The organism is Bacillota bacterium, assembly GCA_023511835.1.
Taxonomy (GTDB): domain Bacteria; phylum Bacillota; class Sulfobacillia; order JAIMAT01; family JAIMAT01; genus JAIMAT01.
Genome location: JAIMAT010000012.1, coordinates 1 through 40,505, shown reverse-complemented (window position 1 = coordinate 40,505; position 40,505 = coordinate 1). Strand labels below are relative to the sequence as shown.

The window sequence follows — 40,505 nt, the reverse complement described above, 5'->3', positions numbered from 1 at the left end:
TCTGCCGGCAGACGCCGAGCATGCCCTCGGCGATGTCGACGCCCACCACCTGCCCCTCCCGACCGGCGGCGCGCGCCGCCAGGAGAGCGAGCTCGCCCGTGCCGCAGCCCACGTCCAGCACGCGGTCGCCCGGCTGGATGGCGGCCAGGCGACGGAACGACCACTGCCAGTACCACCAGAGCCCCAGCGTCATCAGCCGGTTCATCTGGTCGTAGCGCGGCGCAATCCGGTCGAAGATGTCCTCCACGTAGGCCTGCTTGGCCGCGGGGGCGCCCGGCGCCCGGCTCAACCGGCCGTCACGCCGCTCCCCCTCGAAGCCAGCCATGCTCGCCATCCCTCCCGCAGTTCGTCGGGGCTGACGGTGGCGGCGCCCAGCTTGCGCACCACCAGGCCGGCGGCCACGTTGGCCACCTCCGCCGCCTCCACCGGGTCGAGACCGGCGGCCAGGCCCAGCGTCAGCGTGGCGATGACCGTGTCGCCGGCCCCGGTGACGTCGAAGACCTCCGCCACCTCCAGCGCCGGGATGTGGCGGACCGTCCGGGGCGTGAAGACCGTCATGCCCCGCTCGCCGCGGGTGACGACCAGCGTCTGGAGCTCCAGCGCCTCGCGCAGCGACTGCCCCGCCTCGCGGAGCACCGCCTCGTCGTCCAGCGGCCGGCCGGCCAGCGCCTCCGCCTCGGGCTGGTTGGGCGTGGCCGCCGTCAGGCCGCGGAAATCGGCCAGACGGTAGCGCGAGTCGGCCGTCACCGGGACGTCCAGTCGCGCGGCCACCTGCCGGACCCGCTCCACCAGCTCCGGGACGAGGAGCCCGTGGCCGTAGTCCGAGAGGAGGACGGCGTCGGCCCCCTCCAGCAGACGGGCCAGCCGGTCGACCAGCGGGCGCAGCTCGGCCGGCGGCGGCGGGGCGGGCGTCCGGTCGACGCGCAGCACCTGCTGGCGGAGCGCCTGCGGCCCGCCGGCCAGGATGCGCGTCTTGACCGCGGTGGGCCGTTCGGCGCTGACCAGCACGGAGTGGGTGTCGATCCCCTGCGCCGCCAGCAGGTCCAGGAGGTGGCGGCCGGCCGCGTCCGACCCCACCAGGCCGAGCAGGGTGACCGAGGCGCCCAGCGCGCGCACGCCCTGGGCGGCGTTGGCGGCGCCTCCCGGCCGGTACCACTCCTGCTGCTGCTCCACGATCATCACCGGCGCCTCGCGCGAGATGCGGCGCACCTCGCCGGCCAGGTAGTGGTCGGCGATCAGGTCGCCCACCACCACCACGCGGCAGGAGCGCCAGGCGCGCAGCACGGCCTCCAGCTCCTCGCTCGTCCGCACCGTCGTTCTCCTCTCCGCCAAGCCTTGCCAAGCCGTCCTGGTTCACGGGGCGCGGCGCTCGGCCAGCGGGCGTCCCGCCAGCGGTCGCAGGCTCAGGATGGTGGCCAGGCCGCCCAGCAACAGGCTCAGGTAGAAGGTGACCGAGCGCCAGAGGAGCACCAGCGGGCTGACCTGGTCGGGCGGGACCAGCCCCCGTACCAGATAGGCGAAGAGGAGCTCGGCGCCGCCGCTCCCTCCCGGCGTCGGGATGGCGGGCTGGACCAGGTTGAAGAGCAGCTGGACGGCCACCGGTGCATACCAGGTGAATCTTACACCCAGCCCCGCCATCAGCACGGGCAGGATGGCCAGGTAGGCGGCCCAGTAGAAGAGGCTGAGCAGGAGCGTGCCGAGGAGGGCAGACCAGCGCCGCGCCACCATCCAGCGCATGGCCAGGGTGAAGCGGCGCGCCTCGCGGCGCGCGACCCGCCGCCAGCGGGCGGCGCGGACCGGGCCCAGGAGGCGGAGAAGCGGGCGGCTTCCGCCCGCCCGGACCGCCAGACGCCCGAGCAGGTCGGGCCAGAGGAGGAGCGCCAGCAGCAGGGCGGCGACGCCGGCGAAAGCGCCTACCAGCGTGGCCAGGCTGGCGCGCAACCCCGAGGCCAGGTGGGCCACCGGCCCGGCCAGGATGAGGAGCGGCGCGGCCACCGCGAAGACCAGCGAGGTGAGCGCCGACTCCAGGAGGACCAGGGCGGAGGCGCGGCCGGCCGGCATGCCGTCCCGCACCAGCAGCGCCAGCAGCACCGGCAGCCCGCCCGAGCTGGCGGGGGTGACGTGGGAGACGAAGACGCTGCTCAGGTAGAAGGTCCAGGAGCGGCTGACGGCCAGCCGGTGGCCCATGGCCCGGGCCAGGACCGCGATGCGCCAGGCGCGCAGCCACCAGGCCAGCAGGATGAGCCCCACCGCCAGCCCGTACCAGCCGGGGTGCGCCTCGCTCACCGCCGCCAGCACCCGGCGGCCGCCGCCGGCCAGCACGAGGAGGACCACGCCGGCGACGCTCAGCGCCAGCGAGAGGAGCAGGCCCCGGCGCAGGGCGCGGGCGCTCACAGGCGGAGGGCGGAGGCGAGCGCCGCCTCGTAGGCGGCCAGCACCTGCTCGCTCGTCCTCCGCGCGGAGAAGGCCTCGGCGCGCCGCCTCGCCTCGCTGGCCAGGAGCGCGCGCAGGCGGGGGTCGTCCAGCAGGCGGAGGATGGCCGCCGCCAGCGCCTCGTCCGAATCCGGTGGCACGAGCAGCCCGTCCACGCCGTCGCGGACGGTGTCCCGGCTGGCGGGCGCGGCCACGGCCACCGGCGGCAGTCCGGCGCCCATGGCCTCGGCCAGTACCAGCCCCTGCGTCTCGCTACTGGAGGGGAAGGCGAGGCAGGTGGCGCCGTGGTAGGCGTGGCGCAGCTCCTCGGGCGCCAGCGTGCCCAGGAAGTGGACCCGCCCCGCCAGCGGCGGCCGCGCCGCCCAGGCCTCCAGGCGGCGCCGCTCCGTCCCGTCGCCCGCCAGCGCCAGGTGGGCGGCGGGCCGTGCCTCCGCCACCCGCTCGAAGGCGCGGAAGAGGAGGTCGAGGTTCTTCTCCTGTCCCAGGCGTCCGGCGTAAAGGACGATGCGCGCGGCCGGGTCGAGGCCGAGCCGGCGGCGGAGCCACTCCGGGTCGCCGGCGCCGAGCGCCTCCAGGTCGATGCCGCCCGGGATCACCCGCACCGGCGCCGTCACCCCCTGCTCGCGCAGCCAGCGGGCCAGCGAGGGCGAGGGGGCGATGACCTGGTCGGCGGAGTTGGCGTAGAAGGTGGCCCATTCGGCCACCACGCGTCGCGTCAGCGGGCCGTCGATGGGCGCGTAATGGGTGTAGAGGTCGTAGCGCGTATGGTAGGTGAAGACCAGCGGCAGGCCCAGCCGCCGCGCCGCCGCGGCCGCCACGCCGCCGGCGACGAAGGGCGAGTGGCTGTGGACCACCTCCACCTCCAGCCGGCGGAGCCGGCGCGTGATGCCGGGCGCCCAGGGGATGGGCACGTGGAAGTCGGGCTGGGTGGGCGCGGGCAGCGAGGGCAGCCGGATCACGTGCGCGGCCCGGTCCTCCTCGGGCGAGACGCCGGGGTAGTCGGGCGCGAAGACGGTCACCTCGTGGCCCATCCGCTCCAGCTCCCGCTTGAGCAGCAGGATGGAGCGGACCACACCGCTCACGTAGGGCGTGTAGCTGTCGCTGAACATGGCCACGCGCACCCCGCTCACCCCTTCAGCCCCCAGCGCTCCAGCTGCGCCTCCGCCTCCGCCAGAACCCTCTCCGGGGTGATGCGCAGCATACACTCCGCCGGTGCCTCTTCCTGGTAGCGGCGCGAGGCCAGGTACTCGCGCGCCCCGCCCATCCAGTGGATGCAGGGCGAGCACTCCAGTCCGGCGCGCAGCAGGCGGTGGCGCTCGCCGCGCGGCGCGAAGTTGCGCGGGTCGGTGGGGCCGAAGAGGGCCAGCGTCGGCGTCCCCACCGCCGCCGCCAGGTGGAGCGGCGACGAGTCGTTGCCCACGAAGAGGTCGACGCGGGCCAGAAGGGCGGCGGTGCGCAGAAGCCCCAGGCGGCCGGCCAGGTTGCAGCCGTCCTCGCGGCGGGCCAGGGCGGCCACGATCTCCTCGCCCGCCGCCGCGTCGTCGGCCCCGCCCACCACCACCAGGCGGGCGCCGCGCCGCTCCTCCAGCTCCCGCGCCAGGCGCGCGAAGGAGGCCGCCGGCCAGCGCTTCTGGGGGAAGAAGCGGCCGCCGGGGTGGAGCGCCACCAGCGGCCGGCCGGGCCGCCGGAAGCGGCGTTCGAAGCGGCGCGCCCAGCGCCGGTCGGCCGGGGAGGGATGGACGTCGGGCGTCGCCTCCTCCTCCGGCTCCGCCCCCGTCGCCCGCGCCACGGCCAGCGCGTAGTCGACGGCGTGGACGTCCCTCCGGTCCGGCGCGGGCAGGTTGTAGAAGAGGCCCAGGCTCTGGGCGCCGAAGCCGGTCCGCCAGCGCGCCCCGCTGAAGGCGGCCAGCCAGCTGCCCGCGTTGGAGAGGCCGACCGCCAGGTCGAAGCGCGCCTCCTGGCAGGTGACCAGCCAGTGCGCCAGGTCGAGCGGGCTCTCCGCCACCCAGAGTCGGTCGACGGCGGGATGGCCGCGGAGGAGCTCGGCGTTGGAGGCCCAGGCCAGGGCCGTCACCTCGGCCCGGGGAAAGCGCCGGCGCAGCGCGCGCAGCGCCGGCGTGGCGAAGAGCGTGTCGCCCAGCGGACAGAGGACGGGTACGAAGAGCGTCCGCACCTGGTCGGGCTGGGGCAGCGGCCGCGCCCGGAAGATCCACGAGGAGGGTCGGGGCGCGCGCCGCGCCTCCCTCCCCAGCGGCCAGGGACGACGATGGAGCCGTGCAGCGGGCAACTCTCCTCCCTCCTGGAACGATGGCGCCACCGGCCCGATTCTACCATCGCCCGCCGCGCGCCGCCCGCCGGCCCCGCTCGGCTCCCTCGCCCCGGCCCCCCGCCCGGGGGCTCAGGCGACTCGCTCCACCTCCGCGCCCAGGCTCCGGAGGCGCTCGTCCAGACGCTCGTAGCCGCGCTCCACGTGCTCGATGCCGGTCACCCAGGTGGTGCCCTGGGCGGCGAGCCCGGCCAGCACCAGCGAGGCGCCGCCGCGCAGGTCGTCCATGGCCTCCACCTCGGCGCCGGAGAGCGCCTCCACCCCGCGCACCACGGCCACGCGGCCGTCGACGGTGATGTCGGCGCCCATGCGGCGGAGCTCCTCGGCCACCTTGAAGCGGTTCTCGAAGATGGCCTCGGTGATGACGCTGGTCCCCTCGGCCAGCGTGGCCATCACCAGGAAGGGGCTCTGCAGGTCGGTGGGGAAGCCGGGATAGGGCGCCGTGCGCAGGTCTACCGCCCGCGGCCGGCGCGGCCCCCGGCAGCGGATCCAGCCTTCGCCGCTCTCCACCTCCGCCCCCGCCTCGCCCAGCTTGGCCAGGGCGGCGGCCAGGTGGTCGGCCCGCGCGCCCAGCAGGCGGACGTCGCCCCGCGTCATGGCCGCCGCCACCAGCAGCGTCCCCGCCTCGATCCGGTCCGGGATGACGCGGTGGGTGACGCCGCGGAGCGCCTCCACCCCGTGGACGGTGATCACGTCCGTCCCCGCCCCCTCGACGCGCGCCCCCATGCGCGTGAGAAAGGCGGCCAGGTCCTGGATCTCCGGCTCCTTGGCCACGTTGTACAGCCGGGTGACGCCCTCGGCCAGCGTCGCCGCCATCAGCGCGTTCTCCGTCGCCCCGACGCTGGGCTGGTCGAAGTGGACCTCGGCGCCGTGGAGCCGCTCCGCCACCGCCTCCACGTATCCGCCCTGCTCCACCACCTCGGCGCCCATGGCCTTGAGCGCCTGCAGGTGGTAGTTGATGGGCCGCGGCCCGATGGCGCAGCCGCCCGGGTAGGAGAAGCGGACCCGCCCGCAGCGCGCCAGGAGGGGGCCCGCCAGGAAGATGGAGGAGCGCATCATGCGCGTCAGCCCCTCGGGCAGCTCCCAGTCCCGCACCTCGGGCAGCTCCACCGCCAGCGAGCGGCGGCCGTCGACGCGCCCCACCTCCACCCGTGCGCCCAGCGCCTTGAGGATCTCGATCATCACCTGGATGTCGCGCAGGTCGGGGACGTCGACGACGACGCTCCGCTCGGGAGCCAGCACCGTCGCCGCCAGGATGGGCAGGGCGGCGTTCTTGGCGCCGCTCACCTCCAGCTCGCCCACCAGCGGGTGCCCCCCCTCAATCCGGAAGCGCGCCACCGCTCTCACCTCCACCCTCGTCCAGGCGCCGCTCCACCGCACCAGGCGGCGCGCCGAAGAGCCGGATCTCCGGGACGAGGGTGAGGCCGAAGCGCTGGCGCACCAGCCCCCGCGCGATGCGCATCAGCTCCAGGACGTCGGCCGCCGTCGCCCCGCCCGTGTTGACGATGAAGTTGGCGTGCAGGGGGGAGATCTGCGCCCCGCCCACCGAGAGCCCCTTGGCCCCCACCGCCTCGATGAGGCGCCCGGCGTAGTCGCCGGGCGGGTTGCGGAAGATGCTTCCCGCGTTGGGATACTCCAGCGGCTGCGTCTTCCTCCGCCGCGCCGCCGCCGCGCGCAGGAGCTCCGTACTCGCCTGCGGCGCCGGCTCCAGGTGCAGCCCCACCTCGGCCACCAGGCGGCCAGGCTCCCGCTGGAGGCGCGACGTCCGGTAGGCGAAGCCCATCTCCGCGGGCGTGAGCAGGCTCTCTTCGCCCGAGAGGTCGATGAGGCGGACCCAGGTCAGCCGGTCGGCGATGCTTCCCGAGGGGGTGCCGGCGTTCATGAAGACGGCGCCGCCTACCGTGCCCGGAATTCCCGCCAGCGGCTCGAGGCCGCCCAGCCCGCGCTCCAGCGAGAGCTGGACCAGGCGCCCCAGGGCGCAGCCCGAGCCGGCGGTCACCTCCGTGCCGGCGAAGGTGCAGTGGCGGTAGAGACGGCGCGTGGTAAGCACCACGCCCCGGACACCCTCGTCGGGGACCAGGACGTTCGACCCCTGCCCCAGGAAGTGCACATCGACGCCGTACTCCCTGCATAAAGAGAGAAGAGCGCGCAACCCCGTCTCCGTCTCCGGCTCCACAAAGAAATCGGCGGGACCGCCGATCCGCAGCGTCGTGTGACGCGCCAGCGGCTCGTCGGCCGCCACCCGGATCCCGCCTATCCTACGGATCTCTTCCGCGAAGGGTTCCGCCGCTCCCAACCGCCTTCTCCCCGATCAGCCGCCGCCGGAGTTCCGCTGCGACAGTATACACGTCGCCCGCTCCCAGGGTGAGGATGAGGTCTCCCGTGCGGCTGCCGGCGGCGGCCGCCCGCGCCGCCTCCTCCGCCCCGGCCACCAGCTCCGCCCGCCCGCCGGCCGCGCGTACCGCCTCCGCCACGCGCCCCGCGTCGGCGCCCTCCAGCGGCTCCTCGCCGGCCGCGTAGACCGGCATCACCCAGACGCGGTCGGCCAGCGCCAGCGCGGGGCCGAAGGCTTCCGCCAGGCGGAGGGTGCGGCTGTAGCGGTGGGGCTGGAAGACGACGAGAAGGCGGCCTCGCCCGGCCAGCTTCCTCGCCGCGCGCAGGACGGCCGCCACCTCCGCCGGGTGGTGGCCGTAGTCGTCGTAGAGGCGGCGGCCGGCCGCCGTGCCCAGCGGCTGGAGGCGGCGCTCCACCCCGGGGTAGCCGGCCACCAGGCGCCGGATCCGCTCCGGTTCCAGGCCGACCAGGGCGAGGACGCCGATGACCGCCAGCGCGTTCGCCACGTTGTGCAGGCCGTGGAGGCGGATCCGCCACACCCCCATGTCTCGGCCGTGCCAGCGCAGGCGAAAGGCCTCGCCGCGGGGCGTGGAACGCAGGTCGACGGCGCGCAGCTCGCCGGCGCCGAGGCCGTAGGTGACGATGCGGACCGGGGAGCGGAAGCGGGCCAGAAGCGGGTCGTCGGCCGCGAGCAGGGCCGCGCCGCCGGGGCGGACGCCGTCGACGAAGCGGCGGAAGGCGTCGGCCATGGGGCCCATGCCGCCGTAGCGCTCCAGGTGGTCGTCGTCCACGTTGGTGACCACGGCCAGCCAGGGGTGGAGGAGCTGGAAGCTGCCGTCCGACTCGTCGCTCTCGGCCACGAAGTAGTCGCCACGGCCGGGCAGGGCCGCCCGGCCCAGCCCGCCGAGGCGCGCGCCCACGTAGACCGCCGGCTCCAGGCCGGCCCGGAGGAGCGCCCAGCCGATCCAGCCCGCCGTCGTCGACTTGCCGTGGCTGCCGGCCACGGCGATGCCGCGGCGGCTGGGGTTGAAGAGCGCAGCCAGCCGCTCGCCGCGATACTCCACGCTCCGTCCGCGGCGGAGCGCTTCCTCCACCTCCGGGTGGTCGGGACGGACGGCGCGGGAGACCACGAGGCGCCCGGCCCGGGCGGCGTGCTCCGGCCGGTGGCGCGCCTCCACGGGCAGGCCCGCGGCCGCCAGCTCCTCCAGGGCCGGCGAGTCGCGCAGGTCGCAGCCGCTCACGCGCTCGCCGCGGGCGGCCAGCAGGAGCGCCAGCCCGTTCATCCCGCTCCCCCCGGCCCCGACCAGGTGCCAGCCCGCGCCGGCGCGGCTGCCTGCTTCCATCGGCTTCCCTTCTTCTCGGCCCGCGGCGGCCGCCCTCCGGCTCGTCCCCGGCGCGGCCCTCTTGCACAGTATGCGCCGGCCCGGCGGGACGCCCGCCGGCCGGGCGGCGCGGCTCGGATCGGTACCGGGAGCGGGTACCGCTGGCCTCAGGGAAGGAGGCGGAGGAGCCGCTCCGCCACCTCCCGGGCCGCGGCGGGTCGGCCCAGGCGTCGCGAGGCCAGCGCCATCGCCTCGAGGCGCGCGCGATCGGCCAGCAGCTCCTCCAGGCTCCGGCGCAGGAGGCCGGCCTCCAGCCGCTCCTCTTCCAGCACCAGGGCGGCGCCCCTCCGGGCCAGCGCCCTGGCGTTGGCCCGCTGGTGATCGTAGGCCACGTGGGGCGAGGGGATCAGCACGGCCGGAAGCCCGCGCGCCGTCAGCTCGGCCAGGCTGATGGCGCCGGCGCGGGCCACGGCCAGGTCGGCGGCGGCCAGGGCCAGCGGCATCTCGTCCAGGTAGGGGACGACGCGGTGAGTCGCTCCCTCCGCCGCCACGCCCGCGCGGGAGAGCCCGTCCACGAAGGCGGCGTGGTGGGCACGCCCCGTGGCCAGCAGGAGAAAGGCCGGCGGCTCGCCCGGAGGCCGCCGCGCCCAGCCCGTCACCAGCTCCACCAGGAGCCGGTTGACCGTCGCCGAGCCGCGGCTGCCCATGGCGCAGAGGACCACCGGTGCGCGCGGCGGCAGGTCCAGGCGGCGGCGGGCCGACTCGCGGTCCGCCTCCAGCACCTCCGCCCGCACCGGGTTGCCCGTCACCACGGTGCGGCCCCGCAGGTGACGGGCCGCCTCGGGGTAGCCCAGGTAGACCTCGCGCACCCAGGGGGCGAGCCACTGGTTCACCTTTCCCGGCACGGCGTTCTGCTCCTGGAGCGCCACCGGCAGGCGGAGGAGGAGGGCGGCGAGGAGCCAGGGCGCGGCCGCGTACCCGCCCGTGCCCAGCACCAGCTCCGGCCGTTCACGGCGAAGGTGCGCCAGCGCCTCCAGGAAGCCGCCGGCCATGCGCCAGCCGTTCCGCAGCAGCTCGCGCGGCCCCTTGCCCACCAGACCGCCCGCCGCCACGCCCAGGAAGCGATACCCGGCCTCGCCCGCCAGGCGCTCTTCCATGCCGCCGCGGGCGCCGGCGTAGAGGATCTCCGGCGCCGCGCCCAGCCGCTCGGACCCGAGCCGCTCCAGCTCACGGGCCACGGCCAGCGCCGGGTAGATGTGCCCGCCCGTGCCGCCCCCCGCGATCAGGATCCGGCGCGTGCGCCCGCCCGGCCGCGCGCCGGGACGGGGGCCGGGCCACCCGGCGACCGGTTCAGAGCCTGGCGTAGCGCGAGACATTGAGCAGGATCCCCACCGAGCTGAGCGAGAAGACGAGGCTGGAGCCGCCGAAGCTGACGAAGGGCAGCGGGATGCCGGTGATGGGCAGGACCGAGCCGACCACGCCGATGTTGACCACCGCCTGGACCAGGATGGCCGCCGTCACCCCCGCCGCCAGCAGCGCCCCGAAGCGGTCCGGCGCGTGCAGCGCCACGCGGAAGCCGCGCCAGGCCAGGACGGCGAAGAGGAGGATGACGGCCAGCGAGCCGACGAAGCCGAGCTCGTCGGCCAGGATGGTGAAGATGAAGTCGGTGTGCCGCTCCGGCACGTAGAAGTACTTCTGCAGGCCGTTCCCCAGCCCGCTGCCGAAGAGCGAGCCCTCGCCCAGGGCGTAGAGGCCCTGGGTGATGTGGTAGCCCGCCCCCAGCGGGTCGGCCTGGGGATCGAGAAAGGCGAGGAAGCGCTGCCGCCGGTAGCCCTCGCCGAAGATCAGATAGGCCAGGAGCGGCACGGCCGCCACCCCGGCCGCCAGCGCGTGCGAGGCGTAGATCCCCGCCACCACCAGCAGCGCGAAGGCGGTGCCGGCGATGGTGACCGCCGTCCCCAGGTCCGGCTCCATCATGATCAGCGCGCCCAGCACCGCGACGCCCGCCACCACCGGCAGCAGGCCGCGCACCACGTCCTTCGCCCCGCGCGGCGTGCGCGCGAGGAGGTGGGCGAAGAAGACGACGGCCGTCATCTTGGCCATCTCGGACGGCTGCAAGCTGAGACTGGAGAAGCCCAGCCAGCGGCGCGCGCCGTGCGACTCGATGCCCACGCCGGGCACCAGCACCAGCACCAGGGCGAGCAGGGTGGCGCTCATGAGCGGCGCCGCCCAGCGCCGCCATCGGGGGTAGTCGATCCGCGCCGCCACCGCCATGCCCGCGCCGCCCAGGAGGGCCCAGACCAGCTGCCGCTTGAAGAAGTAGTAGGCGTCGCCGTAGGTGACCAGCGCCTCGGGGGCGCTGGCGCTCAGCACCATCACCAGGCCGATGGCCAGGAGCAGCAGGACCGGCACCAGGATCCCGAAGTCGACCGGCGGCTGCCGCCCGCGCATCGCTACCAGCCTCCCGAGAGCCAGAGGGCGAAGAGACCCAGGGCGCTCCCCAAGAGGGAGAGCAGCATGAAGCGCCCCACCACCTCGTTCTCGCTCAGGCCGCCCAGCTCCAGGTGGTGATGGAGCGGGCTCATGCGCAGGACGCGCCGGCCCGTCAGCTGGAAGCTGGCCACCTGGACGATCACCGAGAGCGCCTCCAGCACGTAGACCCCGCCGATCAGCGGCAGGTAGAGCTCGGTCTTGGTCAGCACCGCCGCCGCCGCCAGGAGGCCTCCCACCGCCAGCGAGCCCGTGTCTCCCATGAAGATCCGCGCCGGATGCCGGTTGAAGACGAGGAAGCCCAGCAACCCCCCGAAGAGCGCCGCCAGGCTGACGGCCAAGCCGGCCTGGCCGGCGGCCACGGCGATCCATGCATATGCGGCCGCCACCGGCAGCGTGGTGGCGCTGAGCAGGCCGTCGAGCCCGTCGGTCAGGTTGACGGCGTTGCTGGCCGCCAGGACGATCAGCCAGACCAGCAGCGGGTAGAGCCGCCCCAGGTCGAGCCGCGCGCTGACGAAGGGGAGCTGGACCCAGCTGCCCAGCCCCTCGCGCTCCACCGTCCAGACCAGAAGCGCGGCCAGCACCGTCTGGCCGAGCAGCTTGTAGCGCGCCGGCAGCCCCAGCGATCGGCGGCGGGCCACCTTCAACTCGTCGTCCAGCCAGCCCAGGAGCCCGTGGCCTACGAAAAGGAGCAGGGCGGCGGCGACGGCGCTGCCGAAGGGCCCCCAGAGCAGCGTGGCCGCCACCGTGGCGGCGATGAAGGCCAGGCCGCCCATGGTGGGCGTCCCCGCCTTGGCCTGGTGGGCGGCCGGCCCCTCCGGCCGGATGGACTGGCCCACGCGCCGCCGCCGCAGGAGCGGCAAGAGGAGCGGCACCACCGCCACCGTGCCCGCGAGCCCCAGCCCGGCCGCCAGCGCCAGCGGCGCCCACCAGCCCGCCTGCCAGGTCTCAAGCGCCATGGCTGAGCGCCTCGACGACGCGTTCCAGCTCCAGCGCCCGCGAGCCCTTGACCAGCACGGTGTCGCCGGGGCGGACGCGCTCCCGCGCCAGCGCCGCCGCCTCCCCGGCGTCGGCGACCGCGATCGCCTCGGGCACCCCCGCCCGCCGGGCCGCCTCGGCCATGGTCTCCGCCCAGGCGCCCACCGCCACCAGGAGCGCCAGTCCATACGCCCCCGCCCGCTCGCCCGCCTCGCGATGGTAGCGCTCCGCCTCGGGACCCAGCTCCAGCATGTCGCCCAGGACGGCCCAGCGCCGCCCGGGAGCCCGCGCCAGGACCGCCAGGGCGGCTTCCAGCGAGGCGGGGCTGGAGTTGTAGCAGTCGTCGAGGACCGTCCAGGCGCCCGCGCGCAGGAGGCGGTTCCGGTGCCCGGTCAGCTCGGCCCTCGCCAGCCCGGCGGCCACCTCCTCCGGCTCCAGCCCGAAGAGGAGGCCGACGGCCGCGGCGGCTGTGGCGTCCCAGACCATGTGCTCGCCGGGGTGGGGCAGCTCGACCCGGACGCTCCGGCCGTCGGGCAGGCGGAGGAGGAAGCGGCTCCGCTCGGCGCCGGCCTCCACCTCCTGGCAGCGGACCTGGGCCGCCGGCGAGCGGCCGTACCAGAGCACGGGCGCCCGGCTGAGGGAGGCCATGAACGCCTGCCAGGGGTCATCGGCCGAGAGGACCGCCCGGCCCGAGGGCGGCAGCTCCTCCAGCAGCTCGCCCTTGGCCCGCGCGATGGCCTCCATGGAGCCCAGGAACTCCAGGTGGACCGGGGCGATGCGCGTCACCACCCCGGTCTCCGGCTCGGCGATGCGGGCCAGGGTGCGGATCTCCCCCGGCCCGCGCATGGCCAGTTCCAGGACGGCCGCCTCGTGGCCGGGTTCCAGACGGAGGAGCGTCAACGGCACGCCCACCTCGGTGTTGAAATTCCGCTCGGCGCGCAGCACGTGAAAGCGGGTGGCGAGGACGGCCGCCACCAGGTCGCGCGTGCTGGTCTTGCCCACGCTGCCGGTGACGGCCACCACCGGGCCGCCCCAGCGGCGGCGGTGGGCCCGCGCCAGCTCTTCCAGCGCCTGGCGGCTGTCCGTCACCTGGACCGCCGCGCGTCCCGGCGGCAGGGGGCCGGGATCGCGCCGGACCAACGCCACCGTGGCGCCCGCCCGCCAGGCCTGGGGCAGGAAGTCGTGGCCGTCGGCCCGGCTGCCGGGCAGGGCGACGAAGAGGTCGCCGGGCCGCAGCTCGCGGCTGTCCGCCGCGGCGCCCGTGGCCAGGGCGCCGGCGTCGCCCAGGAGGCGCGAGCCGGGAAGGAGCGCGGCCAGCTCGGCGGCGGTGTACCTCACGGGTGGTCGCCCCGCGGCCCGGCCACGGCGAAGCCCAGGTCGGCCAAGGCCGCCCGGGCCTCCTCCCGGTCGTCGAAGTGGATCGTCCGGTCGCGGAAGATCTGGTAGGTCTCGTGCCCCTTGCCTGCGATGAGCACCAGGTCGCCGGGGGCGGCGGCGGCGATGGCCTCGCGGATGGCCTGGCGGCGGTCGGCCCGGCGCAGGTAGGCGGCGCCGGTGCCGGCCAGGCCCTGCTCGATCTCGTCCAGGATGGCCTCCGGCTCCTCGCTGCGCGGGTTGTCGGAGGTGAGCACCACCAGGTCCGCCCAGCGGGCGGCGACGGCGCCCATCTGCGGGCGCTTGCCGCGGTCCCGGTCGCCGCCGGCGCCGAAGACGACGATGACGCGACCCCGGGCCAGCTCGCGCGCCGTCCGCAGGACGTTTTCCAGCCCGTCGGGGGTGTGCGCGTAGTCGACCACCACGGTGAAGGGCTGCGGCCCCTCGATGCGCTCGAAGCGTCCGGGCACCGCCGGCGCCTCCGCCAGCGCCGCCACGGCTTCCTCCAGCGGGACGCCGAGAAGGCAGGTCGCCCCCAGCGCCGCCAGGGCGTTGTAGACGTTGAAGCGGCCGGGAAGCGGCAGCCGCAGCTCGGCCCGCCCGAAGAGACCCTCCACGGCGACGCGCGTCGAGCCGCTCTCCATGGCCAGCACCCGGCCCCTCAGGTCGGCCGTCGCTTTCAGGCCGTAGCGCAGGACCGGCACCCGGGTCACCTCCGCCATGCGCCCGCTGACCGGGTCGTCGGCGTTGAGCACCGCCCCCTTGGGCCCCTCCTTGGGCGCTCCCCAGTAGCTCTGCCCCAGGGCGCGGAAGAGGAGCGCCTTGGCCTCGATGTAGTGTTCCAGGTCGCCGTGGAAGTCCAGGTGGTCCTGGGAGAGGTTGGTGAAGACGCCGACGTCGAACTCCACGGTCTCCACGCGGTGGAGGCTGAGGGCGTGGGAGGAGACCTCCATGGCCACCGCCCGGTCGCCCGCCTCCACCATGTCGCGCAGCATCCGCTGCAGGTCCGGGCTCTCCGGGGTGGTGTGCTCCACCGGAAGGCGCCGGGCGCCGACCACGTTGGTGACGGTGCCGATCAGTCCGGTGCCCAGGCGCCGCGAGAGGATCCCGTGGACGAGGAAGGTGGTGGTGGTCTTGCCGTTGGTCCCCGTCACGCCCACCACACGCAACGTCTTGGAGGGATGGCCGTAGAACTGGGCGGCCACCCAGGCCAGGGCGCGGCGGCTGTCGGCCACCAGGGCGACGGGGCGGCCGCCGGCGGCCACCGGCTGCTCGGCCAGCACCGCGCTCGCCCCGCGTGCCACCGCCTCCTGGACGTACAGGTGGCCGTTGGTCCGGAAGCCGGGGACGGCCACGAAGAGGTCGCCGGGACGGACGCGTCGCGAGTCGTAGGCGACGCCCGTCACCTCGGCCGAGGCGTCCCCGAGGATCTCACGCACGTCGCAGAGGGCCAGCGCTTCCGAAAGTCGCAAGACGTTCCCCCCAAGATCGCGGGATGAAAGACATCAAGGCGGGCCCGTCGCCCCGGGCTCCTGCGGCTGGGTCAGCCGGAGCCGCACCACCGTGCCCGGGTCGACCAGGCTGCCGGGCGCTGGCTGCTGGTCCGTGACCACGCCGTCGCCCTGGGCCTCCATGCGCAGCCCCACCGCGGCCAGCAGGTCGGCGGCGTCCCCCAGCAGGCGCCCTTGCAGGTCGGGCACCGTCACCTTCCCGGCGGCCGCGGGGCTGCCCGGAGCCGGGTCGGTGTAGGCGAAGACGGTGCTGCCGCGCGTCACCACGGCACCCTTGGCGGGCAGCTGGCGCAGCACCAGCGGTCCCGTACCGAGGAAGCGCAGCGCGACCCCGCTCTCCTGCGCGATCCCCTCGGCCGTCTTGCGATCCAGGTTGACGAGGTTGGGCACCACCGTCTCCTGCTCGGTCCCGCCCGGCGCGACGCCGTTCTGCGGGCTGGTGTCGGGCGGGATCTGCAGGTAGTTGAGCACCCGGACGGCGATGTCGTGGAAGACCGGGGCCGCGACCTGGCCGCCGTACGGGACCCCCTGCGGCTCATCCACCATTACGTAGATCAAAAGGCGGGGGCGATCAATGGGCACCAGGCCGATGAACGAGGCGATATTCTTGCCCGGCACCACGCGACCGCCGATCACTTTCTGCGAAGTGCCCGTCTTGCCGCCGATGCGGTAGCCGGGGATCTGCGCCTCCACGCCGGTTCCGGCCTGCACCACGCGCTCCATGAGCGCCCGCACCGTGGCCGCCGTCTGCGCGGAGATGACCTGGCCGGCGGGCTTCCAGTCGAAGCGCTTGACCACGCGACCCGAGGGCGAGAGCAGCGCCTTGGCCACGTGCGGCGTCACCAGGTGGCCGCCGTTGGCGATGGCGGCGATGGCCCGCGCCATGGCGATGGGCGTCACCGTCAGCGTCTGGCCGAAGGCCATCAGCGCCAGGTCCAGGTCGGTGGCGCGCGACTCGGGGGGCAGGATGCTGACCGCCTCGCCGGGCAGGTCGACGCCGGTGGTCCGGGTGAAGCCGAACTTCTGCAGGTACTGGTAGAAGAGCGGCTTGCCGATCTTCAGCCCCGTCTGGGCGAAGACCACGTTGGCCGAGTCCTGAAAGCCCTCGGCGAAGTTGGTCGCCCCCCGGCCGGCGCCGTTCCAGTTGGAGATGGTCTGCCCCAGGAGGCGGAAGCTGCCCGGGTCGTAGAAGGGCGTCTGGGGCGTCACCTTGCCGTTCTGGATGGCGATGGCGGCGGTGACGGGCTTGAAGACCGAGCCGGGCGGGTAGGTATTGTCGATGAGCAGGTCGCGGCTCAGCTGCTGCAACTGCTGGTTGGTGAGCGACTGCCAGTGGTTGGGGTCGAAGGTGGGCCGCTGCGCCATGGCCAGGATGGAGCCGTCGTTGGGGTCCATCACCAGCGCCCAGGCTCCCAGCGGGTGGAGGCGCTGGAAGACGCGCTCGATCTCCTGTTCGACGATGGCCTGGATGGTCCGATCGATGGTCAGCTCCAGGCTGAGGCCGTCCACCGGCGGCTGGTAGCGGGCGCCCGCCTGGGGAAGCGGCTGCGAGCGGGCGTCGAACTGGAGGCGGATGGCGCCTGGCTTCCCCTCGAGATCCTTGTTGTAGACGGCCTCGACGCCGTCCAGCCCCTGGTTGTCGATGCCGGTGAAGCCCAGCACGTTGGCCGCCAGCGTGCCGTCCGGGTAGTAGCGCTGGCTCTCCTGCGTCAGGTAGATGCCAGGCAGGTTGAGCTCCCGCACCGCCTGGGCGGTCTTGGCGTCCACTTTCCGCTTAACGTACTGGTATTCCGTCCGGGTCGAGAGGAGCTGCTGCACCACCGATTCCGGCAGCCCCAGGACGGGCGCCAGCCGGCGCGCCTCGCCGGCGGGGTCGCGGATCTCCGCCGGGTTGGCTACCACCGTCTGGCTGGTGATGTCCACCGCCAGCGGCTCGCCGTGCGAGTCGACGATCGAACCTCGCCTGGGCGCCACGGGCAGGTCGTGGGTGCGGATCTCCTGCGCCTGCCTGGCCAGCTGGGGACCGCGCACGAGCTGCAGGTAGCCGACCCGGACGGCCAGCAGCAACAGGGCCGTCAGCGCGGCGAAGAGGATCGCGCTCAGCCGGCGCCTTCCTTCGGGCCCCACCGTCCTCCCCCTCACCTGCCGCCTCTGGCCGGGGACGCCCGCCGCGTCCAGGAGGCGCCCGGCCGCCCCCCCGTCTCACCGCCCCAGCCGCCAGAGCGTCCGCGCGAAGCGGAGCGCGTTCTCCCACCACGCCTGAGCGGCCGCACGGGCGGGCGACGGCTCGGGCGGCGGCGGGAGCCGCACCACCTCCTGCCGCCCGCCGGCGGCCGGCGGCGGGCCCGCGGGCTCGCCCGGACGGAGCGGCAGCGGCCTCCCCGGGGGCGCCACCATGCCCAGCTGCGACTCCGCCAGGCCCAGGATCCGCTGCGGCGCCGCCAGGCTCTCCACGCGCGCTGCCAGGAGGGTCTCCTCCTGGCGCAGCTGGGCCAGGCGGCCGGCTTCCTGGTCCAGCCGGTAGCCGGCACCGGTGATCTGCACGTGGATCGCCACGGCGGCCACCGCCATGAGCCAGACCAGGCCCGTCGCCGCCAGGAAGCGGCGCGTACCGCCGGGCCCGGGACGCGCCTCCGGACGCCGGCGCTTCTCCGGTCGTGGCGGCGGCGCGGGCCGCTCCAGCGTCCGCCCCGCCCGCCCGCTTCCGGCCCGGCTACCCTGCATCGCTATTCGCCCGCTCCCCGCGTAGAACCGTCTCCGGGGTCGCCGCTCCGCTCCAGCACCCGGAGCTTGGCGCTGCGCGCGCGGGGGTTGGCCTCCACCTCCGCCTCGCCCGGCTCGAGCGGCCGGGGGGTGAGCAGGCGCCAGCCGCCGGCGCGCACCGCTTCCTGGAAGCGCCTCTTGACGATGCGGTCTTCCAGCGAGTGGAAGCTGATCACGGCCAGACGTCCGCCGGGGGCCAGCCACTCAAGGGCGGCGCGCAGGCCCTGTTCCAGGGCGTTCAGCTCGTCGTTGACGGCGATGCGCAGCGCCTGGAAGGTGCGCCGGGCGGGGTGGCCGCCCTGCCGCCGCGCCGCCGCCGGCACGGCCGCCTTGACGATCTCGGCCAGCTGGCCTGTGGTGGCGATGCGCTCGCGCTCCCGGGCACGCACGATGAAGTCGGCGATCCGCCCCGCCCAGCGCTCCTCGCCGTACTGGCTCAAAAGCCGCTCCAGCTCCCCGCGCGTCAGGCCGTTGACCAGGTGGTAGGCGGTGGTGGTCTGGCCGGGGTCCATGCGCATGTCCAGCGGCGCGTCCTGCTGGTAGGAGAAGCCGCGCTGCGCCTCGTCCACCTGCATGGAAGAGAGCCCCAGGTCGAAGAGGAGGGCGTCCGCCGGCGGACTCTCCAGCCCCCAGAGGACCGCGTCGAGGTCGGCGAAGTTGGCGTGGACCAGCGTCACCTGCGCCGCCCAGGGCGCCAGGCGCTCGCGGGCCAGGGGCAGCGCCCGCGTGTCGCGATCGAGGCCGATCAGCGAGCGGACGCGGCCCGTCCGGAGCAGGGCCTCGGCGTGCCCGCCCGCGCCCACGGTGGCGTCCACCGCCACGCGGACGGGCCGGGAGACCAGGAAGTCGACCACCTCGTCCCGCAGGACCGGGACGTGCAGGAGCTGATCCTGCACCGTCGCTCACCCCCGCGCACCCGTCCCCGCCTCGCCGGGAGCCGTCTTCTCCGGGGCCGTCGCCCCGGGCGCGAAAAGCCGCTCGGCCACCGCCTCGTAGGCGGGGCCCGTCCCGGCCGCATACGCCTCCCACGCGGCCGCAGACCAGATCTCGACCCTTTCGGAGAGACCCAGGATGGCGATCTCCCGCTCGATCCCCGCGTACTCGCGCAGGGCGGAGGGGATGAGGAGGCGCCCCTGGCGGTCGACCTCGCCCTCCACGGCGCCGGCGAAGAAGAGCCGGGCGAAGGCGCGGACGTCGGCCTGGGTGAAGGGGAGCCGAGCCAGCCCGGCCCGCAACTGCTCCCACGCCGGGACAGGGTAGACGAAGAGGCAGCGGTCCAGACCGCGGGTGAGGACGACGCGGCTGCCCAGCTCTTCGCGGAAGCGGGCCGGGACGGTCATCCTGCCCTTGGCGTCCAGGCTGTGGCGGTACTCCCCGATCAGCACGCCGCTCTCGCCGCCGTTCCCAGGCAGGCTTCCCACTTAGCTCCACTCTGCTCCACTCTCCGCCCTCTTCGGCCCACGGATCGGATCTCCTGCCCCACCGTTGAGCCCCTGGCCCCGACGGCCGGCGCCCGTCGACCGCGCTCGCGCGGCGGCGCGCCGCGGCGACGGCGGTCGCAGCCGCCCGCCGGCGGCTTCCCGCCGCCGACGGAGCCCGCCGTCGGCGCGCGGCGAAGCGCGTCCCGCCGTGCCGCGCTTGACCGTCCGCGCGCGCCCCGGCTATACTGGGGGGCGCCGCGAGGGCGTGTAGCTCAATTGGGAGAGCGCTAGCATCGCAAGCTAGAGGCAGCGGGTTCGAATCCCGCCACGTCCACCAGCTTTTCAAAGTTTCCGAGACGAAGTCCTGGAAGCACGGAGGGAGACGGGGGGTGGTCGCCGAGGGGCAGGGCGACCGCCCTTCGTCGCAGGACCGGCAGGCCGGAGAACAGCCGGCTCGCCGGCCTGACGGCGGGGAGGCGGGGCTCTTGCGCATCGCGCTGGTGGCGCACGACCGGCGGAAGCCGGAGATGGTGGACTTCGCCCTGCGTCATCGCGGGGTGCTGGCGGCCCACCAGCTGGTGGCCACCGGCACCACCGGCCGGGTGGTGGCCGAGGCGACCGGGCTGGCGGTGGAGCGGCTCCTCTCCGGGCCGCTGGGCGGCGACCAGCAGGTGGGGAGCGAGATCGCCCAGGGGCGCATCGACGCCCTCTTCTTCTTCCGCGACCCCCTGACCGCCCACCCGCACGAGCCGGACGTCTCCGCGCTGCTCCGGCTCTGCGACGTGCAGGGCGTGCCCGTCGCGACCAACCGGGCGACGGCGGAGGCGCTCATCTTCGCCCTGGAGCACGGCCGGGTGGCCCGCATGGCTCCGGCCCCGCTGCCTCGGTGAGAAGCCAGCCCGCCGCCCGGTCCCACGGGGCGCGCGGCAGCCGTTCCACGAGGCTCCCCGCGTAGGCGACGCCGACGCTCTCCGCCCGCAGCCCGGGCTCTGCCAGCCAGCGGTCGAAGTAGCCGCCCCCGTACCCCAGGCGGTAGCCTTCCCGGTCGAAGGCCACGCCCGGGAGGAGGAGCAGGTCGACCTCGCCGGGCGCCACGGCCGGCGCCTCCGGCGGCGGTTCGGGTATGCCCAGGGGCCCCGGGCGGAGCGCCATGCCCGGGAGCCAGCGGCGGGCCAGGATCCTGCCCGTCGCCGGGTCGGTGGCCGGCAGCGCCACCGCGCCGCCCCGGCACCGCCGCCAGCGGAGCGCCGGCGCGAGATCCGGCTCGCCCCGCCAGGCGACGTAACCCATCACCAGGGCGGCGCGACGGAAGGGCGGCCAAGCGAGGAGGCGGCGGTTGAGCGCCCGGTCCCAGGCCCGCCGCTCCTCCGCCGCCAACCCTCGCCGCCAGGCCAGGAGCTCCCTGCGCAGGCGCTTCTTCTCCTCTTCAATCGGCAGCCAGGACGAAGAGGAGGTCGCCGGTGTTCACCGCCTCGCCGGCCCGGGCCGCGACGCGGGCGACCACGCCGCTGACCGGCGCCGTGATCTCGTTCTCCATCTTCATCGCCTCGAGCACGCAGAGGACGTCGCCCTCCCGCACCCGCTGGCCGCTCGCGGCCCGCACCTCCAGGACGACGCCGGGGAGCGGCGCCAGCACCTCTTCGCCGCCCGCGCCCGCCTCCCGCGCCGCCGGCGCGGCCGCCTCCGGGCCGGGCGTCGGGGTGGCGGCCACCGCGGGCGCGGGCTCCGGGGGTGCGGCCGCGGCCGGCGCCGGCCGGCCCGCGGCCTCCGTCGCCGCGTCGAGGCTCTCCACCTCCACCTCGAACTCCTGACCGTCCACGCGCACCCGATAGCGTCGGATCAACGCCCGCGACCTCCCCGCATCAGCATCCATCGCTCGCCTGCCCGCGTGGCGGCCAGCCGCGCGGCCAGCCGCCAGGCGGCCGGGGGCGCCTCCGCCACGGGAGCGCCGCCCGCCGTCGCGGCGGCGGGCGCCGCCGCGAGCCGTTCTTTCTCTTCCGCTTCCGCCGCCGCCAGCGCCGCCAGCAGGGCGGCCAGGAGCGGACCGGAGGGCACCGTCTCTCCCCCGACGCGCGCGTCCGCGCCCTTCTCCATCCCGCCCTCGCCCTCCCTCACGCCGGCCGTTCAGAGCGGCACGTTCCCGTGCTTCCTCGCCGGGCGCTCCTCGCGCTTGGCCTCCAGCGCCTCCAGCGCGCCGATCAGCCGGCGGCGCGTCTCGCCCGGGAGGATGACGTCGTCGACGAAGCCGCGCTCGGCCGCCAGGAAGGGGTTGGCCAGCCGCTCGCGGTAGTCGGCGACGCGCCGCTGCCGCTCTGCGGCCGGATCCTCGGCCGCCTCGATCTCGCGGCGGTAGATGATGTTGGCCGCCCCCTCGGGGCCCATGACGGCGATCTCGGCGCCCGGCCAGGCCCAGGCCGCGTCCGCCCCCAGCCCGCGACAGCACATGGCGATGTAGGCGCCGCCGTAGGCCTTGCGCAGGACCACGCTCAGCTTGGGCACCGTCGCCTCGGCATAGGCGTAGAGAACCTTGGCGCCGTGGCGGATGATGCCGCCGTGCTCCTGCGCCCGCCCGGGGAGGTAGCCGGGCGTGTCCACCAGCGTCACCAGGGGGATGTTGAAGGCGTCGCAGAGCCTGACGAAACGGGCGATCTTGTCCGAGGCGTCGATGTCCAGGGTGCCGGCCAGCGTCCGCGGCTGGTTTGCGATGACGCCCACGACGCGGCCGCCCAGCCGCGCGAGGCCGGTCACCGCGTTCTGGGCGAAACCCGCCTGCAGCTCGAACCAGCTGCCTGCGTCGACCAGCCCGTCGATGACGCGGCGGACGTCGTAGGGCCGGTTGGGATCCTCGGGGATCACCGAGGCCAGGGCCGCCTCCGCCTCCGGCTCGGGCTCGCGCGGCTCCGCCCGGGGCGGGTCGTCCAGGTTGTTGGAGGGGAAGTAGCCGAGCAGGCGGCGGACCAGGGCCAGCGCGGCGCGATCGTCGGGGGCCACCAGGTGGGCGACGCCGCTCCGGCTGAAGTGGGCGCGCGCGCCGCCCAGCTCCTCGAAGGTGATCTCCTCGCCGGTCACCGCCCGGATGACGTCGGGACCGGTGATGAACATCTGGCTGGTCCCCTCGACCATGACCACGATGTCCGTCAGCGCCGGGCTGTAGACGGCACCGCCGGCGCAGGGACCGAGGATGACGGAGATCTGGGGAATGACGCCCGAGGCCAGGGTGTTGCGCCGGAAGATGCCGGCGTAGCCGTCCAGCGCCGCCACGCCTTCCTGGATGCGCGCCCCTCCCGAGTCCTGCAGGCCGACCAGCGGCGCCCCGGCGCCGAGCGCCATCTCCTGGAGCTTCTGGATCTTCTGGGCGTGGACCTCGCCCAGCGTGCCGCCGATCTGGGTGAAGTCCTGGGCGAAGGCGAAGAGCGGACGTCCCTCCACCCGGCCCCAGCCGGTCACCACCCCGTCTCCGGGCGCGCTCCGCCCCTCCAGGCCGGCCACGTCGCCCCGGTGCGAGGCCAGCTGCCCCGTCTCCTGGAAGGTGCCCGGGTCGAAGAGCAGCTCCAGCCGCTCGCGCGCGGTCAGCTTGCCGCGCGCGTGCTGCTGCGCGACGCGCTCGGGGCCGCCGCCGGCCAGCGCCTCCTGCCGGCGGCGGAGCAGCTCCGCCTCTCTCTCGCTCAAGCCTCCTCCTCCTCCGGCTCCGTCTCCTTCTGGGTCAGCTCCACCAACACCCCGCCGAGGCCCGCCGGCCTGAGAAAGGCCACCCACTGGCCCTCGGCCCCCCGCCGCGGCTCGCGGTCGACGGGCTCCAGGCCGGCCGCCTCCGCCTCGCGGAGCGCCCGGCGGATGTCCGCCACGGCCAGCGCCAGGTGGTGGAGGCCGGGGCCGCGCCGGGCGAGGAAGCGGGCCACCGTCCCCTCCCCCTCCAACGGTTCCAACAGCTCCACACGCCCGCCGCCGGCGAAGGGTAGGAGCGCCACGCGGACGCGCTCGCCCGCCACCTCCTCCACGCGGGCCGGCGCCAAGCCCAGCGCGGCCCAGGCACCCAGTGCCGCCTCCAGGTCGTTCACCGCCACCCCGATGTGGTCCAGGGCCGGCCTCTCCATGGGCAGGCTCCTCCTCCCTCAGCCGCGCTCCGCCAGCCGGCGCTCCCGCGCCAGGTCGGCCACCGCGCGGACGATCTCCTCCAGCGGCGTCCCGGGCGGGAAGATGCGGGCGATGCCGGCCTCCTCCAGCTCGGCGGCGTCGCGTGGCGGAATGATGCCGCCCGCCACCACCGGCACGTCGCCCAGCCCGCGCGCGCGCATCTCGCGCAGCACCTCGGGGAAGAGCGTGCGGTGCGCGCCGGAGAGGCTGGAGAGGCCGACCACGTCGACGTCTTCCTCCAGCGCAGCCTGGGCGATCATGGCGGGCGACTGGCGCAGCCCCGTGTAGATCACCTCCATGCCGGCGTCGCGCAGCGCCTGCGCGATCACCTTGGCGCCGCGATCGTGGCCGTCCAGCCCGGGTTTGGCCACCAGCACGCGGATGGGTCGCTCCTCCACCTGCCCTCCCCCCCGCTCCGAGCGCCCGCGCCCCGGCTCAGAGGCCCGCCTCGCGCGCGGCGCTGTACTCGCCGAAGACGGTGCGCAGCGTGTCGGCCACCTCGCCCAGCGTGGCCCCCGCCCGCACGGCCTCCAGGATGGGCGGCATCAGGTTGGCGTGCGGGTCGCGCGCCGCCCGCTCCAGCGCCTCCCGCGCCCGCGCCACGGCCGCCGCGTCGCGCCGCGCCTTGAAGGCGCGGAGCCGTTCCACCTGCTCGCGCTCGACGGCCGGATCGATCTCCAGCAAGGCGCCCCCCAGCTCGGCCTCCCCGCCCTCTTCGCGGTAGACGTTGACGCCCACCACGGGCCGTTCGCCCGACTCCACGGCGCGCTGGTAGCGGTAGGCGCTGCGCCGGATGCGCTCCTGCATCCAGCCCTCCTCCACCGCCCGGACCGCCCCGCCCATGCGGTCGATCTCCTCGATGAGCGCCCAGGCCTCGCTCTCCAGGCGGTCCGTCAGCGCCTCCACGTAGTAGGAGCCGCCCAGGGGATCGACCACGTCGGCCACGCCGCTCTCCAGGGCGATGATCTGCTGCGTGCGCAGCGCCAGGCGCGCGCTCTCCTCCGTGGGCAGCGCCAGCGCCTCGTCGCGGGCGTTGGTGTGCAGCGACTGCGTCCCGCCCAGGACCGCCGCCAGAGCCTGGAGGGTGACGCGGACCACGTTGTTCTCCGGCTGCTGCGCCGTCAGCGTCGAGCCTGCGGTCTGGGTGTGGAAGCGGAGCATCCAGGAGCGCGGGTCGCGTGCGCCGAAGCGCTCGCGCATGATCTTCGCCCACATCCGCCGCGCCGCCCGGAACTTGGCGATCTCCTCGAAGAAGTCCATGTGGGCGTTGAAGAAGAAGGAGAGCCGGGGCGCGAAGCGGTCCACCTCCAGGCCCCGCCCGGTGGCGGCCTCCACGTAGGCGATGCCGTCCGCCAGCGTGAAGGCCAGCTCCTCCACCGCCGTGGCGCCCGCCTCGCGGATGTGGTAGCCGGAGATGCTGACGGTGTTCCACGAGGGCACCCGCTCCGCGCAGAAGGCCATCAGGTCGGTCACCAGGCGCATAGAGGGCTCCGGCGGGTAGATGTAGGTGCCGCGCGCCGCGTACTCCTTCAGGATGTCGTTCTGCACCGTCCCCGAGAGCTTCTCCGGCGGGATGCCGCGCCGCTCGGCCACGGCGATGTAGAGGGCCAGGAGCGTGGCCGCGGTGGCGTTGATGGTCATGGAGGTACTCACGCGGTCCAGCGGGATGCCCTCGAAGAGACGCTCCATATCCTCCACCGTGTCGATGGCCACGCCCACGCGGCCCACCTCGCCGCGCGCCAGCGGGTGGTCGGAGTCGTAGCCGATCTGGGTGGGCAGGTCGAAGGCGACGCTCAGGCCGGTCTGCCCCCGCTCCAGCAGGAAGCGGTAGCGCCGGTTGGACTCCTCGGCGGTGGCGTAGCCGGCGTACTGGCGCATCGTCCAGAGCCGGCCGCGATACATGGTGGGGTGGACGCCGCGGGTGAAGGGGTACCGGCCGGGGAAGCCCAGCCGCTCCAGGTAGTCGTCGCCGGCCAGCTCCTCCGGCGTGTAGAGCGCCTGCACCTCGATCCCGGACGGCGTCAGGAAGCGCTCCCGGCGCCGCGGCGCGCCCTCCGCCGACGCCTCCCACGCGCGCCGCGCGGCGCGCGCCTCCTCGTCCCAGCGCATGCCTCCCCCTCCCTTCCCGGCGGGCCGAGCCGCCCGGCCGGAGCGACGCCCCGCGCCCGCCGCACGACGAGGCGGCGAGGCCGCCCGGCCCCGCCGCCGATCCGGGCCCTTTCAGCCGCGCGCTAGAGCCATCCCCGGGCCTTCATGGCGTCGTAGACGCGCTGGACCGCCACCATGTCGGCCGCCTCCCGCATGCTGACGCCGCGCTCGCGGTGCATGGCGTAGACGCGGTCGAAGGCCCGGATCATCATCGCCTCGAGGCGCTGGTTGACCTCCTCTTCCGTCCAGTAGAAGTTATACAGGTTCTGCACCCACTCGAAATAGCTGACCGTCACGCCGCCCGCGTTGGCCAGCACGTCGGGGATGACCAGCACCCCGTTGCGGTTGAGGATGGCGTCGGCCTCGGGGGTGGTGGGCCCGTTGGCCGCCTCGCCCACGATGCGGGCCGCCACCCGGCCTGCGTTCTCCCCCGTCAGCTGGTTCTCCAGCGCGGCCGGGACGAGGATGTCCACCTCCAGGGCCAGCAGCTCCGCGTTCGTGATCTCGCGCGCCCCGGGGAAGCCGACCACGCTGCCCGTCTCCTGCTTGTGGCGGAGGACCGCCTCCACGTCCAACCCGGCGGGGTCGTGGATGCCCCCGCGCGAATCGCTGACCGCCACCACCCGCGCGCCGCGCTCGGCCAGCAGGCGGGCGGCCACGCTGCCGGCGTTGCCGAAGCCCTGGACGGCCGCCGTCGCCTTGCGCAGGTCGATGCCCAGCCGCTCCGCCGCGCGCGCCACCGTCACCACGCAGCCTCGCCCCGTCGCCTCGCTCCGGCCCAGCGAGCCGCCCACCTCGACCGGCTTGCCCGTGATCAGACCGAAGACGTTCCGCCCCTCCAGGCGGCTGTACTCGTCCATCATCCAGGCCATGATCTGAGGGTTGGTGTAGACGTCCGGCGCCGGGACGTCCTTCTCCGGCCCCACGATGGGCGCGATGGCCCGGATGTAGCCCCGGCTCAGCTCCTCCAGCTCGCGCGGGCTCATCTCCTTGGGGTTGCAGACCACGCCGCCCTTGCCTCCGCCCAGCGGGAGGCCGAGCAGCGAGCACTTGAGCGTCATCCACATGGAGAGCGCCTTCACCTCGTCCGGATGGACGGCCGGATGGAAGCGGATCCCCCCCTTGGCGGGGCCCAGCGCGTCGTTGTGCTGCGAGCGGTAGCCGGTGAAGAGCCGGACGCTTCCGTCGTCCATGCGCACGGGGATCTGGACCTCCAGGAAGCGCCTGGGCGCCTTCAGCAGCTCGAAGGCGCCCTCCGGCAGCTCCAGCGCCTCGCAGGCGTGGCGGATCTGTCCCTTGACGATCTCGTAGGGGTTGGTCGTCTCCTTCACCAGCAGGTCGGCCATCCGTCCGTACCTCCTTCGCTTGGCCCGCCACAGCCCTTCGGGGCCGCGCGCGGTCCTGCCTCGCCCGCCGCGCCGCGGCAGTCGCCCTGCGGCGACGGCGGTCGGGCGAGCGGGTCGACCCTCCCCGGGGGCGCCGTCCTCCCCCGGCCCGCCCCGCCGCCCGGGAGCCCGGAGATGCCAAGGGCCTGCAGGAATCGCTCCTGCAAGCCCCCGGACCGCTCCTCCCGTTCCAGTCTCCCCCATCCGCGCCGGGCCGGATGCGACGGCCGGCGGGCCGGCGGCAGCAGCCTCCGGCCCGTCCTCGCCATCCGTCCCTCCCCGTGGGGCACCCTCTCCGGCAAGACCCGCTCACTCCGTCCTCTGTGTAGGGCCCTTTCCTCCGCTTGTCAATCCTGGCTTTGCAAGCCGTTTTCCGGCCACGAAAGCCAGCTTCCGCCGGCGGGTCGGCCCTCGGCGATCTCTCTTCGCAGGTCGGCCATCAGATCTTGCACGAAAGTGATGTTGTGCAGCGTGAGGAGCCGCCGCCCCAGGCTCTCCCCCACCTTGAGCAGGTGGCGGAGGTAGGCGCGGCTGAAGTGCCGGCAGGTGGCGCAGCCGCACGCCTCGTCCAACGGCCGCCCGTCGTCGGCGAAGCGGCGGTTGAGGAGGCGAAGGACGCCCCGGCGCGTCCAGGCGGTGCCGTGGCGGGCCACCCGCGCCGGCTCCACACAGTCGAAGAGGTCGACGCCGCGCCGGACCGCCTCCACCAGCTCGCGCGGCGTACCCACGCCCATCAGGTAGCGCGCCTTGCCCTCCGGCAGCCGCGGCACCACCTCCTCCAGCGTGGCCAGCATCAGCTCCTTCGGCTCGCCCACGCTCAGGCCGCCCAGGGCGTAGCCGTCGAAGTCCAGCTCCACCAGCTCCTCCGCCGCGCGCCGGCGCAGCGCCGGGTCGACGCCGCCCTGGACGATGCCGAAGAGCGCCTGGTCGGCCCTCCCGTGGGCCCTCCGCGCCCGCGCGGCCCAGGCGCCGGTCAGGCGGACCGCCTCCTCCAGCTCGCGCCGGGAGACGCCGTAGGGCGGGCAGACGTCGAGCACCATGGCCACGTCCGAGCCGAGCAGCTCCTGGACGCGCACGGCCACCTCCGGGGTCAGCCGCTGGAGCGAACCGTCCACGTGCGAGCGGAAGGTGACGCCCTCCTCGTCGATCTTCCGCAGCGGCGCCAGGCTCATCACCTGGTAGCCTCCCGAGTCGGTCAGGATGGCGTGCCGCCAGCCCATGAAGGCGTGAAGGCCCCCCGCCTGCGCCACCCGCTCCGCGCCAGGCCTGAGAAAAAGATGGTAGGTGTTGGCCAGGAGCATGCGGCTGCCCGTCTCCTCCACCTCCCAGGGTGCCAGGGTGCGGACCGCACCCAGCGTGCCCACCGGCATGAAGGCCGGCGTCGGCACCTCGCCGTGCGCCGTCTCCAGCACCCCCACCCGGGCGCGGCTCGCCGCGTCGGCTGCCAGCATGCGCCACCGGGGCCGCATGGCTCCCCGCTCCTCTCGCCGCGTCGGCCGGCCGCCCCCTGGCGGCGCGGCGCTCTCACAGGATCAGCATGGCGTCCCCGAAGGAGAAGAAGCGGTACCGCCGCTGTACCGCCTCCCGGTAGGCGGTCAGGATCCGCTCCCGCCCGGCGAAGGCGGCGACCAGCATGAGCAGCGTCGAGCGGGGGAGGTGGAAGTTGGTCACCAGGGCGTCCACCACCCGCCAGCGGTAGCCGGGGTAGATGAAGAGGTCGGTCCAGCCCCCGCCCGGCCGCAGGCTCCCGTCGGAAGCGGCCGCGCTCTCCAGCGTTCGCACCACGGTGGTGCCCACGGCCACCACGCGGCCGCCCTGCTCCCGCGCCCGCCGGATGGTCTCCACGGCCTGCTCGCCCAGCTGGAAGAACTCGGAATGCATGCGGTGCGCCTCCACCTCCCGCTCCAGCACGGGCCGGAAGGTGTCGACGCCCACGTGGAGCGTGACGGTCGCCTGGAGCACGCCTCGCCCGCGCAGCCGCTCCAGCAGCTCGGCGGTGAAGTGGAGCCCCGCGGTCGGCGCCGCCGCCGAGCCGGGCTCGCGCGCGTAGACGGTCTGGTAGCGCTCGGGATCGCGGAGCGGCTTGCGGATGTAAGGGGGCAGCGGCACCTGGCCCAGCTCGTCCAGCAGTCGCTCCCAGTCGCCGCGGTAGAGGAAGCGGACCTCCAGCAGACCCTCGCCGCGGTTGGCCAGCACCTCCGCCTCAAGCTGCGCCTCCTCCGCCCCCGGCCCGCCGAAGAGGAGGCGTACCCCCTGCCGCAGGCGACGCGCCGGCCGGCCCAGCACCTCCCAGACGTCCTCCCGGAGCGGCCGCAGCAGGAGGAGCTCCGCCCGGCCGCCGCCGGGCCGGTGCCCGGTCAGCCGCGCGGGACGGACCCGGGTGTCGTTGAGCACGAGGCAGTCGCCGGGTTGCAGGATCTCGGCCAGATCGCGGAAGACGCGGTGCTCCACCCGGCCCGTCGCCCGCTCCAGCACCATCAGCCGCGAGGCGTCGCGCGGCTCCGCCGGCTCCTGGGCGATCAGCTCCTCGGGCAGCTCGTAGTCGAAGTCGTCCACCAACACCGGGCGCACACCGGCGCGATCTTAATCCCCGCCGTCGCCGCCCAGCAAGCGCTGCACCCGCTGCCCCAGCTCCTCGAGGCCCGGTAGCCGGCCGGCCGCGCCCGCCCGGCCCTCGCCGGGCGCCCCGCCGGCACCGTCACCCCTCCCGCCCGTCCCCTCCGGGCACCGCCAGACTACCTGCCAGGCGCCCTGGAGGCGGAGCTCGCAGCCGGCGGCGGGCGGCGGCGGCACGCGGAAGGTGCGCAGCCGGTCGCCGTGGCGGACCACAGCGATGCCCTGCCCCGCCAGGAAGGTCAGACCTTCCGCGAACTGCCGCGCATCGCCCCGGCCGGGGGTGGCGACGCGGTCGCCCATCCCGCCGGAGGGAGACTCCGGCGGCTTTGCCGCCGGGCCAGCCCCGCGCGTCCCGCGAACCGCCTCGGACGGGCGTGCGGGCTCTCCCGCGGCGGCACCGGCGGCACCCGTGCCGCTCCCGCCCGCAAGGCCTCCCCCCGCGACCGCGCCCGCCCCGCCGGCACCGCCCGCGAGGCCGCCGGCCTGCGCATCCGCGGCGGGCCCGGCGGGCCCGGCGGCCCCGGGCCCCTCCTCCTCCGGAGTTCGCTGCCCCTTCCCGGGCTTCGCCGGGCGCGGCCCAGCCGGCTTCGGCCCGCCAGGCCCGGCCCCGGCCGCCCCCAGCACCTGGCCGCCCACCAGTTCCGGGAGGTTGACGCCCAGCGCCTGGAGCTGCCGGGCCAGGGCACTCCAGTCCTCCCCTGCCGCGACGGCGGGCAGGTGCGCCTCCAGCGCCGCCCGCGCCCGGCTGAGGCCGACGCTCTCCGCCCGGTCGCTGGCCGCGGCGCCCGGATTCGGCGCCTCCACCAGCACCACCGGGATCTCCCCCTCCGCCTGGGTGAAGAGCCCCTCCAGCCGCTTGGCGGCGGAGCGGACCTGCACCTCCACCGCCTGGAGCGAGCGCCCCGGGCCGGCGGGGGCGACGCCTACCAGCACGGGCGGCGGAGCCTGGCCGGCGGCGGGGCCGCCGGAGCGGCTGGCGCGCATCTCGGCGTCGCCGGCGGCGGCCAGCACCTGGCCTACCGGGCGGCCCTGCCAGGGCACCTGCCGGAGGATCTGCTCGGCCGCCGGCGAGAAGCCGCGTGCCTCGATCACGCGCCCCTGGCGGTCGGTGGTGAACTCCAGGCCCCCCTGCCAGTCCAGCGAGACGTAGGCCCAGGCGGCGGGGCGCGCCCAGGGGGCCAGGACGGCCAGCGCCACCAGCAGCACGGCGGCGACGGCCGCCGCCGCCCAGGCGGGCCGCCAGCGCCTGGCCGCGGGCGCGGGCGCCTCCAGGCGGACCTCGTCGCCCACCGCCCAGTCGGCGCCCGGAGGGAGCCGCAGCCGCCGGAACTCGCCCTCGCCGGTGAGGAGGACCACCCAGGGCCCCTGCCGTTCCAGGACCACCGCCCGTGACGCTTCTCGCCGCTCAGCGCTCATGCCGGTCACGCTCGCTCCGCCCCTCCCCGGAGAACCCTTCCTCGGGCGCCAGCGGCAGGAAGGCGCGCAACTGGGGGAAGTCTCCGCTCAGAAGGAGGACCACCGCCACCAGATAACTTCGCAGCCGGCGCAGCGTCTTGCGGCTGACGCCCAGCTCCGGGTCGGCCTCCAGCTCCTCCAGCGGCAGCTGGCCCGTCTCCAAAAGCCGCCGGCGGTAGGCGGGGGTGCGGGCGACGCGCCAGGCCACCCGCAGGGCGAGCTGACGGGTGTCGCGGTGGCGCGGTGACGAGCGCACCAGCTCGTCCAGGGAGAGGCCGAAGCGGGCCAGCTCGCGGCCGAATTCGGCGATCTCCTGCCGCCGGCCCAGGCGCTCGTCCACCTGCTCCTCGGCCTCCTGGGCGCCACCCGCTCCGGCCAGCTCGCCGGCCGGCTCCCAGCCGCCCTCGCCCTCCCCGTCGCCGCCGGCCAGCGCGGAGAAGGGGGTCTCAGGGTGGCGGCCCTGCGAGCGGAAGTAGTCCACCAGGCGGCGCCGGATCACCTGCTGGCCGAAGGGCAGGAAGCCCGCCCCGCGCGCGGGGTCGTAGCGGTCGATGGCCTCGTTGAAGGCGATCAGCGCCACGCTCGCCTCGTCGTCCTGGCCCAGGCGCAGGTAGCGCCCGCTGGCCTGGGCGGCCACGCGCAGGACGAAGGGCGTGTAGCGCGCGATCAGCTCCTCGCGCGCCCGCCCGTCGCCGGCGCGGGCCCGCTCCAGCAGGTCCGGGGACCAGCCGCCGCGCGACTGGGGCTCCGGTTCGGACGAGGGCATCGCCACCACCTCCCGGGCGGGTGCGCAACTCCCGCTGGCAACCGCCTGGATAGGACGCTCCGATCATACGACGAGAGGCGGCGGCCGTACGGCCACCGCCTCTCGTCGAAACCGGTCGCCCCGGGCGCTCGGCGCCTCCCCCCGGAGGCCGCTCCTCAGCCCTCAAGGCGTGCCATCTCCTCCTCGTCCACCTGGAGGTTCGAATAGACGTTCTGCACGTCGTCGTGCTCCTCCAGCGCCTCCAGCAGGCGGAGCGCCTGTTCGGCTTCCTTGCCCTCGACGCGGATCTCCGTCTTGGGCAGCATGCTGAGCGAGACCTCGGCGAAGCGGAGCCCCCGCTCCGCCAACGCCTGGCGGACCTGCTCCAGGTCGTCGGGCGCCGTGATCACCTCGTAGGCGTCGTCCGAAAGGCGGACGTCCTCGGCGCCCGCGTCGGCCGCCCACTCCAGGATCTCCTCCTCGCCCACCGGGTTCTCCTCGCGGCTGACCACCAGGTAGCCCTTGCGGTCGAACATCCAGGCGACCGAGCCCGCCTCGGCCAGGTTCCCGCCGTTGCGGGTGAACAGGTAGCGGACCTCGCTGGTCGTCCGGTTGCGGTTGTCGGTGAGCGCCTCCACGTAGACGGCGACGCCGCCCGGCCCGTAGCCTTCGTAGCTGACCTCCTCATACTGTTCGGCTTCGCCCGCACCCGAGGCCCGCTGGATCGCCCGCTGGATGTTCTCCATCGGCACGCGCGCCGCCTTGGCCCGCTCGATGGCCAGGCGCAGGGCGGCGTTGCTCTCGGGTTCGGGCCCCCCCGCGCGCACGGCCACCATGATCTCGCGCGCCATCTTCGAGTAGACGGCGCCCTTTTTGGCGTCCTGGCGCGACTTCCGGTGGACGCGGTTGTGCCACTTGGAATGGCCCGACATGGCTCTCCTCCCTCCCCCGCTCCGACGTGGGGGCAGCGCGATGCGGGGCGACGGCCCCGCCGCGCCCCCTGCCCCACCGATCATAGCACCGGAGCCTCAGGCGGGCGCCACGGGCGGCGTCTCGCGCTTGTGCTGTGAGCGCCGGTGCATGGCCTCCACCCGCTCGGCCACCTCGGGCCGGGCCTGGCCGGTGAGGAGGTAGCGGTCGAGGTCGGCGTAGGCCAGGCCCATCTCGCCCTCGTCGGTCTGGCCCGGCCAGAGCCCCGCCGACGGCGGCTTCTCCAGCACCGCCCGAGGCAGCGCCAGCTCGCGGGCCAGCTCATAGACCTCCGACTTGACCAACCCGCCCAGGGGGAGGAGGTCGACCCCGCCGTCGCCGTACTTGGTGAAGTAGCCCACGTAGAGCTCGCTCCGGTTGCCCGTCCCCACCACCAGGCCGTTGCGCGCGTTGGCCACGAAGTAGAGCGTCGCCATGCGCAGCCGCGGCTTCAGGTTGGCCAGGGCGAGGGAGCGTTCCGGCTGGGGACCGAGCGCCGCTTCGCAGGCCGTCCGCAGCGCGTCGTAGGCCGGGGCCAGGTCGATCCGCACCAGCTCGACGCCCAGACTCTCGGCCACCTCGCGGGCGTCCCGCTCGTCCTCCGGGCGCGAATGGCAGGGCAGGAGCACCCCCACCACCGGGGCACCGGTGCGGCGACAGAGGGCCGCCGTCACCGCCGAGTCGACGCCGCCGCTCAGCCCCACCACATAGACCTCGGCGCCGGCCCGACGGCGCGCCGCCTCCAGCCAGCCGGCCAGCCGCTCGACCCGTTCCGCCACCGCCTTCTGGCCTTGCTCTTCCGTTGCCCTCGCCTCCCCCTCCCCGCCCGGCCCGCCGCACCTAGGCCTCGTCGGGCGTGGCGAAGAGCGCCGTCGAGAGGTAGCGCTCACCCGTATCCGGCAGGATGACCACGATCAGGCGGCCCCGCATCTCCGGGCGGCGGGCCACCTGGACCGCAGCGTGCGCAGCCGCGCCGGAGGAGATGCCGGCCAGGATCCCCTCCTCGCGGGCGAGGCGGCGCCCCATGGCCAGCGCTTCCTCGGAACTGACGGGGATGATCTCATCGTAGATGGCGGTGTTCAACACGGGGGGGACGAAACCTGCCCCGATCCCCTGGATCTTGTGAGCTCCCGGTTCCTTTCCTGACAAGACGGCGGACTCGGCAGGCTCCACGGCCACGATGCGAACGCCCGGCTTGCGTGCCTTCAGCACCTCGCCCACGCCGGTGACGGTCCCACCGGTGCCGACGCCGGCCACCACCGCGTCCACCAGTCCGTCGGTGTCGCGCCAGATCTCCTCGGCGGTGGTCCGCCGGTGCACCTCGGGGTTGGCCGGGTTCTCGAACTGCTGCAACATCAGCGCCCCCGGTTGCTGCCGGACGATCTCCTCCGCCTTGGCGATGGCACCCTTCATACCCTGCTCGCCCGGCGTCAGGACCAGCTCGGCGCCCAGCGCCCGCAGCAGCTTGCGCCGCTCCAGCGACATGGTCTCGGGCATGGTGAGTACCAGCCGATAGCCGCGCGCGGCGCAGACGAAGGCCAGCCCGATGCCCGTGTTGCCGCTGGTCGGCTCGACCAGGAGCGTCCCGGGCCCGATCCGCCCCTCCCGCTCGGCCGTCTCGATCATGGCTAGCGCGATCCGGTCTTTGACGCTGGAGAGCGGGTTGAAGGACTCCAGCTTGGCCACCACGCGCGCCTCGGCCCCGTCGGTCACCCGCCTCAGCTCCACCAGCGGCGTGTTGCCGATGGTCCAGGTGATGTCCCGCGCGATGCGCATCCGCTTCCTCCCCTTTCGCAGCCCGGGCCCCGGCGCGGGCGCGGCGGGGGCCGGCCGGGCCGGCCCCCGCCTTGCGCGCGCCTCCGGCCTCGCGGCCGCCGCGCGCCGGCGGCCTCTGGCCCGCGCACGACGGCTCTCCGCTCCGGGGTTCGCCCGCCGGCGGCGGAATCCCTCCTTAGCCTACTGTTTTACTAGGATTTCACCGCCCGACGGCGGCCGGGCCGCCCGCCAGGCCACGCCGGCCAGGACGCCCGCGCCTCCGCCCGCCGGCGGCTGCGAGGCGCCCGCGCCGGGCGGCGCCGTCCCGCCCGTGGCCGGCGCGCCCGGCCAGGTGAAGAGGGAGGGCGGCACCGGGCCGACGATGATGGCCTCGGCCACGGGGACGTTCTGGGCCACCTCGATGGAGCGGACGACGGGCGGGATGACCACCGCCACGCGTCCGACCAGGCGCAGGCTGACCACGTGGCGGGTCTGGTTGATGCCGGCCGACTCGAAGCGCGAGGAGAGTTCGGCCGAGACCGGGCCGATGGGTTCGAAGGCGACGGGGATGACCGGTCCTAGGGCGGCCAGCACCTGAATATGCAAGAGTTGACCCAGCGGGATGGGGATGGCCTGGCGCTGGAGCCTGCCCATCCGCCGCTCGGCATCCAGGGTGACCGCGCTGACCAGCGCGTTGATCCGGGGCGTGTTCGGCTGGAGGAAGGAGACCTGCCCGTCGCTGCCGCGCACCACCGTGTAGAGGTCGCTGTAGCGGAGCTGCGAGCCGACTTCCTGGCGGATGGCGCCGTTGATCGCCTCCTCCGCCCAGGTCCGCGCCTCCTGGGCGGCCAGCGCCGCCACCGAGGGGGCCAGGAGGCGGTCGGTCTCGACCGTGCCGCCGGCCGCCAGCACCACCGCCAGGAAGAGGACCAACGCGAGGCGGCTGCCCCGCCTCCGCCGCGCCCGCCTGCGTCGCCGCATGGCCATCACCGCCACCGGGCCGCGGTGGCGATGGCAGCTTATGTGCCAGCCTCGCCCCGGGTTCCGCCGCCGGGCAGGCGGAGGCGGGCGAAGCGTCGCCGCCCCACCTGGAGGAGAAGCCCGTCGCGCACCTCCAGCCGCGCCTCGGGGTCCTCCACCCGCCGCCCGTCGACCCGCACGCCGCCCTGGAGGACGAGCCGCCTCCCCTCGCTGCTGCTGGCCACCAGGCCGGCCGCCAGCAGCAGGTGCGGCACATCCGAGCCGCCCTGGAGGAGGAGGTCGGGCGGCAGCTCCACCTCCGGCACCCGCTCGGGCAGCTCGTGCTTCCGGAAGACGGCCAGGAAGCGCTCCTCCGCCGCCCGCGCCGCCTCCTCGCCGTGGTAGAGCCGGACCACCTCGCGCGCCAGCAGCGCCTTGGCGTCGCGCGGGTTGAGGTGGCCGGCGGCCATGGAGCGCTCCATGGACTCCACCTGCGCCTGGGGGACGTCGGTACAGAGGAGCAGGTAGCGCCCCACGATCCGGTCGGGGATGGACATCAGCTTGCCGTACATCTCGTCGGGCGGCTCGGTCAGGCCCACGTAGTTGCCCAGGCTCTTGCTCATCTTCTGGACGCCGTCCAGGCCCTCCAGGATGGGCATGGTCAGCGCCACCTCGGGCTCCTGGCCGAGGGCGCGCTGGATCTCCCTCGCCATCATCAGGTTGAAGGTCTGGTCGCTCCCGCCCAGCTCCACGTCCGCCTCCAGCGCCACCGAGTCGTAGCCCTGGAGGAGCGGGTAGAGCAGCTCGTGCAGGCCGATGGGCTGGTTCTCGCGCAGGCGCCGGGCGAAGTCGTCGCGCTCCAGCACGCGCGCCACCGTGGTCAGCCCGCTGAGGCGGATGACCGCCGCCAGGTCCAGGGGCGCCAGCCAGGTGGAATTGCGCACCACGCGCGTCCTGGCCGGGTCGAGGACGCGGAAGACCTGCTCGGCGTAGGTGCGCGCGTTGGCCTCGATGGTCGCCTCGTCCAGCGGCTTGCGCGTCTCCGACCGCCCGCTGGGGTCGCCGATGCGGGCGGTGAAGTCGCCCACGATGACGACCACCTCGTGCCCCAGGTCCTGGAACTGGCGCAGCCGCCGCAGGACCACCGTATGGCCCAGGTGGACGTCGGGGCTGGTGGGATCCAGCCCCAGCTTGACGCGGAGAGGCCGGCCCAGGCGGGCCGACCGCGCCAGCTTCTGGCGCAGCTCCTGCTCCGAGACCACCGTCGCCGCCCCGCGGGTGAGGAGCCGGACCTGGCGGTCGAGCTCGTCGCCGGCTACGCTCTCCGCCTCTTCCCGCGCCCCGTCGTCCTCCGTCGTCAACGCTCCGTCGCCCTCCCCCCGGCGCCCAGGCGCCCCCGGCCCCGCTCCGCGGGGCCCTCAGGGACCAATGGTATAATTGCCGCGGCTGTCGGGACAGGGGGTATGCGCCCCGCATGTCGGGTCAGCACGTCCGCAACCAGCGGCGCCCGAGCCTGCGCGCCGGACGGATCGCCCTTCTCCTGCTTTTCGTCCTCTTCGTGGTCGCCGCGGGCGCGGGTGCCGGCCTCTTCCTGGCGGCGCTGAGGACGCTGCCGGAGCTGGCGCCGACGCCGCCCACCCCGCAGATGTCCTCCATCATCTACGACCGCTACGGCCAGCCCGTCACCACCATCTTCGCCACCCAGGACCGCACCTGGGTGCGCCTCTCGCAGATGCCCGCGGTGGTGCCCGAGGCCTTCGTGGCCATCGAGGACCGGCGCTTCTACCAGCATCACGGCATCGACGTGGTGCGCACCCTGGGCGCCCTCGTCAACGACCTGCGCGGCGGCTCGCTGCAGGGCGGCAGCACCATCACCCAGCAGCTGGCGCGGACGCTCTACAGCCAGGTGGGCACGGAGCGGACGCTGGAGCGGAAGATCCGCGAGGCGCTGGTGGCCCTGGCGCTGGAGCGCCAGTACTCCAAGCAGCAGATCCTGGAGATGTACCTCAACCTGATCTACTTCGGCCACTCCGCCTACGGCATCCAGGCGGCGGCGCGCGCCTACTTCGACGTGGACGCCAGCCGCCTGACGCTGGCCCAGGCGGCGACGCTGGCCGCCCTCCCCAAGGGGCCCAACCTCTACGAACCCATCGGCCACCCGCAGGCGGCGCTCCAGCGCCGCAACCTGGTGCTGGACGCCATGGCCGAGGCGGGCTACATCTCGACGTCGGAGGCCGAGGCGGCCAAGCGACAGCCTCTGGGCGTCCATCCGGCGCAGCGCATCGTGCAGAAGGGCTATCCCGATCCCTGGTTCGTCGACTACGTGATCCAGCAGCTGCTGCAGCGCTACAGCTGGAAGCAGGTCTACGAGGGCGGGCTGCGCATCTACACGACGCTCGACCCGCGCATCGACCAGCAGGCCCAGAAGATCGTCAGCGACGACCTCGCGGCCTGGTATCCGCCCGAGCAGCTGCGCCGGGCAGGGCAGCGGCCGCTCCAGGCGGCGGCCGTGCTGATGGACCCGCGCACGGGCGAGATCCGGGGCATGGTGGGCGGCCTCGAACACACCACCAGCCTGGGCAACAACTGGGCGGTGCTGCCGAACCGTCCGGGCTCCGCCATCAAGCCCCTGGCCGTCTACGTGCCCGCCCTCAGCCAGGGGATCACGGCCGCCACCGTCTTCGACGACTCGCCCGTCTCCTTTCCGCGGCCCGGCCAGCCGCCCTGGCAGCCGCGCAACTTCGAGAGCGGCCAGTACATGGGGCTGACCACCGTCCGCGAGGCGGTCCGCCGCTCGGTCAACGTGGTGGCGGTGCGCGTCCTCGACGCCGTGGGCGTCGACAAGGGCTGGTCCATGGCGCGCGCGCTCGGCCTGGAGTCGCTGACGCCCCAGGACCGGACGCTCTCGCTGGCGCTGGGCGGGCTGACGCACGGGGTGACGCCCGTGGAGATGGCGGTGGGCTACTCCACCATCGCCAACGGAGGCCTCCGGCCCAAGCCCCTGGTCATCCGCAAGGTGGTCACCGCCGACGGCAAGGTGCTGGAGCAGGACGACCCGTCGCTGACCCGCGTCATCAGCCCCCAGGTGGCCTACGTGATGACCGACATCCTCCGCTCCGTCGTAGAGGACCGGCCGGCCAACGGCTTCATCCTGCCCAGCCACACCGGCGGCGCGGCCCGGATCCCCGGCTGGCCTACGGCCGGCAAGACGGGGACGGACGAGAACTTCTACAACGCCTGGTTCGCCGGCTTCACGCCCACGCTGACCGGCATCGTCTGGATCGGCCACGAGGGCTCCATGGCGGCGCTGCCCGGCGGCATGCAGGGCGGCTCGGCACACGGCCCGGCCGGGCTCTTCCGTCAGCTGATGACCATGGCGCTCGAGGGGCAGAAGCCGGTGGACTTCACCCGGCCGCCCGGCATCGTCACCGTCCGCATCTCGGCCAAGTCGGGCAAGATCGCCGGGCCGCTCACCCCCGACCGCTGGGCGCGGGACGAGATCTTCGTGGCCGGGACGCAGCCGGCGGAGCTGGACGACGCCTTCTACACGGCGGAGGTCTGCGCCGAAGACCCCCAGCTCCTCTACCAGCCGGGCTGCGCCTGCACGCCGGTCAGCCGGCTCTTCCTGCGCCGGCCGCCCGTCGCCCAGGCGGCCGACATGGCGATGACGGCGCCCACCGCCAGCTGCAGCCCCTCCCCCGCCGGCCAGACGGGCGCGGGCGCGCCGGCAGCCACGGTGGTCGACCTGGCCATCGGCGAGGCCGGCTGGTCGCCCTCCAGGCTGGAGCTCTCCACCGGCAGCTACCTCTTCCGGATCCGGAACGAGAGCGGCCAGGCCCACCGCCTGGTCGTCGACGGCCTGGGCGTCCGCCTCGACTTGGCGCCCGGGCAGAGCGTGGCGCTCCCGCTCGACCTCTCCCGGCCGGGCACCTATCCCTTCCGCTGCGACCTCCACCCGGCCGAGCAGGGAGAGATCGCGGTCAGCGCGCCGGCTCCCGCCCCGGGCGGAGGAGGACCACCGTGACCCCCGCGCCGCCTTCCTCCTGCGGGGCCAGCCGCTGCTCCGCCACCAGCGGATGGCCCCGCAGGTAGTCACCCACCGCCCGCCGCAGGACGCCGGTCCCCTTGCCGTGGATGATGCGCACCCGGTCGAGCCCGGCGAGGAGCGCGTCGTCCAGGTACTTGGCCACCCGTTCCAGCGCCTCGTCGGCGCTCATCCCGCGCACGTCCACCTCCGGAGCCACGCTCTCCGCCTTGCGCCGCTCCAGCGCCGCCACGCCCGCGCCGCCCGCGCTCTCCGCCCTGCTCTCCCCGCCCGCGCCGGCGGCCCGCGCTCCGTCACGCGCCGGCAGCGGCCGCAGCTGGGCGAGCGGCACCTCGACGCGCAGGAAGCCCACCCGTACCACCGCCTGGCGCCCCTGCACCTCCAGCAGCTCGCCCTCGGTGCGCAGCGAGTCGACCCAGACCCGCTCCCCCGGCCGGGGCGCCCGTGCCGGCAGCACCGGCTCCGCCGGCACCCCCTCGCCGCCCGCGGTCGCCTCCTCCACGCGGGCGCGCAGGCGATGGAGCGCCTGCCGCGCCTCCTCCGCCTCGCGCAGCGCCTCCGGGCGGGCGGCCGCCTCCTCCAGCAGCCGGCGCAGCTCCCGCAGCGTGCGGTCGGCCTCGCGCTTCGCCTCCGCTACCACGGCCAGCGCCTCGGCGCGCGCCTCCGCGCGCAGGCGCTCCTCGCGCTGGCGGACGCGCTCCAGGCGCTCCTCGGCCTCCCGCGCCGCCTGCTGCTGGCGCTCCAGGAGGCGCGCCAGCCGCCTCCGCTGCGCCTCCAGTTCCGCGCGCTCCTCCTCCAGGCGGCGGACCAGGGCGCCCACTTCCTCCTCGCCCTCGGGCAGGAGGGCGCGCGCCCGCTCCACTACCCGCTCGGGCAGGCCCAGGCGGCGGGCGATGACCAGCGCGTGGGAGCGCCCCGGAAGGCCCAGCTCCAGGCGGTAGGTCGGCTGGAGCGTCGCCTCGTCGAAGGCGACGCTGGCGTTCTCCGCCCTGGGCAGGCGCGTGGCCAGCAGTTTCAGGTCACCCAGGTGGGTGGTGGCCAGCACCCGCGCGCCCCGTTCCAGCAGGTCTTCCAGGATGGCGGCGGCCAGCGCGGCCCCCTCGCGGGGATCGGTGCCGGCGCCGATCTCGTCCAGAAGGACCAGCGCCCCCGGCTCCAGCGCCTCCAGGATGGCCGCGATCTGCCCCATGTGCGAGGAGAAGGTGCTCAGGCTCTGCTCGATGCTCTGCTCGTCGCCCACGTCCACCCAGACCGAGGGAAAGGGGGCCAGCTCCGAGCCCGCCTCGGCCGGCACGGCGAGGCCGCTCTGCGCCATCAGCGCCAGGAGGCCCAGCGTCTTCA

The 40,505-nt window shown here is 75.0% G+C and carries 37 protein-coding genes and 1 tRNA gene; 3 read left to right on the top strand and 35 right to left on the bottom strand.

Translation table 11 applies throughout. The features are described from left to right. The 17 genes from K6U79_03915 to mraZ all read right to left on the bottom strand — a co-directional run. Window positions 1–325, bottom strand: a 325-nt coding sequence (locus tag K6U79_03915; protein MCL6521503.1) for a class I SAM-dependent methyltransferase, incomplete at its 3' end; no start/stop codon positions are given. After that, a complete protein-coding gene (locus K6U79_03910; protein MCL6521502.1) occupies window positions 286–1,311 on the bottom strand; it encodes a bifunctional hydroxymethylpyrimidine kinase/phosphomethylpyrimidine kinase in 1,026 nt (341 codons plus the stop codon). The genes K6U79_03915 and K6U79_03910, both read right to left, overlap by 40 nt. Before the next feature lie 42 nt (window positions 1,312–1,353). Then, window positions 1,354–2,394, bottom strand: a complete 1,041-nt coding sequence (locus K6U79_03905; protein ID MCL6521501.1) for a flippase-like domain-containing protein — start codon at window positions 2,392–2,394, stop codon at window positions 1,354–1,356. Beyond that, on the bottom strand, window positions 2,391–3,563 hold the full coding sequence (locus K6U79_03900) for a glycosyltransferase (GenBank protein MCL6521500.1): 1,173 nt from the start codon (window positions 3,561–3,563) through the stop codon (window positions 2,391–2,393). Before K6U79_03900 ends, K6U79_03905 begins: the two co-directional genes overlap by 4 nt. Continuing rightward, complete coding sequence (locus tag K6U79_03895) at window positions 3,560–4,720, bottom strand: glycosyltransferase family 9 protein (protein ID MCL6521499.1); 1,161 nt, start codon at window positions 4,718–4,720, stop codon at window positions 3,560–3,562. The genes K6U79_03900 and K6U79_03895 overlap by 4 nt, the downstream gene beginning before the upstream one ends. Window positions 4,721–4,831: 111 nt before the next feature. Continuing rightward, window positions 4,832–6,097, bottom strand: coding sequence for a UDP-N-acetylglucosamine 1-carboxyvinyltransferase (murA, locus tag K6U79_03890; protein MCL6521498.1), 1,266 nt, complete (start codon window positions 6,095–6,097; stop codon window positions 4,832–4,834). Next, window positions 6,078–7,001: a UDP-N-acetylmuramate dehydrogenase gene (murB, locus tag K6U79_03885; GenBank protein ID MCL6521497.1), complete on the bottom strand. Its 924-nt coding sequence runs from the start codon at window positions 6,999–7,001 to the stop codon at window positions 6,078–6,080. The genes murA and murB overlap by 20 nt, the downstream gene beginning before the upstream one ends. Before the next feature lie 16 nt (window positions 7,002–7,017). Next, on the bottom strand, window positions 7,018–8,436 hold the full coding sequence (gene murC, locus K6U79_03880) for a UDP-N-acetylmuramate--L-alanine ligase (GenBank protein ID MCL6521496.1): 1,419 nt from the start codon (window positions 8,434–8,436) through the stop codon (window positions 7,018–7,020). 146 nt (window positions 8,437–8,582) lie between these two features. After that, window positions 8,583–9,704: an undecaprenyldiphospho-muramoylpentapeptide beta-N-acetylglucosaminyltransferase gene (murG, locus tag K6U79_03875; protein ID MCL6521495.1), complete on the bottom strand. Its 1,122-nt coding sequence runs from the start codon at window positions 9,702–9,704 to the stop codon at window positions 8,583–8,585. A 61-nt stretch (window positions 9,705–9,765) separates the two neighbouring features. Continuing rightward, window positions 9,766–10,866: a putative lipid II flippase FtsW gene (gene ftsW, locus K6U79_03870; protein MCL6521494.1), complete on the bottom strand. Its 1,101-nt coding sequence runs from the start codon at window positions 10,864–10,866 to the stop codon at window positions 9,766–9,768. 2 nt (window positions 10,867–10,868) lie between these two features. Further along, window positions 10,869–11,864 carry a phospho-N-acetylmuramoyl-pentapeptide-transferase gene (gene mraY / locus K6U79_03865; GenBank protein MCL6521493.1) on the bottom strand — a complete coding sequence of 332 codons (996 nt, stop codon included), beginning with the start codon at window positions 11,862–11,864 and terminating at the stop codon, window positions 10,869–10,871. After that, window positions 11,854–13,221 (bottom strand): UDP-N-acetylmuramoyl-tripeptide--D-alanyl-D-alanine ligase, encoded by a 1,368-nt coding sequence (locus tag K6U79_03860; protein MCL6521492.1) that lies wholly within the window; start codon window positions 13,219–13,221, stop codon window positions 11,854–11,856. The genes mraY and K6U79_03860 overlap by 11 nt, the downstream gene beginning before the upstream one ends. Continuing rightward, the gene (locus K6U79_03855) at window positions 13,218–14,729 is read right to left on the bottom strand and encodes a UDP-N-acetylmuramoyl-L-alanyl-D-glutamate--2,6-diaminopimelate ligase (GenBank protein MCL6521491.1); all 1,512 of its coding nucleotides are present in this window, start codon (window positions 14,727–14,729) and stop codon (window positions 13,218–13,220) included. Before K6U79_03855 ends, K6U79_03860 begins: the two co-directional genes overlap by 4 nt. Window positions 14,730–14,762: 33 nt before the next feature. Further along, on the bottom strand, window positions 14,763–16,910 hold the full coding sequence (locus K6U79_03850) for a PASTA domain-containing protein (protein MCL6521490.1): 2,148 nt from the start codon (window positions 16,908–16,910) through the stop codon (window positions 14,763–14,765). A gap of 60 nt (window positions 16,911–16,970) precedes the next feature. Continuing rightward, a complete protein-coding gene (locus tag K6U79_03845; protein MCL6521489.1) occupies window positions 16,971–17,492 on the bottom strand; it encodes a hypothetical protein in 522 nt (173 codons plus the stop codon). A gap of 2 nt (window positions 17,493–17,494) precedes the next feature. Further along, a complete protein-coding gene (rsmH, locus tag K6U79_03840) occupies window positions 17,495–18,427 on the bottom strand; it encodes a 16S rRNA (cytosine(1402)-N(4))-methyltransferase RsmH (protein ID MCL6521488.1) in 933 nt (310 codons plus the stop codon). 6 nt (window positions 18,428–18,433) lie between these two features. After that, window positions 18,434–18,916, bottom strand: coding sequence for a division/cell wall cluster transcriptional repressor MraZ (mraZ, locus tag K6U79_03835; GenBank protein ID MCL6521487.1), 483 nt, complete (start codon window positions 18,914–18,916; stop codon window positions 18,434–18,436). A 297-nt stretch (window positions 18,917–19,213) separates the two neighbouring features. Between mraZ and K6U79_03830 the strand changes: the two genes are divergently transcribed. Together K6U79_03830 and K6U79_03825 are read left to right on the top strand one after the other, a co-directional pair. Further along, a tRNA-Ala gene (locus K6U79_03830) sits at window positions 19,214–19,289 on the top strand. A 52-nt stretch (window positions 19,290–19,341) separates the two neighbouring features. Beyond that, window positions 19,342–19,842, top strand: a complete 501-nt coding sequence (locus K6U79_03825) for a methylglyoxal synthase (protein MCL6521486.1) — start codon at window positions 19,342–19,344, stop codon at window positions 19,840–19,842. Here K6U79_03825 and K6U79_03820 read toward each other — a convergent pair. The 17 genes from K6U79_03820 to tyrS all read right to left on the bottom strand — a co-directional run bounded on the left by K6U79_03820 (window position 19,781) and on the right by tyrS (window position 36,480). Beyond that, on the bottom strand, window positions 19,781–20,389 hold the full coding sequence (locus tag K6U79_03820) for a 5-formyltetrahydrofolate cyclo-ligase (protein MCL6521485.1): 609 nt from the start codon (window positions 20,387–20,389) through the stop codon (window positions 19,781–19,783). The genes K6U79_03825 and K6U79_03820 overlap by 62 nt on opposite strands. Beyond that, a complete protein-coding gene (locus K6U79_03815) occupies window positions 20,379–20,795 on the bottom strand; it encodes a biotin/lipoyl-binding protein (protein MCL6521484.1) in 417 nt (138 codons plus the stop codon). Before K6U79_03815 ends, K6U79_03820 begins: the two co-directional genes overlap by 11 nt. Then, window positions 20,792–21,046 carry a hypothetical protein gene (locus tag K6U79_03810; protein ID MCL6521483.1) on the bottom strand — a complete coding sequence of 85 codons (255 nt, stop codon included), beginning with the start codon at window positions 21,044–21,046 and terminating at the stop codon, window positions 20,792–20,794. Before K6U79_03810 ends, K6U79_03815 begins: the two co-directional genes overlap by 4 nt. A gap of 30 nt (window positions 21,047–21,076) precedes the next feature. Further along, window positions 21,077–22,621, bottom strand: a complete 1,545-nt coding sequence (locus tag K6U79_03805; GenBank protein MCL6521482.1) for an acyl-CoA carboxylase subunit beta — start codon at window positions 22,619–22,621, stop codon at window positions 21,077–21,079. Then, the gene (gene mce / locus K6U79_03800) at window positions 22,618–23,046 is read right to left on the bottom strand and encodes a methylmalonyl-CoA epimerase (GenBank protein ID MCL6521481.1); all 429 of its coding nucleotides are present in this window, start codon (window positions 23,044–23,046) and stop codon (window positions 22,618–22,620) included. Before mce ends, K6U79_03805 begins: the two co-directional genes overlap by 4 nt. A gap of 18 nt (window positions 23,047–23,064) precedes the next feature. Next, the gene (locus K6U79_03795) at window positions 23,065–23,484 is read right to left on the bottom strand and encodes a cobalamin B12-binding domain-containing protein (GenBank protein ID MCL6521480.1); all 420 of its coding nucleotides are present in this window, start codon (window positions 23,482–23,484) and stop codon (window positions 23,065–23,067) included. 37 nt (window positions 23,485–23,521) lie between these two features. Then, window positions 23,522–25,195 carry a methylmalonyl-CoA mutase family protein gene (locus K6U79_03790; protein MCL6521479.1) on the bottom strand — a complete coding sequence of 558 codons (1,674 nt, stop codon included), beginning with the start codon at window positions 25,193–25,195 and terminating at the stop codon, window positions 23,522–23,524. Window positions 25,196–25,317: 122 nt separating this feature from the next. After that, a complete protein-coding gene (locus K6U79_03785; protein MCL6521478.1) occupies window positions 25,318–26,580 on the bottom strand; it encodes a Glu/Leu/Phe/Val dehydrogenase in 1,263 nt (420 codons plus the stop codon). Between the two features lie 386 nt (window positions 26,581–26,966). Further along, window positions 26,967–28,088 carry a tRNA guanosine(34) transglycosylase Tgt gene (gene tgt, locus K6U79_03780; GenBank protein MCL6521477.1) on the bottom strand — a complete coding sequence of 374 codons (1,122 nt, stop codon included), beginning with the start codon at window positions 28,086–28,088 and terminating at the stop codon, window positions 26,967–26,969. Between the two features lie 55 nt (window positions 28,089–28,143). Further along, window positions 28,144–29,181: a tRNA preQ1(34) S-adenosylmethionine ribosyltransferase-isomerase QueA gene (gene queA / locus K6U79_03775; GenBank protein MCL6521476.1), complete on the bottom strand. Its 1,038-nt coding sequence runs from the start codon at window positions 29,179–29,181 to the stop codon at window positions 28,144–28,146. Window positions 29,182–29,202: 21 nt separating this feature from the next. Next, entirely contained in the window at window positions 29,203–30,660 is a 1,458-nt protein-coding gene (locus K6U79_03770; GenBank protein ID MCL6521475.1) for an anti-sigma factor domain-containing protein, read from the bottom strand. Beyond that, the gene (locus K6U79_03765; GenBank protein MCL6521474.1) at window positions 30,641–31,456 is read right to left on the bottom strand and encodes a sigma-70 family RNA polymerase sigma factor; all 816 of its coding nucleotides are present in this window, start codon (window positions 31,454–31,456) and stop codon (window positions 30,641–30,643) included. Before K6U79_03765 ends, K6U79_03770 begins: the two co-directional genes overlap by 20 nt. Window positions 31,457–31,611: 155 nt before the next feature. Continuing rightward, complete coding sequence (locus K6U79_03760; protein MCL6521473.1) at window positions 31,612–32,367, bottom strand: YebC/PmpR family DNA-binding transcriptional regulator; 756 nt, start codon at window positions 32,365–32,367, stop codon at window positions 31,612–31,614. Window positions 32,368–32,463: 96 nt separating this feature from the next. Then, window positions 32,464–33,183 (bottom strand): NAD(+) synthase, encoded by a 720-nt coding sequence (gene nadE, locus K6U79_03755; protein MCL6521472.1) that lies wholly within the window; start codon window positions 33,181–33,183, stop codon window positions 32,464–32,466. 61 nt (window positions 33,184–33,244) lie between these two features. Further along, window positions 33,245–34,180: a cysteine synthase A gene (gene cysK / locus K6U79_03750; protein ID MCL6521471.1), complete on the bottom strand. Its 936-nt coding sequence runs from the start codon at window positions 34,178–34,180 to the stop codon at window positions 33,245–33,247. 180 nt (window positions 34,181–34,360) lie between these two features. Next, window positions 34,361–35,140 carry a sporulation protein YunB gene (gene yunB / locus K6U79_03745; GenBank protein MCL6521470.1) on the bottom strand — a complete coding sequence of 260 codons (780 nt, stop codon included), beginning with the start codon at window positions 35,138–35,140 and terminating at the stop codon, window positions 34,361–34,363. 38 nt (window positions 35,141–35,178) lie between these two features. Continuing rightward, a complete protein-coding gene (gene tyrS / locus K6U79_03740) occupies window positions 35,179–36,480 on the bottom strand; it encodes a tyrosine--tRNA ligase (GenBank protein MCL6521469.1) in 1,302 nt (433 codons plus the stop codon). A gap of 113 nt (window positions 36,481–36,593) precedes the next feature. On the opposite strand from tyrS, the gene K6U79_03735 reads away from it, so the two are divergent. Continuing rightward, window positions 36,594–39,143, top strand: a complete 2,550-nt coding sequence (locus K6U79_03735) for a PBP1A family penicillin-binding protein (GenBank protein ID MCL6521468.1) — start codon at window positions 36,594–36,596, stop codon at window positions 39,141–39,143. Here the strand turns inward: K6U79_03735 and K6U79_03730 are convergent. Further along, window positions 39,100–40,505 (bottom strand): Smr/MutS family protein (locus K6U79_03730; GenBank protein ID MCL6521467.1); only part of this gene is annotated, 1,406 nt, incomplete at its 5' end. The two genes, K6U79_03735 and K6U79_03730, sit on opposite strands and share 44 nt — an antisense overlap.

Coding starts and splice junctions, on each gene's coding strand:
- murC (MCL6521496.1), bottom strand. CDS start 8,436: ATGGAAGCAGGCAGCCGCGCCGGCGCGGGCTGGCACCTGGTCGGGGCC.
- ftsW (MCL6521494.1), bottom strand. CDS start 10,866: ATGCGCGGGCGGCAGCCGCCGGTCGACTTCGGGATCCTGGTGCCGGTC.
- mraY (MCL6521493.1), bottom strand. CDS start 11,864: ATGGCGCTTGAGACCTGGCAGGCGGGCTGGTGGGCGCCGCTGGCGCTG.
- K6U79_03845 (MCL6521489.1), bottom strand. CDS start 17,492: ATGCAGGGTAGCCGGGCCGGAAGCGGGCGGGCGGGGCGGACGCTGGAG.
- K6U79_03810 (MCL6521483.1), bottom strand. CDS start 21,046: ATGGAGAAGGGCGCGGACGCGCGCGTCGGGGGAGAGACGGTGCCCTCC.
- mce (MCL6521481.1), bottom strand. CDS start 23,046: ATGGAGAGGCCGGCCCTGGACCACATCGGGGTGGCGGTGAACGACCTG.
- K6U79_03790 (MCL6521479.1), bottom strand. CDS start 25,195: ATGCGCTGGGACGAGGAGGCGCGCGCCGCGCGGCGCGCGTGGGAGGCG.
- K6U79_03785 (MCL6521478.1), bottom strand. CDS start 26,580: ATGGCCGACCTGCTGGTGAAGGAGACGACCAACCCCTACGAGATCGTC.
- tgt (MCL6521477.1), bottom strand. CDS start 28,088: ATGCGGCCCCGGTGGCGCATGCTGGCAGCCGACGCGGCGAGCCGCGCC.
- K6U79_03765 (MCL6521474.1), bottom strand. CDS start 31,456: ATGCCCTCGTCCGAACCGGAGCCCCAGTCGCGCGGCGGCTGGTCCCCG.
- K6U79_03760 (MCL6521473.1), bottom strand. CDS start 32,367: ATGTCGGGCCATTCCAAGTGGCACAACCGCGTCCACCGGAAGTCGCGC.
- cysK (MCL6521471.1), bottom strand. CDS start 34,180: ATGCGCATCGCGCGGGACATCACCTGGACCATCGGCAACACGCCGCTG.
- yunB (MCL6521470.1), bottom strand. CDS start 35,140: ATGCGGCGACGCAGGCGGGCGCGGCGGAGGCGGGGCAGCCGCCTCGCG.
- K6U79_03735 (MCL6521468.1), top strand. CDS start 36,594: ATGTCGGGTCAGCACGTCCGCAACCAGCGGCGCCCGAGCCTGCGCGCC.